This is a genomic window from Paraburkholderia sp. J63 (assembly GCF_905220245.1).
Taxonomy (GTDB): Bacteria; Pseudomonadota; Gammaproteobacteria; order Burkholderiales; family Burkholderiaceae; genus Paraburkholderia.
In genome coordinates this window covers 344,591-397,841 of the sequence record NZ_CAJMZF010000003.1, presented here as the reverse complement: position 1 = coordinate 397,841, position 53,251 = coordinate 344,591, and the positions used below count along the sequence as shown (strand labels likewise).

General features: G+C 64.2%; 44 protein-coding genes and 1 pseudogene (1 of these 45 only partly in view). 13 read left to right on the top strand and 32 right to left on the bottom strand.

Annotation, left to right across the window (positions count from 1 at the left end; translation table 11 throughout):
* Window positions 1-169 precede the first annotated feature (169 nt).
* The gene (locus U5775_RS05945; RefSeq protein WP_322057184.1) at window positions 170-1,087 is read left to right on the top strand and encodes a LysR family transcriptional regulator; all 918 of its coding nucleotides are present in this window, start codon (window positions 170-172) and stop codon (window positions 1,085-1,087) included.
* A gap of 65 nt (window positions 1,088-1,152) precedes the next feature.
* Here the strand turns inward: U5775_RS05945 and U5775_RS05940 are convergent, their stop codons facing one another.
* The 6 genes from U5775_RS05940 to U5775_RS05915 form a co-directional block, all read right to left on the bottom strand.
* Entirely contained in the window at window positions 1,153-2,478 is a 1,326-nt protein-coding gene (locus U5775_RS05940) for a type II toxin-antitoxin system HipA family toxin (protein ID WP_322057183.1), read from the bottom strand.
* Window positions 2,479-2,481: 3 nt separating this feature from the next.
* Entirely contained in the window at window positions 2,482-2,745 is a 264-nt protein-coding gene (locus U5775_RS05935) for a helix-turn-helix transcriptional regulator (protein WP_322057182.1), read from the bottom strand.
* Between the two features lie 149 nt (window positions 2,746-2,894).
* Window positions 2,895-4,283, bottom strand: coding sequence for an LLM class flavin-dependent oxidoreductase (locus tag U5775_RS05930; RefSeq protein ID WP_322057181.1), 1,389 nt, complete (start codon window positions 4,281-4,283; stop codon window positions 2,895-2,897).
* Window positions 4,283-5,548: an SfnB family sulfur acquisition oxidoreductase gene (locus U5775_RS05925; protein ID WP_322057180.1), complete on the bottom strand. Its 1,266-nt coding sequence runs from the start codon at window positions 5,546-5,548 to the stop codon at window positions 4,283-4,285. Before U5775_RS05925 ends, U5775_RS05930 begins: the two co-directional genes overlap by 1 nt.
* Before the next feature lie 44 nt (window positions 5,549-5,592).
* Window positions 5,593-6,873, bottom strand: coding sequence for an SfnB family sulfur acquisition oxidoreductase (locus tag U5775_RS05920; RefSeq protein ID WP_415913515.1), 1,281 nt, complete (start codon window positions 6,871-6,873; stop codon window positions 5,593-5,595).
* A 111-nt stretch (window positions 6,874-6,984) separates the two neighbouring features.
* On the bottom strand, window positions 6,985-8,538 hold the full coding sequence (locus U5775_RS05915; protein ID WP_322057179.1) for an MFS transporter: 1,554 nt from the start codon (window positions 8,536-8,538) through the stop codon (window positions 6,985-6,987).
* 248 nt (window positions 8,539-8,786) lie between these two features.
* Between U5775_RS05915 and U5775_RS05910 the strand changes: the two genes are divergently transcribed.
* On the top strand, window positions 8,787-9,617 hold the full coding sequence (locus U5775_RS05910; RefSeq protein ID WP_322057178.1) for a MetQ/NlpA family lipoprotein: 831 nt from the start codon (window positions 8,787-8,789) through the stop codon (window positions 9,615-9,617).
* Window positions 9,618-9,759: 142 nt separating this feature from the next.
* Entirely contained in the window at window positions 9,760-10,140 is a 381-nt protein-coding gene (locus U5775_RS05905) for a DUF427 domain-containing protein (protein WP_322057177.1), read from the top strand.
* Between the two features lie 58 nt (window positions 10,141-10,198).
* On the opposite strand, the gene U5775_RS05900 is transcribed toward U5775_RS05905, so the two are convergent.
* Window positions 10,199-11,563, bottom strand: a complete 1,365-nt coding sequence (locus U5775_RS05900; protein WP_322057176.1) for an MFS transporter — start codon at window positions 11,561-11,563, stop codon at window positions 10,199-10,201.
* A 404-nt stretch (window positions 11,564-11,967) separates the two neighbouring features.
* On the opposite strand from U5775_RS05900, the gene U5775_RS05895 reads away from it, so the two are divergent.
* Window positions 11,968-12,975: an NAD(P)-dependent alcohol dehydrogenase gene (locus U5775_RS05895; protein ID WP_322057175.1), complete on the top strand. Its 1,008-nt coding sequence runs from the start codon at window positions 11,968-11,970 to the stop codon at window positions 12,973-12,975.
* A gap of 38 nt (window positions 12,976-13,013) precedes the next feature.
* Here U5775_RS05895 and ftrA read toward each other — a convergent pair whose 3' ends face one another.
* Complete coding sequence (gene ftrA / locus U5775_RS05890; RefSeq protein WP_322057174.1) at window positions 13,014-14,033, bottom strand: transcriptional regulator FtrA; 1,020 nt, start codon at window positions 14,031-14,033, stop codon at window positions 13,014-13,016.
* 97 nt (window positions 14,034-14,130) lie between these two features.
* Here ftrA and U5775_RS39415 point away from each other — a divergent pair, with 97 nt between their 5' ends.
* The 3 genes from U5775_RS39415 (at window position 14,131) to U5775_RS05875 (ending at window position 16,340) form a co-directional block, all read left to right on the top strand.
* Window positions 14,131-14,322 carry a hypothetical protein gene (locus U5775_RS39415; RefSeq protein WP_415913516.1) on the top strand — a complete coding sequence of 64 codons (192 nt, stop codon included), beginning with the start codon at window positions 14,131-14,133 and terminating at the stop codon, window positions 14,320-14,322.
* A gap of 133 nt (window positions 14,323-14,455) precedes the next feature.
* Window positions 14,456-14,761: an NIPSNAP family protein gene (locus tag U5775_RS05880; protein WP_322057201.1), complete on the top strand. Its 306-nt coding sequence runs from the start codon at window positions 14,456-14,458 to the stop codon at window positions 14,759-14,761.
* A gap of 100 nt (window positions 14,762-14,861) precedes the next feature.
* The gene (locus U5775_RS05875; RefSeq protein ID WP_322057200.1) at window positions 14,862-16,340 is read left to right on the top strand and encodes a diguanylate cyclase domain-containing protein; all 1,479 of its coding nucleotides are present in this window, start codon (window positions 14,862-14,864) and stop codon (window positions 16,338-16,340) included.
* Window positions 16,341-16,612: 272 nt separating this feature from the next.
* On the opposite strand, the gene U5775_RS05870 is transcribed toward U5775_RS05875, so the two are convergent.
* From U5775_RS05870 to U5775_RS05810, 13 genes are all read right to left on the bottom strand, one after another.
* The gene (locus tag U5775_RS05870) at window positions 16,613-16,891 is read right to left on the bottom strand and encodes an HU family DNA-binding protein (RefSeq protein WP_027818693.1); all 279 of its coding nucleotides are present in this window, start codon (window positions 16,889-16,891) and stop codon (window positions 16,613-16,615) included.
* Window positions 16,892-17,065: 174 nt separating this feature from the next.
* Entirely contained in the window at window positions 17,066-18,412 is a 1,347-nt protein-coding gene (locus U5775_RS05865) for a glutamine synthetase family protein (protein ID WP_322057173.1), read from the bottom strand.
* A 120-nt stretch (window positions 18,413-18,532) separates the two neighbouring features.
* The gene (locus U5775_RS05860; protein WP_322057172.1) at window positions 18,533-19,090 is read right to left on the bottom strand and encodes an XRE family transcriptional regulator; all 558 of its coding nucleotides are present in this window, start codon (window positions 19,088-19,090) and stop codon (window positions 18,533-18,535) included.
* A gap of 16 nt (window positions 19,091-19,106) precedes the next feature.
* Window positions 19,107-20,396 carry an FAD-binding oxidoreductase gene (locus U5775_RS05855; RefSeq protein WP_322057171.1) on the bottom strand — a complete coding sequence of 430 codons (1,290 nt, stop codon included), beginning with the start codon at window positions 20,394-20,396 and terminating at the stop codon, window positions 19,107-19,109.
* A gap of 149 nt (window positions 20,397-20,545) precedes the next feature.
* Window positions 20,546-21,184, bottom strand: coding sequence for a T6SS immunity protein Tli4 family protein (locus U5775_RS05850; protein WP_322057199.1), 639 nt, complete (start codon window positions 21,182-21,184; stop codon window positions 20,546-20,548).
* Window positions 21,129-21,533: a hypothetical protein gene (locus tag U5775_RS05845; protein ID WP_322057170.1), complete on the bottom strand. Its 405-nt coding sequence runs from the start codon at window positions 21,531-21,533 to the stop codon at window positions 21,129-21,131. Before U5775_RS05845 ends, U5775_RS05850 begins: the two co-directional genes overlap by 56 nt.
* Complete coding sequence (locus U5775_RS05840) at window positions 21,530-22,495, bottom strand: T6SS immunity protein Tli4 family protein (protein ID WP_322057169.1); 966 nt, start codon at window positions 22,493-22,495, stop codon at window positions 21,530-21,532. Before U5775_RS05840 ends, U5775_RS05845 begins: the two co-directional genes overlap by 4 nt.
* An 81-nt stretch (window positions 22,496-22,576) precedes the next feature.
* Window positions 22,577-23,593 carry a T6SS immunity protein Tli4 family protein gene (locus tag U5775_RS05835; protein ID WP_322057168.1) on the bottom strand — a complete coding sequence of 339 codons (1,017 nt, stop codon included), beginning with the start codon at window positions 23,591-23,593 and terminating at the stop codon, window positions 22,577-22,579.
* Window positions 23,593-26,115: a phospholipase D-like domain-containing protein gene (locus tag U5775_RS05830; RefSeq protein ID WP_322057167.1), complete on the bottom strand. Its 2,523-nt coding sequence runs from the start codon at window positions 26,113-26,115 to the stop codon at window positions 23,593-23,595. The genes U5775_RS05835 and U5775_RS05830 overlap by 1 nt, the downstream gene beginning before the upstream one ends.
* Entirely contained in the window at window positions 26,061-29,027 is a 2,967-nt protein-coding gene (locus tag U5775_RS05825; protein WP_322057166.1) for a type VI secretion system Vgr family protein, read from the bottom strand. The genes U5775_RS05830 and U5775_RS05825 overlap by 55 nt, the downstream gene beginning before the upstream one ends.
* Before the next feature lie 287 nt (window positions 29,028-29,314).
* On the bottom strand, window positions 29,315-30,430 hold the full coding sequence (locus U5775_RS05820) for a porin (RefSeq protein ID WP_322057165.1): 1,116 nt from the start codon (window positions 30,428-30,430) through the stop codon (window positions 29,315-29,317).
* A gap of 106 nt (window positions 30,431-30,536) precedes the next feature.
* On the bottom strand, window positions 30,537-31,073 hold the full coding sequence (locus U5775_RS05815) for a flavin reductase family protein (RefSeq protein WP_322057164.1): 537 nt from the start codon (window positions 31,071-31,073) through the stop codon (window positions 30,537-30,539).
* The gene (locus U5775_RS05810) at window positions 31,063-32,178 is read right to left on the bottom strand and encodes an LLM class flavin-dependent oxidoreductase (RefSeq protein WP_322057163.1); all 1,116 of its coding nucleotides are present in this window, start codon (window positions 32,176-32,178) and stop codon (window positions 31,063-31,065) included. Before U5775_RS05810 ends, U5775_RS05815 begins: the two co-directional genes overlap by 11 nt.
* A gap of 112 nt (window positions 32,179-32,290) precedes the next feature.
* On the opposite strand from U5775_RS05810, the gene U5775_RS05805 reads away from it, so the two are divergent.
* A complete protein-coding gene (locus U5775_RS05805; RefSeq protein WP_322057162.1) occupies window positions 32,291-32,842 on the top strand; it encodes a winged helix DNA-binding protein in 552 nt (183 codons plus the stop codon).
* Window positions 32,843-33,284: 442 nt separating this feature from the next.
* Here the strand turns inward: U5775_RS05805 and U5775_RS05800 are convergent, their stop codons facing one another.
* The 8 genes from U5775_RS05800 to U5775_RS05765 all read right to left on the bottom strand — a co-directional run bounded on the left by U5775_RS05800 (window position 33,285) and on the right by U5775_RS05765 (window position 44,161).
* Window positions 33,285-33,980: a pyridoxamine 5'-phosphate oxidase family protein gene (locus U5775_RS05800; protein ID WP_322057161.1), complete on the bottom strand. Its 696-nt coding sequence runs from the start codon at window positions 33,978-33,980 to the stop codon at window positions 33,285-33,287.
* 178 nt (window positions 33,981-34,158) lie between these two features.
* Window positions 34,159-35,208, bottom strand: coding sequence for a DNA-binding protein (locus U5775_RS05795; RefSeq protein WP_322057160.1), 1,050 nt, complete (start codon window positions 35,206-35,208; stop codon window positions 34,159-34,161).
* Window positions 35,209-35,771: 563 nt separating this feature from the next.
* Window positions 35,772-36,266, bottom strand: coding sequence for a DUF523 domain-containing protein (locus U5775_RS05790; RefSeq protein WP_322057159.1), 495 nt, complete (start codon window positions 36,264-36,266; stop codon window positions 35,772-35,774).
* A 27-nt stretch (window positions 36,267-36,293) separates the two neighbouring features.
* Window positions 36,294-37,943, bottom strand: a complete 1,650-nt coding sequence (locus U5775_RS05785; protein ID WP_322057158.1) for a fatty acid--CoA ligase — start codon at window positions 37,941-37,943, stop codon at window positions 36,294-36,296.
* Between the two features lie 98 nt (window positions 37,944-38,041).
* The gene (gene bktB, locus U5775_RS05780; RefSeq protein ID WP_322057157.1) at window positions 38,042-39,229 is read right to left on the bottom strand and encodes a beta-ketothiolase BktB; all 1,188 of its coding nucleotides are present in this window, start codon (window positions 39,227-39,229) and stop codon (window positions 38,042-38,044) included.
* Between the two features lie 45 nt (window positions 39,230-39,274).
* Complete coding sequence (locus U5775_RS05775; protein ID WP_322057156.1) at window positions 39,275-40,948, bottom strand: electron transfer flavoprotein-ubiquinone oxidoreductase; 1,674 nt, start codon at window positions 40,946-40,948, stop codon at window positions 39,275-39,277.
* A 36-nt stretch (window positions 40,949-40,984) separates the two neighbouring features.
* Complete coding sequence (locus tag U5775_RS05770; RefSeq protein WP_322057155.1) at window positions 40,985-42,775, bottom strand: acyl-CoA dehydrogenase; 1,791 nt, start codon at window positions 42,773-42,775, stop codon at window positions 40,985-40,987.
* Window positions 42,776-43,156: 381 nt separating this feature from the next.
* Window positions 43,157-44,161, bottom strand: a complete 1,005-nt coding sequence (locus U5775_RS05765) for an AraC family transcriptional regulator (protein ID WP_322057154.1) — start codon at window positions 44,159-44,161, stop codon at window positions 43,157-43,159.
* A 311-nt stretch (window positions 44,162-44,472) separates the two neighbouring features.
* On the opposite strand from U5775_RS05765, the pseudogene U5775_RS05760 reads away from it, so the two are divergent.
* From U5775_RS05760 to U5775_RS05750, 3 genes and pseudogenes are all read left to right on the top strand, one after another.
* Window positions 44,473-44,991 (top strand): annotated as a pseudogene (locus U5775_RS05760) (DUF6622 family protein); the annotation flags it as partial.
* A gap of 180 nt (window positions 44,992-45,171) precedes the next feature.
* Window positions 45,172-46,275, top strand: a complete 1,104-nt coding sequence (locus U5775_RS05755) for a sensor histidine kinase (RefSeq protein ID WP_322057152.1) — start codon at window positions 45,172-45,174, stop codon at window positions 46,273-46,275.
* A 102-nt stretch (window positions 46,276-46,377) separates the two neighbouring features.
* Window positions 46,378-47,283: a LytTR family DNA-binding domain-containing protein gene (locus U5775_RS05750; protein WP_322057151.1), complete on the top strand. Its 906-nt coding sequence runs from the start codon at window positions 46,378-46,380 to the stop codon at window positions 47,281-47,283.
* A gap of 81 nt (window positions 47,284-47,364) precedes the next feature.
* On the opposite strand, the gene denD is transcribed toward U5775_RS05750, so the two are convergent.
* Complete coding sequence (denD, locus tag U5775_RS05745) at window positions 47,365-48,366, bottom strand: D-erythronate dehydrogenase (RefSeq protein ID WP_322057150.1); 1,002 nt, start codon at window positions 48,364-48,366, stop codon at window positions 47,365-47,367.
* Window positions 48,367-48,785: 419 nt separating this feature from the next.
* Between denD and U5775_RS05740 the strand changes: the two genes are divergently transcribed.
* A complete protein-coding gene (locus tag U5775_RS05740) occupies window positions 48,786-49,919 on the top strand; it encodes a serine hydrolase (RefSeq protein WP_322057149.1) in 1,134 nt (377 codons plus the stop codon).
* Between the two features lie 34 nt (window positions 49,920-49,953).
* Here U5775_RS05740 and U5775_RS05735 read toward each other — a convergent pair whose 3' ends face one another.
* Window positions 49,954-50,994, bottom strand: a complete 1,041-nt coding sequence (locus U5775_RS05735; protein ID WP_322057148.1) for a lactonase family protein — start codon at window positions 50,992-50,994, stop codon at window positions 49,954-49,956.
* 402 nt (window positions 50,995-51,396) lie between these two features.
* Between U5775_RS05735 and U5775_RS05730 the strand changes: the two genes are divergently transcribed.
* Window positions 51,397-53,175 (top strand): cytochrome c biogenesis protein DipZ, encoded by a 1,779-nt coding sequence (locus tag U5775_RS05730; protein ID WP_322057147.1) that lies wholly within the window; start codon window positions 51,397-51,399, stop codon window positions 53,173-53,175.
* Here U5775_RS05730 and U5775_RS05725 read toward each other — a convergent pair.
* Window positions 53,154-53,251 carry the 3' end of an RNA polymerase sigma factor gene (locus U5775_RS05725; RefSeq protein ID WP_322057198.1) on the bottom strand. The gene runs 1,315 nt beyond the window's last position, so 98 of the gene's 1,413 nt are visible here — the last part of the coding sequence; its start codon lies off the right edge, out of view; its stop codon occupies window positions 53,154-53,156. The genes U5775_RS05730 and U5775_RS05725 overlap by 22 nt on opposite strands.

Here is a 53,251-nt window from a genome sequence, read left to right as displayed (position 1 = left end):
TGCCTCCTCTGATATTTGCCCCGGGTTCGCCTCGCCGTCACAAACCGGATTTTTCATGCTCAGCAGGTATAATGAATTGCGGCGATTGCTGTGAAAGAAGCATAGTTGGGCCGTACCAGGCGCGTCCAACACTGATTTAGTATCAGGACCATATCCGGCAGGTATGAACATGGAGTTGAGACATCTGCGCTACTTCGTGGCGGTAGCCGAAGAGCGTAATTTCACGCGTGCCGCCCAGCGGCTGCATATTGCGCAGCCGCCGCTCTCGCGCCAGATTCAGCAGCTCGAGGAGATGCTGGGCGTGCAGCTCTTCGAGCGCGACTCGCGCCCGCTCAAGCTCACCGACACCGGTCGCTTCTTCTATCAGCACGCGGTACAGCTGCTCGCCCAGTCGGCTGAACTCGAGTCCATGACGCGGCGCGTGGGCAAGATCGAGCGCAGTCTTTCGGTGGGTTTCGTCGGCTCGACGCTTTATGGCATGCTGCCAAAAATCATCCGGCGCTATCGTCAGGAGAATGGCGCGGTCGAATTGAGCCTGCTCGAAATGACGACGATGGAGCAGATCAAGGCCCTCAAGGAAGGCCGCATCGACGTGGGGTTCGGGCGCATTCGTCTGGAAGACCCGAGCATTCGCCGCGTGGTGCTGCGCGAGGAACGCCTGATCGTGGCGCTGCCGCTCGGGCACCCGCTCATCGACGCCAGGGATGTGCTGTCGCTGCGCGAACTCGTGAACGAGACCATCATCATTTACCCGAAGCACCCGCGTCCCAGCTACGCCGACCAGGTGCTGGCGGCCTTTCACGATCGCGCGCTCGAACCGCAGCATCTTTACGAGGCGCGCGAACTGCAGATCGCGCTCGGGCTCGTGGCGGCGGGCGAAGGCATTTCGATCGTGCCTAGCAGCGTCTACGGTCTCAAGCGCGACGACGTCGCGTACAAGGATCTCGACGACGCAAAGCTCGTCTCGCCCATCATCATGAGCACGCGCATGCTCGACGAATCCGAGGACGTGCGCCGCATGCTCGAACTCATCTACGTGCTCTACGAAGAAGGAAAGATGGAGCACCTCGCGCCGCCCGAGCGTTGAGCCAGTTCAGAACGATCAGGGATGCTAATGATGGGTTTGCGTTTGCCATGCGCGCAGCCAGGACGTTATGAAGCGAGCCGCTGCGCGGAAAAGCGCAACCCGTCGAACAGCTTCGTGGCCACGCGCTCAGGAAACCCATCCGGCAACGTGGCGGCCACCTCGTCGATAACCGCTGGCGTGCGCGCGGCCAGGCGCTCGATGAGCGTCGCGGCGTCGGCGCCGTAGTGGCACAACTGCGCGGTGGCGTCGAAATGGGCGCGCTTCACGTCACGCATGCGATAGTGCCGCCCCTTGCCCCATACCGCCATCGCCAGCGTGGCCTTGTGCCACGACCATTGATTGCCGCCATCGCCCGCCACGGGCCAGATCGACATGACGTCATAGAGCGGCGCGAGCTGAAAGCGTCCGCCCGGCAAGAGGCGCAGGCTGAAATTCTTCGCGTGGCCGTCGGGCGCGGCCAGCATCCAATAGACGATCTGCGCGGAAAGAAAGGTTTCGATGTCTTCGCGCGCGGTTTGCGACTGGCGCAAGAGGTCCGCGATCTCGCGCACGCCCGGGCCGCCCTGGGATTCGTATTTGAAGTGCGGCGGCACGCCGAGCGCCTGGCAAAAGTCCTCCTGCGGCAGGCGCAGCAGCGCACCGCTGCGCGAGACGGCGCGGTCGAAGCGCTCGACGGCCAGCACTTTCTGCGCGCCGAACGTAACGATGCGCGCCGACGAAACAGGCAGCCCATAGGCCTTGAGCAACGCAAGGCAGAGCCACTCGTTCTCGACCGAGGTATGAAAGTCCACCTTGCGATGGCCGATCAGGCCGAGCGGGAGCTTGAGGATATGCGTGGTAGGCGTGGCGCCGTGCGGCACATGCCAGCGCCCCTCGTGATAGAGCAGAGCGGTCTTTTCCTGCGCGCCAGCAAGCGAAATGCGCAACTCTTCGTCGGCATCGCCGGTGCCGCCCGGCAGCGCGCCCGAGGTTTCGAGCAGGAGCCGCTCGATGGCGGCATCGTCGAGCGGCGTGCCCTCGATGCGTTCGATATGCTCGGGCGTTTCGTCCTCGTCCAGCAATTGCACGGCGCCCACGCAATCGCGGCCGATCGCCTTGAGCAGATCGAATGCGCCTAGGGAATCAGTGCTGAAGCGCGCCGCGATACGCCGGCGAATCTGCGTGCTGTCGGGCAGCAGATTGTCGAAGTAGTTATAGACGCGCGCGCCGCGCAGCGGCCGATCGCCCACGCCGAACGGCAGCGAGAGCGAAAGCGGCCGCCCCGTTGCCGAAGCCTTCCAGGCGGGGTCGTAGCGCAGTTCGGTCTCGCCCATTGGAGGCAGCGTCCACGCGCCGACACGTTCGCCGTTGGCCCAGATCGAGAGCGTGCGCGAGTGCGATTTGCGCCCCATCGCCTACCACTCCGGCTGGTCTTCGCGCGCCTCGTAGAGCTCGCCCTTGTGGCGCGACTGCACGCACAGTTCGAGCTCGTAGAGCGCGAATAGCGCGAGCATCTGGCTGAGCGAGATGCTCGCCGTGCCGGTGGTTTCGAGCGCAGACAGGCGCGGCTGCCCGATGCCGAGCGATGTGGCCGCCTGAGCCTGGGTCATGCCGCAGGCCTTTCTGGCCGACTGCAGGATCTCGGCGAGCCCCGTCGGCGTATGGACGATGATCTTCATGGGATATTCCTGTGAAGCATAAAACGATTATATGCTTATAAACGATATTCTGCAAATATCGCTTACACGCATAAACCGGGAATATCACTGTAGCAGATATCTCAGCGCCCTTCTCCCATCCGCACGCCAGGGGCTTCAAACACCCGCGCTTACGCGGGAGTGGCAACCTCATGCCGGAATGTCGCGCCCGCGTGACGGTCCGGGAGCGTATCGCCGGCGCCAAACAGCTTGTGCCGCAGCGTGCCCGGCTCGTACGCGGTCTTGTAAAGACCGCGATTCTGCAACTCGGGCACGATCAGATCGACAAAATCCTCGTAGCTTTCCGGCACCACGGTGCGGCTCAGGTTGAAGCCGTCCACATCGGCCTCTTCGACCCACGCCTGCAGTTCGTCGGCGACCTGCGCCGCGCTGCCGACGATCGCCGGATACCGCCCGCCCAGCTCGAACATCTCCAGCAGCGTGCGGCGCGTCCAGCCATGCTGCTTCGCCGTGCGCGAGGCCGATTCGATCGCATTGCCCCCCGCGTAATCGACGGGTGCGTCGAGATCGTATTGCGCGTAATCGACACCCGTACTCGCCGCGAAGTGCGCGAGTCCCGCCTCGCGGCTCGCATAGCGACGGTAGTCGGCGTACTTCTCGCGCGCCTCACGCTCGGTTGCGCCCGCAACCACTGCTGCGCCAACAAACACCTTCACGTCGTCGGGGCGTCTTCCGGCGCGCACCAGTTGCTCGCGCAGCGCGCGCACGGTCTCGCGTCCCACCGTGCGATTGGGCGGCGAGATGAACACGCACTCGGCATGGCGAGCGGCGAAGCGCTGCCCGCGCCCCGAGCTGCCCGCCTGGAACAGCACCGGCGTGCGTTGCGGCGAAGGCTCGGCAAGATGATAACCATCGACGTTGTAATAGCGCCCCGCGTGCTGCACGCGATGCACCTTCGCGGGATCCGCGTACACGCGCGCCGCCTTGTCGCGCAGCACGGCGTCCGCCTCCCAACTGCCTTCCCAGAGCTTGTAGAGGACTTCCAGGTATTCGTCGGCGCGCTCGTAGCGCTCGTCGTGCGGCAACTGCTCCCGCACTCCCATGGCGCGCGCAGCACTGTCCAGATAGCCGGTCACGATGTTCCAGCCGATGCGCCCCTGCGTGAGGTGATCGAGCGTGGAAAAGCGCCGCGCCAGCAGATACGGCGCCTCATAAGTGAGATTCACCGTCACGCCGAAGCCCAGATGCTGCGTGACGGCCGCCATGGCGGACACCAGCAGCGTGGGATCGCTCACCGGCAACTGGATCGACTCGCGCAGCGTTACATCGACATTGCGTTGATAAACATCGTAGACGCCCACGATATCCGCGAGAAAGAGCCCATCGAAGAGACCCCGTTCGAGCGTGCGCGCGAGATCGGTCCAATAAGCGAGCTGCCGGTAATCGGCCGAGCGATCGCGCGGATGCGTCCATAGCCCATGATTGATATGGCCCACGCAGTTCATGTTGAACGCGTTGAGCAGGATCGTCTTGTTCGCAGACAGATTCGAGTTCGCCATCACAAGGCTCCGTGCCGTGGCGGCAGCGCGTCGTTCAGATAGAAGTTGCCGATGGCGTGATACTTCCAGCGCACCGGGTCGTGCAGCGTGTGCGTGCGCGTGTTGCGCCAGAAGCGATCGAGCCCGAGACCGTCGAGCGTGGCGGCCGTGCCCGCCAGTTCGAAAAGGCGCGAGCCCGCTTCGAGCGATGCCGTGGTGGTGAGCGCACGCGCTTCGGCCACGGCAATCGATGCCTCGGCGACCGTGCGCTCGTCCGGCGCGGCCTGTGCGGCGTCCACGTAGCGGCCCGCGCGGCGCACCAGCGCCTCGGCGGCCGCCAGACGCGCAGCAAGATCGCCGAATTGCGCGAGCGTGAGCGGATCGTCGGCTGCGCGCTCGACCTTCGCGTCGATCCATGGCCGCGAGCGCTCACGCACGAACTGCAGCGCCGCCTCAAACGCGCCGCGCGCCTGGCCCAGATCGATGGCTGCATGGAGAATCTGCGCGAGCGGCCCGATGGTCGTCGGCCGCTCGAACGACGTCTGGAACGGCACGACCCATTCGGGCTCGACGCGCACGCCGTCGAACTGCACCGAACCGCTGCCCGTCACGCGCTGGCCAAAGCCGTCCCAATCGTCCGTGATCGTCACGCCCTGCGCGCCGCGCGGCACGAACGCGAGATACGTCACGTCGCTACCCGCCTCCTCGCTTACCACGAGCGTCGGAATCCAGTGCGCGTAAAGTGCGCCCGTGCAATAGAACTTGCGCCCGTCGATGCGCCCGCCATGCGCGTCGCGCGAGAGCCGCGTGCGGCGGCGAAAATCCTTTTGACCGATCTCGGCGAGCGCGTTGCCGAAGCGCTCGCCCGCGAGCACGCGCTCATAGAAATAACGCTGCTGTTGAGCGCTCCCGCCCACGCGTAGCACTTCGAGCGCATAGAAGTGATTCTGCGGAATCTGCCCGAGCGAGCCGTCGGCCGCGGCGATCGTCGCCGTCACCTCGGCGAGCGTGCCGCTCTTCACGCTTGGGCCGCCGTATTCGCGTGGCACCGTGATCGCCCACAGGCCGCTCTCGACGAAGGCATCGAGTTCGGCCCAAGGCAGACGACGCTCGCGGTCGCGCAGTGCCGCGTCCTGTGCAAATGCACTCGCAAGGCGTTGAGCGGTGGCGATCGCGTGTGCGTCGTCCTCGATACGCGTGGGTGCGTTAGAAGGTACGGGCGCGCGGCGCGGCTCGTCCGTCTGGCCAAGCGGTTCCAGAAGCGTGGAAGAAATCTCGACGTTCATACTTCAATTTCCTTCAGTTTTCCTCAGTTTCATCGGATACCTTATCAATTCCATGAATGGCGGGCGGGCAGCGCGCCATTCAGGTGATAGTTGCCAAGCAGATGCAGCTTCCAGCGCACGGGGTCGTGCAGAGTATGCGTGCGCGCGTTGCGCCAGTGCCGGTCGAGGTTGTGCGCAGCGCGTGTGGCCGCTGAGCCCGCGAGTTCGAAGAGCTTCTCGCTCGCCTCCAGCGCAATGCGCGTGGTCAGCACCTTTGCGGCCGCCACCGCTACCGAGGCGCGTGCGCTCGCTTCGGGACTGAGGCCGTCGCCGAACGCATCGGCGGCTAGTTCGTCGAGTGTGCGGCCCGCTTCCAGCAACACTTCGCGCGCGGCATGCAGATCGATCTGCAACCGGCCAACATCGGCGATGATGTACGGGTCGTCCGCGGCGCGTGCCACGCCCGAGTCCACCCATGGCCGGGCACGCTCGCGCACGAACTCCAGTGCGTCGGCGACCGCCGCTTCGGCGATGCCCTGATCGATTGCCGCCTGGATCAATTGCGAAGTCGGCCCGTACAAGCCCGGACGCTCCGCGAGTTGCCAGATCGGCAGGACGTCTTCGGGGTCGATGGCGACATTGTTGAAGCGCGCGGTGCCGCTCGCCGTCGTGCGTTGTCCGAACGAACTCCAGTCGTCGATCACGGCAACGCCGTGTGCATCGCGCGGCACCCACACTTGAACGGCGCGCCCTTCCTCGTCGGTGGCGCGCGTGGGCACGCGGTGTGCGAACAGCGCGCCCGTCGAGTAGAAGCGCTCGCCGTTCAGGCGCAGCCCTTCGGCCGTTGTGGAAAGACGCGTCGCGCCTTGCAGGATCGTGGCCGACGCGGTAGAGCGGCGCTCAGGCCCGGCATTGCCAAAGCGCCGTCCCGCCAGCACCTCGCCGTAAAAGCGCGCCTGTTGCGCAGGCGTACCGATCTCGCGCAGGATACCCAGCAGACCGAAATGATTTTGTGGAATCTGTCCGAACGCGGAATCGGCCGCGCAGAGCAGCACGAATACTTCAGCGAGCGTCGCGTACGAAACATCGGCGCCGCCAAACGCCCGCGGCACGGTGATCGCACCGAGTCCGCTTTCGGACCAGCTATCGAGCTCGTCCCACGGCAGCGCGCGTTCGCGATCGCGCTGCGATGCGCCGGGGGCGACGGTTTGTGCGAGCGCGCGGGCTGCCGCGAGCGCTTCGGCGTCGTTCGCGATGCGCCGCACGCGGCGCGGATCGGGAAGCCGCGGCAGGCGCGCCGCGGCGTTGGAGAATTCACTAGTCGGCATGGCGATTCGAACTGACATGATTAGCGTCCCGCTCGCACCGTGCAGTGCCGGCGGGTCCCGCCAATCATTTGAACAGCGCGACGCGCAATCCCCTACCAGTTAATCCGCGATTGCATATGACGTTTCCGGCTATGCGCGCGAGCACGCCGGGCACTCGTCGGGCTGCGCGCGCCCGGCGCTTGCGGGCCGGTAGTCTTCGCCGTCGATGTCGTAGCCCGAAGGCTCCCAGCGAATCGCGAGCAGCACGAGCAGCGAAGCGAACGGCGCGATCGCGATGACCCAGAACACCTTCGTGCCCAGCGCCGCCGCGAGCACCGGAAAAAGAAACAGCGAAACGGTGGACGCCGTGCGCACCAGCGTCTGATTGAAGCCCACACCAATGCCGCGCAGCGAAGTGGGATAGCTGAGCGAGGCATACGTCATCGAATGCGAGCCGGGCCCAAACCCTTGGGCGAACAGATACGCGCCCAGCAGCAAGATGGCGAGCGCAACGAACGTCCCGCTAGACGGATGGCCGATCAGCGCAAGACCCACCAGCGCACTCACCTGCACCGCGTGCCCCAGCACAGTCATCTTCCACGCGCCCACCGTGGGCGCGGTGCGCACGCCTATCAAACCGCCTACGAACGCAAATAGCAGATTGAGCAACAGCGAGGCGATGATGGTCGTGAGCGGTCCCTGCTGCAAGAAGCTCGCGATGATCACGGGCAGGCCGAAGATGATGGCGTTGTAGCCGAACGACGAGGCCGCGCCTATCGTCGCCGCGAGCAGGGTGCGACGACGATAGGTGGCGTTGAACAGCACGCCATAGTTGCTCCACGAAGCGGCACGCGGTGCGCTCGCGCGAGCCGGGCCGTTCGTGGCGTCGCCCACGTTGCGCTCGACCACGGCGTCCACGCCCCAGGCGCGCTTCAGGATGCGCGCGGCGCCTTCGAGATCGCCTTGATTTGCGGCCCACACCGGCGACTCGCTGATATAGCGGTGCCGCACGAGAATGATGGCGATCGCCGGCACCGCGCCGAACGCGAGCGTCAGCCGCCACAGCCAGCCCGAATGATGCGCGGGCAGCAACGCATAGAGCGCGAGTATCAGCAGATAGCAGGTGCTCGTGGCCGCATACCACGCAGGGCACCAGGCCGCGACGCTCGCCGCCTTGTTGCCGCGCCCGGCCACGCGCGAGAACTCCGCGAGAAACGCCATCGCCACCGGCAAGTCGAGTCCCACGCCGAAGCCCATCACGAAACGCGCGCCGCCGAGCACCCACGCATTGGGGGCAAGACCCGCGGCAATCGCGGCGACGACGAAGAACAGCATGTCGGCCATGAAGACGCGATAGCGCCCGATGCGGTCGGTGAGATACCCCCCGAACAGCGCACCGAGAATCGCGCCGAACGTGATCGCGGCGGAAACGAAGCCCACCTGCGCAGGCGAGAGCGCGAACTCCCGTGCGATGTCTTTCACGCCATAGGCGAGCGAAGTGAGATCGTAGGCGTCGAGAAACACGCCGCCCAATGCGATGGCGATCACCGCGCGCGTCCGGCTGCTTTGCGCGGGGCCTGCATTGACGATGCGCGCGACGTCTTCGGCCGAGCGGATGACGAGGTGTGGATGAGCGACATCGGAAGCGGCAGCGGTGCGCGCGTCGAGGCCGCTGTCGCGGGAAGGAACGGCGATGGTGGACATGAACGAACCCGTATGAATGGCGTTCGCAGCATCGTAGACATAGCCCGGCACACGGCAAAACGACGTTTTCGCATATGCTTTGCGTCCGTTGCGAAAACCAGCGCACAAGCCGCCCAACGGCGTTATGCGCTCCCTGTGCAGTGCTTATCGGCGCGCATGCAATAAACATTGCGCTCGAAATTGTTTGGCTGCGACGTCGGCGCCCTCTAGCATCGGCACATCTTTCATCACGTCACGGACACACAAGCATGAACAAGAACAAGAGAACACTGTTGGCAACGGGGCTTGCCTCGCTCGCGCTCATCGCCGGCGCGACGTTCATGCAATCAGCGCAGGCAGCGCAAACCGTGCGCGTGGGCATCATGTCGGGCGAAGACGAGGACGTCTGGCGTGTGGTAGCCGCCAACGCCGCCCAGCATGGCATCGACGTCAAGGTCAGCACGTTCTCCGACTACACCCAACCCAACGAAGCGCTCAGCGAACACGACCTGGACGCCAACTCGTTCCAGCACAAGCCCTATCTGGAAGCGCAGATTGCGGCTCGACACTATGCGATCGTGCCCGTAGGCTTTACCTACGTGCAGCCGATCGGCCTGTATTCGCGCAAGCATTCCTCGGTCTCGGCGCTGCCGACGGGCGCGACCATCGGCGTGCCGAACGATCCTAGCAACGAAGGCCGCGCACTGTTGCTGCTGCAATCGCAGGGCCTCATCACGCTGCGCAGCGGCGTTGGCCTGCTGCCCACTGCGCGCGATATCGCAAGCAATCCGAAACAAGTGAAGATCAAGGAACTCGACGCGGGCATCGTCGGGCGCGCGATCGGCGATCTGGACGCCGCCGTCGTCAATACCGACTGGGCGATCAAGGCCGGCATCCGCATTCCGCAAGAGCGCATCGCGCAGGAAAAGGTGGACGGCAGCCCCTACCGTAACTTCATCGCCGTCAACGAGAAGGACGCGAACGCGCCCTGGGTGCGCACGCTCGTCGCCAGCTATCAGCAGCCGAACGTCGCCGCAAAGATCCTCGCCGTCTATCACGGCGCCACCCTGCCCGCCTGGAGCGGCGCGCCGCAGCAATAACGCAGCACGTCCCAGCAGCATCCACAGCACCCGCAGGCGGCACCAGCGGCGAAACCCGTTTTCGCCCTACACTGCAAGGCATCGGCCGCGAGCCGCATCAGCCGGCTCCGGCCCCCGATTTGCGCCTGCAAGGAGTGCCGCCATGCATACGAAAACCGTGAAGATTCCCGGCCCGGACCATCCCATCACGATCGAGCCCTGTCCGTTGCGCGTGGTCGTGAAAGTCGCGGGAAAAACTGTCGCCGACACGCGCCGCGCGCTGATGCTACGCGAGGCCAGCTATCCGGCGGTGTTCTACGTGCCGCGCGAAGACGCCGACATGTCGCTGCTCGCGCGCACGGACCACGCCACGTATTGCCCCTACAAGGGCAATTGCAGCTACTACTCCATCGTGCCGGGCGGCGAGCGCTCGATCAACGCGGTGTGGACCTACGAGTCGCCGCATGACGCCGTCGCGCAGATCAAGGACCATCTGGCCTTCTATCACGATAGAGTGGACTCCATCGAAGAACTGGACGCCTGAACAAACCGGGCGTGGTGTCCACCCCGCGAATTTCCGGAACGCCCTCAACGCACGGCGTTCAGCGCGCCTTTTGCGCCGCGGGCACGCCGATCAGCAACGCCATGCCGCTCACCGCCAGCAGCGCGGCCAGCACGTACAGCGCGTTGTCCATGCTGCCCGTATGCGTCTTGATGAGCCCGATCGCCCACGGGCTCACGATCCCGCTCGTAATGCCGATGCTGCTGATGAGCGCGATGCCCGCAGCGGCCGCCTTGCCCGTGAGATAGGCGGGCGGCACGGCCCAGAAGATCGGCAGCGCGGCGAAGATCAGCACGGCGGCCACCGAGAGAATCGCCATCATCGCGGCAAAGCTCGCCAGGTGCAGCGTGAGCAAGGAAAGCGCGATGCCGCCGCCGATGGTGCACGCCGCGAAATGCCAGCGGCGTTCGCCACGCCGGTCGGAGCGGCGCGCGATCAGCATGAGGCCCACGGCGCCTACCGCGTTCGGGATCACGGTATAGAGGCTGATCGCCACCACGTCGTGCACGCCGAAGTCGCGGATCATCAGCGGCATCCAGAAGTTGAGCGTGAGCGATGCGCAGGTCAGCGAAAAATAGATGAACGCGAACAGATAGACACGCGGATTGCGCAGCGCGGCGCCGAATGAGCGCGACGAATGTGACGCATGCGCCGGCGCCTGGGTGCCCGTCGTGGTTCCACCGTCAAGCTGCGCGAACAGATGGGCCTTTTCGGCGTCGCTGAGCCAACGCGCCTGCTCCGGGCCATCGACGAGCCGGAACGCCGCCATCACACCGAGCAGCACGGCAGGCAGGCCCTCGATCGCAAACATCCAGCGCCAGCCCTCGAGTCCCATGACGCCGCCCATGTCACGCATGATCCAGCCCGAGACGAGCCCGCCCAGCACGCCCGCCACTGCGACGCCCGCGAAGAAGATCGAGAACACCGCGGCGCGCCGGCGCGACGGAAACCAGTAGGTCAGATAGAGCACGATGCCCGGGAAGAAGCCCGCCTCGAACACGCCGAGCAGGAAGCGCAGCGCATAGAAGTGCGTAGGCGTATGCACGAACATCATGCAGGTCGATGCAATCCCCCACAGCAGCATGATGCGCATGAACGTGCGGCGCGCGCCGAAGCGCGCGAGCAGCATATTGCTGGGCACTTCGCAGAGCACATATCCCACGTAGAAGATGGCGGCGCCGAGGCCGTACATCGCGTCGCTGAACCCGAGGTCGTGCTTCATCTGCAACTGCGCGAAGCCGATGTTGATGCGATCGAGAAACGACACGACGTAGCAGACGAACAGAAACGGAATGACGCGCCACGCGACTTTGCGGTACAGCAGGTCGTCGCTGGCTGCGGACGCCGTGGCCGGCGGCGCGAGCGTGGGGTCGGACGCGCGGTCGGTGATGATCGATTGGGGCATGTTGCCTGTCTCCAAACTTTGGGGGAGATCTGCGCCATGCCGATCTCCGTTTAGTAGCGTCTGACGCGCCTTGGGAAGGATTCGATGAAAGCGCCGGCGGCGACAGCCCCGGACTCGTGGATGCCCGATTGCCGCGATGCAGCATGCCTGCACCGCGACGACGAGCCACTTGCGACCACCGTGGGCGCATCATAGGAGCGCCTCGATTTATTTGTCAATAGCAAATCGTTTCGTCCAAAGTAAACACAATTTAGATCTGGAACGCTCGGCCGGTCACCACGTTCTCAGGATGGCCGCCCTCGTCGCCCCGGATGGCGTGCGCGCGTCTATGCTTCCTCTGGTGTCTATCGAGGCAAGCCAGCCAACAACCACGGCGCCGCGCGGCGGCGTCTCCAGGAGAACTCATGAAAGCCATCAAACTGATCGCGCCCGCCGGGCTCGACAACCTCAAGCTCGTGGACATCGCCGAACCGGGCGAGCCGCAGGCGGGAGAGATTCGCGTGCGGCTGCACGCCAGTTCGCTGAACTATCACGACCTCGGCGTCGTCCTCGGGCATATGGGCGCCCCCGACGGGCGCATTCCCATGTCCGATGGCGCGGGCGTCGTCGAAGCCGTGGGGCCGGGCGTGAGCGAATTCGCCGTGGGAGACCACGTGGTGTCGACGTTCTTCCCGCCCTGGCTCGACGGCGAGCCCACGATCCCCGACTTCTCGGCGACGCCCGGTGACGGCGTGGACGGCTACGCGCGCGAAGCCGTGGTCGCGCCCGCCACGGCGTTTACGCACAGCCCGCGCGGCTACAGCCACGCCGAAGCGGCCACGCTCACGACGGCGGGGCTGACCGCCTGGCGCGCGCTGGTGGTGGACGGCGCGCTCAAGGCCGGCGAAACGGTGCTGGTGCTGGGCACGGGCGGCGTGTCGATCTTCGCGCTGCAATTCGCCAAGGCGATGGGCGCGACCGTGATCGCCACGTCGTCATCCGATGACAAGCTCGAGCGCGCGCGGCAGCTCGGCGCGGACCACACGATCAACTATCGCCGCGAGCCGCAATGGGCGCAGAAAGTGCTCGAATTCACGAACGGACGCGGCGTCGATCACGTAGTCGAAGTGGGCGGCCCGGGAACGCTCGAACAGTCGATTCTGGCCACGCGCGTGGGCGGGCATATCGCGTTGATCGGCGTGCTGACCGGCCTCTCAGGTCAAGTGCCGACCGCCACGATGATGCGCCGCCAGCAGCGGCTGCAGGGTTTGATCGTCGGGAGCCGCCAGCACCAGATCGACCTCGTGCGCGCCATCGACGCGACCGGCGTCAAGCCCGTGATCGACCGCTCGTACCCGCTGGAGGGAATCGCCGATGCATTCCGTCTGCAGCAGACAGGTGGGCACTTCGGGAAAATTGTTCTGGAGTACTGATGCATCATGCAGGGCGCGGGGAGAGCGGGTCATCCGTGTCAGGTTCGGGAAACCCGCTGCCTCGCACCTGATCCACGCGAGCGCGCGCCCTGCGCGCTACGCGCAAATTGCTCGCGATACGCAGCAGGACTCGTCAGCGCGATGCGCCGGAAATGCCGCCGCAGCGATTCCTCCGAGCCGAAGCCGGCCAGTTCCGCCACGCGATCCATGGGCAGGTTCGGCCGCGATTCGAGCAGATCGCGCGCGAGGCTCACGCGCTCGCGCACGACCCACGCGTAGGGTCCTATTCCCGTTGCGTCGAGAAACTGCCGCTGCAGCGTACGCGCGCTCATCGCCGCGCGCGCCGCAAGCGAAGCCACGCTATGGTCGAGGCGCGGATTGGCGCGCACCCAGTCCATCAGCTTCGCGAGCGGGCTGGCTTCGTCGCTCGGCATCGGACGCGGCACGAATTGCGCCTGGCCGCCCTCGCGATGCGGCGGGACGACGAGCCGCTGTGCAACGCGATTGGCTATTGCTCCGCCATGATCGCGGCGCACGAGATGCAGCAGCATGTCGATGCCGGCCGCCGAGCCCGCCGAGGTCAACACCTGGCCTTCGTCGATATAGAGCGCGTCGGGCTCGACTTGCAGTTGCGGATAACGCTGCTGAAGCCGTTCGGCGTAGCGCCAATGCGTGGTCACGCGTTTGCCGTCGAGCACGCCCGCTGCCGCGAGCACGAACACCCCCGAGCAGATCGAGCATAGCCGGGCCCCACGCGCTCGCGCCGCACGCAGCTTTTTGAGCAGCGCCTCGGGCGGGCGCTCCTCGGGGTCGCGCCAACCTGGGATCACGATCGTCTGCGCACGACCGAGCATCGCGAGCGTATAAGGTGCGGATACGGTGATGCCGCCCGCCGCACGCAACGGTCCGGGCTCGGCGGCACACACGGCAAGGCGATACCACGCGACATCGAGTTCGGGCCGCTCGAGCGCGAAGAATTCCGTCACGCAACCAAATTCGAACGTGCAAAGACGATCGTAGGCTAGCGTGACGACGAGATGAGGTGAGGAATCGGCCATGGCGCGATGTTACTGGAAATTGTCGATCGCGCCACTGTCGTCACCATGGGGCAGAGCGGGAAAATCAGGCCATCGACACATCAACAAGGAGCTCAACATGTCGCCTGTTTCCGCAATCCCCGCCGCATCGAGCGCCGAGGCGCTGGCCCATTTCAGCGCTTCGCTCGAGTTCGAAACCGATTGCGCCGACGTGCTGGCCAAGTCCGTACGCGCAGCATTCGACTGGAAATCCGCTATGAACCAGTTTGCTATCCTGTTCGGTGAACGATTCACTCAGGCGCGCGGGTAACGATTTGTTCAACCGCCTCGCCCACAAAAATGCGGACAGGTTCCATGGCGTGCACCGCGAGAGGCGCAACGCCTTCACGCCACCGCTCCATTACACTCGCACCCCATTCACTCTTCGACTCATCACTCAAACCATGATTACCTGCACCCTGCGCTACGTCATCGATCCCTACCGCGTGGCCGAGTTCGAAGCCTATGCAAAGATGTGGATCCCGCTCGTCGAGAAATTCGGCGGCCAGCATCACGACTACTTCCTGCCTTCCGAAGGCGCCAATAACATCGCGCTCGCGCTGTTCTCGTTTCCGGGTCTCGCCGCATATGAAGCGTACCGGACGCAATCGCAAAGCGACCCCGCCTGCCAGGCTGCCTTTCAATACGCAAACGATACACGTTGCATAGTCAGCTACGAACGCAGTTTCATGCGCCCTGTATTCGGGTAGGATGCGGGTTATGCGCTGCGCCGTCCGCGCCGCGCCACTCCACTTCCGCGCTCCCGACATGCAACAAGGCACTCCGGCAACCGCCGCCAGCTTCGCCAGAATGGGCGTCGACCTGCTCGACTTCTTCGACGTCACGCCCACCTCGCTCTGGCTCGAAGACTATAGCCAGCTACGCGCCTTGTTCGGCCGGTGGCGCGAGGCCGGCGTCACGAACCTGCGCGCCTGGCTAGAGGAAGATCCGCGCCGCGTATCCGAGTGCTCCGCATGCATCCGCGTGCTGAAGGTGAACCAGCACACGCTCTCGCTCTACGGCGCACACAGCCATGAGGAGCTAACCGCGCGTCTCGCCGACGTGCTGCGCGACGACATGTTCCAGGCGCACGTGGGCGAGCTCGAGCAGATGTGGGAAGGCCGCACGACGTTCCAGAGCAAGAGCGTGAACTACACGCTCGGCGGCCGGCGCATGGACATCCTGCTGCGCGGCGTGATCCTGCCCGGGCACGAAGACGACTGGAGCCGCGTGCTCGTCTCGATCGAAGACGTCTCCGCGCTCGAGGAAGCGCGCCATCGCGCCGCCATGAGCGAGCAGTACGCACACGGCATCTTCGAGCACGCGCCGGTCTCGCTGTGGGTCGAAAACTTCTCGGCCATCCGCCAGTTGCTCGATGAAGTGCGCATGCAAGGCATCATCGATTTCAGGACGTTTACGGACGTGCACCCCGAATTCATCGAGCGCTGCATGAGCGAAATTCAGGTCATCGACGTCAATCACTACACGCTTGGCATGTTCCGCGCGCCCGACAAGGCCACGCTGCTCTCGCGCCTGCCCGAAGTGTTCCGCGACGAAATGCGTCCGCACTTTCGCGAGCAGCTTCTCGACTTATGGGAAGGCCGCCTCTTCCAGCAGCGCGAAGTCGTCAATTACGCGCTCGACGGCAGCGAGCTTAACGTGCATCTGCAATTCTCGGTGTTTCCGGGCCACGAAGAAGCCTGGGACCTCGTGCTGCTCGCGCTCACCGACATCACGGCGCGCAAGAAGGCCGAAGCCTACCTCGAATTCCTCGGTAAGCACGACGTGCTCACGAAGCTGAAGAACCGCTCGTTCTACGTGGACGAACTGAACCGCCTGCAGCGCAAGGGGCCGTTCCCGGTGAGCGCGATCGTCGTCGACATGGACAACCTGAAGGCCGTGAACGACCAGTTAGGTCATGCCGCCGGCGACGCCTTGCTACGTCGCGCAGGCGAAGTGCTGGCCAAAGCCATTCAGAAGCCTTACCACGCGGCGCGCATCGGCGGCGACGAATTCGTGGTGCTAATGCCGGGCGCCGAACTACGCGACGCGGAAATCGTGGCGGACAGCATCGCGAAACTCGTCGAATTGAACAACCAGTTCTACGGCGGACCGCGTCTGAGTTTCTCGCTGGGCTGGGAAAGCTGCGAAGAGGGCGAAAGCGTGGAGGGGATGTTGCGTGCCGCCGACGCGGCCATGTATGAGGCCAAGCGGCGCCGTAACGAGCAGCATCGCACTGGCGTGGATGGCGGGAGCCTGCACAGCACGGCGGCCAAAGACGGCGTGTGAACTCAAGGTGCGCGCGAGGCCATCGCTCACGGGCGCGCGCAGTTGCGCATTGAAGCAATCAAACGGACACCTTGGCAAATCGGCGCCGCAAAAAGAACTGCCGGGAGCGAGGCGCCATGCGCCCTGCTCCCGGCTTATGATGCACCCTGCCACTGCGAGCGCACGGCAATCAACCGCACAAGCGCACGCGAAACCGGCAAGGTAGCGGGAACGGCGATGCGCCGCTCCCGCTACCTTGCCTGCACCCGTGCGCTACGCAGCGGCAGCACGCATCACGACGCGTTGACGGCGTCCTTGAAAGCCTTGCCGGCCGTGAACTTCACCGTCTTCGCCGCAGCGATCTGGATTTCCGCGCCCGTAGCCGGGTTGCGGCCCACGCGGGCAGCACGCTGGCCGGTCGAGAACGAACCGAAGCCGACGAGCTGCACGGAATCGCCCGACGTGACCGCCTTGGTGACCACTTCGAGGATCGCGTCGATTGCGGCTCCCGTGGCTGCCTTGGTCTCGCCCGTGCTTGCGGCGACTGCGTCAATGAGTTCCTGTTTGTTCATCTGCTACCTGTGTTGAGTTGAGAAAACCTGCATACCCTACCTCACGCGAGCCAAACAGGCAAATCGCGTTGCATATGGAAACGCAAAGCACACGGGGCTTACAGGCCGAAACCGTCCCGGGAATGATTCGTGCGAGCGATTTTCCCGTCCATTTAGTGACCATTTTGCGTCATTTTACAAAAACCAGCGATATTCTCGTGCGCCGATCACATTCATAAAATCGAGGTGATCCTGCCGTTTATTTTCGCAATAAACCATCGTGAAATCGTCGCCGAGCCCCTCGCGCACCCCGGCATGCCCGCGCATGGCGGCCACCGCCGAGAGCATGTCGGCCGGAAAATCGATGCCGCTCGCGCGGTCGTCGTTGAGCGGCGCGATCGGCTCGCGGCCCGCTTCGAGGCCATGCTCGATGCCGGCGAGGATGGCCGCAAGCACGAGATACGGATTGGCGTCCGCACCCGCGAGCCGGTGCTCGATGCGCAGATTCGCCTCGTCGGACTCGGGAATGCGGATGCAGGCGTCGCGGTCCTCGAATCCCCAGCTCGCCCGGCTCGCCGCATTGACCATCGCGCCGTAGCGCCGGAATGCGTTGTGATTGGGCGCGAAAATCGGCATGCAATGCGGGAGCAACGCGAGACAGCCCGCCACCGCGTGACGCAATGCGCGACGCTCGCGCGCCGCGAGCACGTTGCGGCCCGCCTCGTCGTAGAGACTCACGTGCACGTGCATGCCGCTGCCAGGCGCGTCGAGCAGCGGCTTCGACATGAAGCTCGCACGATAGCCGTGCCGCAAGGCCACGCCGCGCGTGCTCCGGCAAAAGAGCGCGGACCAGTCCGCCGCGCGCAGCGCGTCGTCGCAATGGCCGAAGTTGATTTCGAACTGCCCCGGCCCGAGCTCGGCGGTGATGACCGTCGCGTCCACCCCCTGCTCGCGCGCGGTCCCGACCATCTCGTGCAGCACCGGCGCGAAGCGCGAAAGACGCTCGATATGCATGTTCGGCTGATCGTCTTCGTCATCGCATAGCGGATCGCGCGCATGCCGCGGCAGACCATCGCTGAGCTTCGCATCGAACAGATAGAACTCCAGTTCGAACGCAATCACGGGCTTGAGGCCGCGACGCGCGAAGCGATCGAGCACGCGCGCGAGCACCTGGCGCGGTTCGAACGCGACGGGCGTCGCGGTGCCGTCCGAGGTGATGAGCATCTGCGCGAGCGGCTGCCGCTCCCAGCGCACCGGCTTGAGCGTGCCGGGCACGAGACGGCGCGGCACGTCGGGGTCGCCGTCGTGAAAGCAATATTCGCCGATCGGATACACCCCGCCTTGCGCACCGAGCAGGATGCAGTTCTGCGGCAGCTTGAGCAGCGCGCCGGCCGCCACTTTCTCCAGCATGACGATGGGATAGCGCTTGCCGTAGAAATGCCCAGGAATGTCGAGGCAAATCAGGTCGACGTATTGCACTTCGGGATGAGCCGCACGAAAGGCGCGTACTTCGCTCAGGAGGTCGGTTGCGATGGCCGTCACGTCGGGGTTCCTTTTACGGAAGATAATGGACCTGCTAGTTAATCTGGACTCCAGATCATCACGAAAGCGCGCACCCGGCAAGGCGCACGCCTTTGTATCAGGCGAGCATCGAGCCCGGCGTCAGGTGAAGACCCAAAGCACTCGCGCCGCTTCGTCCGAGCGATTCGCGTAACTGAAGCGGCAGCGTGCCGGCAGTTGAAAACTGTCGCCCGCTTTGAGCGTGACCTCTTCGTCCTCGCCATCGAGCCAGATCGTGAGCTCGCCCTCGAGCACGAAGCCACCCTGCTCGTCGCTGTCGTCCACGGGGCGTTCACCACTCGTCGCGCCCGGCTCCAGCAGACTCTCGAGCATCGAAAAACCCGACGACATGCTCGGCGAGACCAGCACGTCGGTGATGCCGCCGCCGTAGTAGAGCGTGCGCCGCTCGCCGGGACGCGTGACCCATGGCAGCGCACGCGGCTTGCTCACGCTGTAGAAGTACGTGGTGGGCGTCTGCAGCGCCTCGCCGATAGCGGTGAGATCGGCGACCGTGGGCCGCGACAGGCCGCGCTCGACCTGCGAGAGAAAGCCCACCGAGCGGCCGATCCGCTGCGCGAGCTCGGTCAGCGTCACCTTCTTGTGCTTGCGCAGATCGCGAATGAGGATCGCGAGGCCTTCTATCTCTTCGTCTTTGTCCATGCCGGCTCCCTCTTGCCTAGACCACGTCGCGCATGCGATACCAGAGCTTGCCGAGCGCTTCGAGCGGCGCGGCCAGCGCGTCGCCGCCCGGGAAACGGGGATTATGGATGGCCTCGTAGAGCGAGAGCAAGCGTGTGTCGCCGAGGATCGCATCGGACACCGCGCGCGCCGCGGCCAGCGTCGGCAGCACGCCGTGCCCCGAGAAACCCTGGAGCCAGTAGCGCCCGCGCGCGTGCCCCACATCCGGCGTGCGCCGGATGCTGATGTCGATATGGCCGCCCCACGCATAGTCGAGCTCGACGCCGTGCAGTTGCGGGAAAACGCGTTCGAGGCTCGGCCGGATCGCCGCGCGAATGTCTTTGGGAATGCCGCCGAGATACGTGCACGCGCCGCCGAACAGCAGCCGATGATCGGGGCTCAGCCGGAAATAGTCGGGGACGAACTGGTTGTCGATCACGCAGCTGTTGCGCGGCAAAAGCGTATGCGCGAGTTGAGGATCGAGCGGCACAGTCGCCACCTGATAGGTGCCGACAGGCAGGACGCGGCGCGCAAGCTCGCGGTCGAGCCGGTCGATATACGCGTTGCAGGCGAGCACGAGCGTACTCGCGCGGATCAGGCCATCAGGCGTAGTCGCGACGAAGCCCGCCGGCGTTTCGCGCCATTGCAGCACGCGGGTCTGCTCGAAGATGCGGCCGCCCGCGCGCTCGATGGCCGCGGCAATGCCGAGCGCCAGCTTGAGCGGATTGAGATGGCCAGCCTCGGGATCGTAGAGCGCCGCGAGATAGCGGCGGCTGCCGACCCATTCGGGCATGTCCCGCTCGTGGATGACGCGCAGCGCGTCGTAGCCCCATTTGCGCGCGGCTTCCTCGCGAGCCTCCTCCAGCAACGCAATGCGGTTGCGCTTCACGGCGGTCCACAGGCTGCCCGAGCGGTAGTCGGCATCGAAACCGTGGCGCGCAGGCAGTTCGCGTACCTCGCGCGCCGCCCAGCGCATGCTCTCCCATAACTCGCGCGCGCCTTCGAGCCCCAACGACTGCTCGAGCGGCCCCATATCGCACGACCAGCCGAGCAGCGCCTGCCCTCCATTGCGCCCGGACGCGGCCCACGCCACGCGGCTCGCCTCCACGACCACCACGCGACGGCCCGCGAGCGCGAGACGCAATGCCGTGTGCAGCCCGCTGAAACCAGCGCCGACGATCAGGACATCAGCGTCGCACTCGCCCCCCAAAGCTGGGCGCGCAGGCACCTCGCCGGGCAGGGTGCGGGCATAAAAGCTCTCCACGTGCTGGGTGGATTCGACGAACATGGTGGTATCCGTGAAATTTTATCTGGCCAATTTCATGAAAAATTAGCACGGCAATTTCATGGATGCAAATGCTTTGTTTCCCTGGTTGGAGGTCGGATGGCGCGTTTGCGGGATCGTTTTCAGCGGGTCGCTCGCGGCTGGCGCTGTGTTCATCGACGCTTGATTGAAGCAGCCACTTCCTCGCCGATTTTCTCGATTTCGTCTGCCGTGACTGGTGTTTTGCCTTGTGCGGCGGCGGCGTTGCGCTCGACGTAGAGCAGCAAATCGGGCGTATCCGTGGTCGCATCAAGATTGCCTTGCACCGTCACGAGATAACCGTAGTCCGTCGAGTCATCTTTACGTGTAATGGTGCCAAACGAGCCCACGCCTTCCCGTCCGTCGAGCTTGACCGAGCGCCACGGGAACACACCGTGCAATTTGACCGCCTTGCCCACGCCAAAATCGCTGGTCCAGACGAATTCGTTCATTTGACGTGACGTCAGGCGTGGCTGGTTCTTCAGCACTTTCAAGTCGCGGAAGAAGATCAGCACGTCAGGATGCGCTTTCAACCGGAACGTCACGCCAATGGAGCGCACATCGTCGGGTTGATTGGTCGACACGAACAGACCGGGCAAACACACACCCGGCTCCGGGGGGATCTCGCCATCGGCGCGCGTCCTGACGTTCTCCAGAGCATAGACAGTATTCTGCTCCGAAGCAGGCGTTGCAACGAATGCAATTGCCGTTCCATTTTTATAGGTATAGAAACCCCGAGTCCTTTGCGCCCTTCCACGCAAAGCTCTGTGCATCATTCACTGCCAGTGCGGTGTACCGCTGATCCGCGTAGGGTTTTGTTGCGCTCGCTGCAAGTTCGTCTTTGGCGCGCTTTACCAACGCATCAAAATCACTCGGCGAAACGGCTTTGCTGATGTCGAATGCGCCGTTATGCACGAAGGAGGAAAGCGGTGCGCTCAAACCGTCCGCGAATCGAATCGGCGCAACCTGCCCATCGATGAATGCCTTTGCCGTGGTCATTGCTATCTCGGCTTCCGATGGCAAGGTCAAGCGATAGCGGCCTACGCATTCCTCTTGTTGTGCCGCCATTGCTTGCGCAACCGGCAGCATGGCAAACAGCAATGCAACGATCCGGTCTTTCATCGCCGCTTGACCGAAGCAGCCACTTCTTCGCCGATCTTCTCGATCTCATCCGCAGTGACTGGTGTCTTGCCTTGTGCGGCGGCATCGTTGCGCTCGACATAGAGCAGCAGATCGGGCGTATCCGTACTTGCGTCGGGGTCCCCTTGCACCGTCACGAGATAACCATAATCCGTCGAATCGTCCATGCGCGTGATCGTGCCTAACGAACCCACGCCCTCCCGACCGTCGAGCTTGACCGAGCGCCACGGGAATACGCCGTGCAATTTGACCGCCTTGCCTACACCAAATGCGCCGGTCCAAATGAATTCGTTCTCTTGACGCGATGTCAAGCGCGGCTGATTCTTCAGCACCTTCAGGTCGCGGAAGAAGATCAGCACGTCAGGATGCGCTTTTAACCGGAAGGTCACGCCAACGGAGCGCACATCGTCGGGTTGATCGCTTGGCACAAAAAGGCCGGGCAAACATACTCCCGGCGCTGCGGGAACCTCGCCTTCGGCGCGCGTCCTGACGTTCTCCAGAATATCGACGGTACGCTGATCCGAGACCGACCTGGTCATGAATGAAACTGCTGTTCCATTTTTGTAGGTATAGAAACCCGACGCCTTTGTGCTTTTCCACGCAAGGCTTTGAGCATCATTCACTGCGAGGATCGTGAATCGTTGATCCTCGTAGGGCTTCGCGGCACTCGCCGCGGCCTGGTCTTTGGCGCGCTTCAGCTTCGCATCAAAGTCGCTCTGCGAAAGGTCTTTACTGATTTTGAACGAGCCGTCATACACAAAGGAGGAATGCTGCGCGATCAAATCGTCCGCGAATCGAATCGGTGGAGTCTGTCCATCAGTGAATGCCTTTTTCGTGGTCAGTGCCACCTCGGCCTCCGAAGGCAAAGTCAAGCGATAGCGGCCTACGCATTCCTCCTGTTGCGCCGCCAGCGTCTGCGCAACCGGCAGCATGATCAGAAGCAAGGTGGCGCATCGATGTCCCACTCCCAACCTCGTTGCAGTAATGTTCTTCAACACAGTCCGCCGAGACCAATGGTGTGGGATTCATCGCCGCTTGACCGAAGCGGCCACTTCTTCGCCGATCCGCTCGATCTCGTCCGCAGTGACTGGTGTTTGGCCATTGGCGGCAGCGCCGTTGCGCTCGACATAGAGCAGCAAATCGGGCGTATCCGTGGTCGCGTCGGGATCGCCTTGTACCGTCACGAGATAACCATAATCCGTTGAATCATCTTTACGCGTAATGGTGCCGAACGATCCCACTCCTTCCCGTCCGTCGAGCTTGACCGAGCGCCACGGGAATGTGCCGTGCAATTTCACTGCCTTGCCCACCCCAAACTCGCTAGTCCAGACGAATTCGTTCTTTTGACGTGATGTTAGCTTGGGCTGATTCTTCAACGCTTTTGAATCGAGGAAAAAAATCAGTACATCAGGGTGCATCTTCAGGCGATATGTGGTGCCGACAATGCGGGTCTTGTCGTCCTGACTACTCTTGACGAACAAGCCAGGCAGGCAAACGCCAGGGTCCTCCGGCACGACGCCGATGCCACGAGCTTGAAGATGCATGAGAACATCGAGTGCATCTGCGCTCGCCTCGCGCTTGTCGTCGGACTTCGTGACAAACGAAACGGCCTTGCCGCCTTTGAATGTGTAAAATGCGGCGCCACCCCGCCCTGCCCACGCATACGACCCGGCATCCTGCACCGGCAGCGCGGCAAGCCTCTGTTCCTCATATGGCTTGTTCTGACTCGCGGAGACGCGATCTTTCATCGTGTCGACAAGCGAGTTATAGCCGTCGCGTGTCATGGCATCCGTAATGTAAAACGTGCCGTTGTAAATAAACGAAGACAATGGTGCTAATACGCCGTCGGAAAAGCGTATATTCGCTGCCTGCGGTTCATGAAACGCCGTTACCGTCGTAAGGGCGATGTCCGATTCGCCGGGCAATGTCAATCGATAGCGCCCCACACACTCCTGCTGCGGTGCTGCAATAACCTGCGATGAAATTAGCGCAATAGCAAGCGTCGATACGACGAGCGCACATGCTTCACTTCTTCTGTTCATTAAGCTTGCTCCCCACCAGGCTTATTCTTGGTCTGTGCAGCCTGTGACAATTCGGTTTGACCGCTCGACGAAAAGTCGACCGGATTAGTTGGGGTCGCGTTGTTCTCCGCCACAAGCGAAACCGCGTAACCCAAGTTATTATTTTCGTTTCTTGTCCAATTGATCGGCAACGCCACAACGAATCCCTTCACTCCGGTCAATTGGCCTGCGGCCTTCGTGTGTTGTGGCTTCGACCAGAACTCGACATCGAACGGCATCTTCCCGTGCGTCGATTTGGCCGCTGCATCCCACGTTGGCCAGATCGACGCATAAGTGGGCTGCGCTCCACCTACATCATCAACCGCGCTGTTGCGCGGAATAAAATCGAACGCCGCTTCGTAAAGCAAGCGGTTCGCCTCTGCCACCTCCTGAATCTTCTTCCAGTTGGCCGGATTGGCGGGCTGATCGATCGCGCTTTGCAACGCATCCGCGGGCCGCACCTCGCCCGCGATGCCAAACAGCTTGCGCCAGACGCCTTGACGCAATTGCCGCGCAAAGTTGCGCGTGATTCGGACGTCTCCGCTGCCGCTGATATCGTGCCGCTCCGTGGCCGAATCGGAAACGAGCACGGCAATTTCCGAGTCGCGCGATCCCAACATGCTGCGGTCGTTGATGTTCGCACTACCCAACAGAGCGAACAGGTCGTCGACGATCATCATCTTCGTGTGCACGTAGATCTGCTCGGTCACATAGCGCTCACCCAACTGCGCCCAATTACGCAGATTGAGCAATGTGACGTAATCGCTACAGCGCGCGATATCGACGTCCTCGTAACGGCGATCGCTCGCATCTGTCGTCACGTTCTTCCAGTCCGCCACCTTCTTGTCGCGCAGTTCCTTCGCCTTGATATAGCGCCGTACGCGATTCAACAAACTGAACGAACCAAACACCAGCGACTGCATGGTCCAATGGACTTGCGTCATGATGCTGCCGTCGTTGAGCTGGCCTTCGGGATGCACCGGCAACGTGATGATGACGTGAAAGTCCTCCTTTGCGCCCGACATGATCGCGCGCCCGATGCGCTTGCCCAGCAATTCGCAGATGAAGTTCTTCGGTGCTTCCCGTGGTTTGTCTGCGACCAATTGCGTTGCACGCTCTTGCAGACCACTGGCCCTGACCTGTTCAGCGGGGCCCGACAAAACCGAAGGCGACCTCACATCGGCCGCGATCGCATCCGGATTCGTATGCTCCGTTCCAAACGCCGAAACAAAGAACTGATTCTCGATGTAAATAAACGACGTCGCGCCTTCAATCAGATTCTTCATAGCGAGCGCAATCTCGCACTGCTTCGCACTGGGCTGCGCAACGCCCTGCTGCGCATCGGGCTTCAACGCCGCATACTCCGCCTTGCGCATATTGAATGGTGCGCTACGCAGCACCTGCACGGTACAGCCGCCCTTTTTCGACTCGGGCTCCGCAGGCAGATCGAGCGGCGTCGATTCGCCACCTTCACTATTCCAGCGCATGACGAAATTGCGCGCGACGTCGGCGGCAGAAGGCCCATCGATGCGCAGATGCACGTCCTGCCACGGCATTCTCGGCTGCGTGGCCGCGTCGAGCGTGCTGTCGTTGGCGGCGAGGCCCGTCGGTCGCGACATCGCCGACCAGTATGGCGTTTCGTTTCCATAGGCTGTCTGCACTGCGCCGTGCTCGATCTTGTTCATCACCTCGCTATGGTTCGAAGCCCAGTGGCCGCCGAAAGTCGGGTGATTATCGTAGGCACCCGTCAGCAGATCGGGATCGACGAGCTGGTCCTGGGGCACGTGCCCCAGATGCGGGATGCAGCCGTTATAGCGATTCAGGCCCTGGCGGCCTTGCGCATTCGCATGCAGATCGTAGGTCTCGTCGTCGAAGCGTCCGTAGCACAGATCCATGCCGCCAATGAATGCGGTCTGCTCGTCGATGACCACGAGTTTCTGGTGATGGCTGAAGAAGCTGGGATCGTCGTCGGCGAGCGAGGCGGCCAGCGTGACGGTCACGCACTTGCGCCCGACCAGACCGTTGATCGCTTCGAGCACCGGCACTGTTTGCCGGTCGTAGGTCTGCACGGGCGGCGAATGCTTCCACGGCATCACGGAGATCTTCAGTTGACTGTTCGCACGCGCTGCCTTCAACAATACGTCGAAAAGGCGCACGCCCGCGCCCATTTGCGCGTCCCAGTTGACCTGCCAGCCCGCGATATAGATCGAGTGCTTCGCGCCCTCCAGCGCCGCAGCCAGATCAGCAAAATAGGCTTTGCCGGTCGTAAACGGCTTGACGGTATTGCCCGTGCGCGGCCACGCGAAGGACTGATCGGACAGCACCCAGCGATTGTCGGTCGCGTTGGCCTGAAGAGCCTTGCCGGCTTCATTGACAATCTGGCGTAGGGTCTTGATCGAGTGCACGTCGTAAAGCGCCCCCGTGTCTCCGCCCTGCGATACGGCCTCCATCAGCCCTCTCCTTTCAACTTGTTCAGCAGCGTGGCGTCGCCGTCCGTTTGCCATTCCTGGCGCGCCAGCTGCGCGAAGCCCTGATCGACATCGCCTTGCTGCGCGACGAACATGCGCTGGCTATAACCCATTGCGTCGAGCGCTTCGTAGAAGCGGTCGCTGTCCGTCCAGTCCGTCGCCTGGCGGCTCAGGGCCAACGAATGAACCTGTCCGGCATAGACGACCCAGATCTGGCCGGGCGCCGCGTTCCAGGCTTCGTGGAGCGTTTTCTGCTCGGCCTCCGACAAGGCGAGCTTGCCGCTCGTATCGCTCTTGCCGCTCAGCACGAAATCGGACGACATGAGCGCATCATCGGCATTGCGCGCCGAAACGATACGCCACGGCGTATTGATGTACGGATGTCCGTTCGGCCCGGGCATATCGGACAGCACCATATTGAAGGCCACAGGCCCCTGCGTTTCCGCCTGCGCGAAAGCTGGCAGAGGATAGTTCTTCCGCACAGGGCCATTGAAGCTATGCTGCGCGCCTTTCACATCGATCTTGCCTGGCGCGTGAATTTCGATGTTGCCATTCTTGATGCGGATATACGCGCCGCCAGACGTCAGCAAGATTTCCTTTTTCGCGGCGACGTCGATATTCTCGGTCGCCGAAATCAGGCGCGTAGTTTTCTGCGACGTTATCTCGACGTTGTCTGCCTGGGCTTGCACTTCGACTTTCCCTTTGCCCGCGAATAGCTTGATTCCCGAGCGCTGCACAAAGAGGCTGATCTTCTCCACCGCGCCGGCGATCAGCGATTTTCCACTGGCCACGTGCACGCTTTGCCCGCCGATCACGGTGACTTGCTGCGCGGCCGCGATATGCGCCGATTGCTGTGTCGAGAGTGCGATGCCCGAGGGGCTCGCCATCAGCATCACGGGATCGGCGAATACATTTGCGCTGCCGGTGCCTCCGCCTGCGGTATTACCGCCGCTCGCGGTGGCACCCTGTGCGGTCGATTGCGTTGCGCTGGCGAACGTCTTGAGCGCATCGCTGCCATCTTTCAACGATTCGGCCTGGTGTGTTTCGCTCGCCTGCGAGAGCGCGTCCAGTGCGTTCTGTGCACCGGTGAGCTGCGTATGCGCTTCGCTCACGTCGAGTTGCTGGCTCGCTGCGCTCTTTGCATGCGTGCTCACGTACAGGCCCTGGCTCGCATTGATCGCACCAAACGCATCCGATTTCAGATCGAAGCCGCTGCCCAGATACGCGCCGCGCGAATTCGCGTTCTGCGCGATCAGATAGCCCAGATGCAATTGCGAATTCGCGCTCGTGCTGTAAAGCTGCATGCGGTTCTGGCCCGTGGCGTCGTCCATCACCATCTGGTTATAGCCACTGCCACCGTATTCCTTCGATTGGTAGCCCGAAAGAATGCCGTTCGAATGCCAGTTCGGGTTCGTCGAGCCGTTATAGACGCGCGCCGTGACCACCGGTCGGTCACAGTCGCCGCCGAGCCAGTTCACGATCACCTCTTCGCCCACGCGCGGCACGTGTACGCCGCCGTAGCCACCGCCCGTATCGGACATTGCCACACGCAGCCAGCACGATGCCTTTTCGTCGCCGGCATTCAGGCGGTCCCAGTGGAATCGCACCTTGATGCGGTTCAGCGAGTCGGTATAAACCTCTTCGTTCGCCGGGCCGACTACGATCGCCGTCTGCATGCGCAACTTCGGCTTGTGGTGCTCGAACGGGCTGCGATACGGCACATGCCTGCGCTGCGCTTCGATCTGCACCAGCAGGAAGCCAACGCTTCCATCCATGCTCTTTATCGTCAGCGCGTCGCGTTCGCCCTGATGCGCTGCCTTGATCGCGGCAAGCTCGCCTTGGAGGCTGTGCGGAAACGACTGCGTCTGCGCAGAGGAAACCGGCAGATTGTTTTCGATGAACCACCGCGCCTCGATGATCGCGAACTGGCGGTCCTGCTGGCTATCCCTGTCGTGCTGCGGATGGCCCTCGATTTCGAACCAGTGTCCGGCATCGAAACCGCGCACGGCGCCTGCGCCCTCGAATCGCTTGGCACGCGACTCCCATTCCTCCATGCGGATTTCGGAGAGCGCGTCGCCGCGCGACTGGTCGCCGAAGGTGTAGGCGCCCGTGTACTCGTAGACTTCCAACTGCTGCGGCAGGTCGCCGTGACTGGAAAACGACGGCGTTGTCGTCCCCTTCGGGTTCGCCGCCGTGGAAGGCGATTGGTAGTCGAAGGTGCGTGTGGTCAGCGTCACGCTCTGCAGCGTGCGCGTGCCGCTCCATTGCACCAGCGCATCGGTTTCGCTATTCACGCCCGACCGGTAAAAATTTACCGCCCCGGATTTTAAAGGGGGTAACGAATCGATATTATCGGTAATTACGACCGTATGCGACTTGCCGTCATTGGCGTGTTCGAAATAACTGAAGAGGCCTTCGGATTCCATAATCCGCTGGCAGAAATTCCAGTCGTCCTCGTATTGCACGCAAAACGAACGCGATGGCAAGTCATTTTGAATCTCGAAACGAAAGGCGCCCTGTGCCTGGGGATGCGCATTGAATATGTCGGTGAGTATGGCGTCGGCGCTTTTATCCTGCCAGATGCGGGCGTCCTTGCGGAACTTCAGGAAGTGCAGCCAGGCGGCAAATTCGATCTGATAGCTCGTCAAACCGCCGTCCGCGCCCAGTCTGCGGACGGTGTGGACATAGCCGTGGCGCGGCAGATACGACTGGTCAGACTGCTGTAGCCAGAGCGTGACGGGCTGGGCGATGAGTGTCTTGAGTTCGACGTTTTCATTCGTGGACACCACGTCGAGCGTAAAGCCGTAATCGCGTCCGATACGTGCACGGCCCATTGCGCGTTGCGGCAGAAGCGCATTATCGCCGAGCGGAGTATCGAGTTTGAGCAGGCGGCCTTCCTGCAACAACCCGGCGGCTCCTATCAGACCGGTTATATTCCCCACCCCCATATCCGCCCCAGTTATTCGTTAATTCTCGAATCCGCAATCTTACTGGCACGGAGATATAAGGTCACGCTTTGTATGATTAAATCAATCCCTTATCTGTCCCCTGAATCCGTACGACTGCACCGAATAACCAATACGCATCGGTGCTGGCTGTCTTCCGCGGCCGCCGAATATGTCCGGATCAGCCAATGAAACGAGAGCGCCATTGATCAATGCGCTCGCGAAGCAGGGGCGACGTGGGTGGCCGCCCCTACCGGAAAGATAACGACTTGAGTTGTTGGGGTGCCGCGTCAGAACCGCGTCTGGATACCGACCCGTCCCACGAATTGCTTGTTGCTGCTGGACGGGCCAAACGTGCCATCGATGGACGCCGACGCGCCCGAGTTGGCAATCTGGTACACCGTTTCGGCATAGACCGTCGTGCGCTTGGACAGGCTGTACTGGGCCACGGCATCGATCTGGTGCGCGTGATTGTTGTCGACGCCCGCGTTGCCCCACATATACATATAGTTGGCCCCCAGCCCGAATGCAGGCGTCACGCGATACGTGCTGCCCGCCTCGACCATGTTCACGGCTGCACCATTTTGCGTGTTGCGCGTATTGGTATAGAGCAGCGTCAGCAGTGCATTGCCGATCGTGTAGTGCGCACCGGCACCCCAGTTCCGGATGCTCTCGCCTTCGAGCACCGCGTATTTGACGTTCGTATAGGCCGCCCCCACGGCGAGCGGTCCCCTTGCATAGCTCACGCCATAGCTCGATGCACTGTTCTGGCTGAAGTTGCCGGCCGTTCCGCCGAACGCATACATACCGCCGAACTTGAGGCCGCTATAGTCTGCCGAGGTGTACTTCACCGAATTCGACAACGCTTCGGCGCCGTTCATATGGTCGAAGTCGTAGGCGTCGCCGGGTGGCGAATCGGGCAGATTCAGCCCCGCGAACGGACCGTCACGGAAGTTGTACAGGCCGCCCACATAGAGCGCCGAATCCGCGCCGACGTCCGCGAGCAAAGTGTCGACCATGAAGTCCTGCTGGCGCCCCATCGTCAAGCTGCCGAAACGATCGCTAGCGAGGCCCACCCAGGCTTCGCGTGCGAAGAGGCCGCCACTCGTCGTCGAACTGTTGCTGGGCGAGGCAATGATCGAGCCGTTGCCGAGCGAGAACTGGTTGACGAGACGGAATTTCGCTTTGAGACCGCCGCCCAGATCCTCCGTCCCCTCCATGCCGAAGATGTTCGGCACGGCGATGCCGTCCGCCATCTGCCAGTTCGATTTGCCGCCCTGATTGCTGATGTACGACACACCGGCGTCCAGCATGCCGAAGATCGTGACGCTGCTTTGCGCGTGGGCAATGGACGCTGCAAGACCCATCATTGCCGCGAGCGCGCACTTCCCGTAGTTCCTTCCCATTAACACTCTCCAGTTTTCGCGAATGATTCGGCATGCTTAGTAATATGCCTGTACCTTTCATCGGATGGCACGGCTGGATACAACTCGGTCGGCTCGGTGCCGGAAATCAGCGTGCTGCCGCAAACGTCCCCGCGGGCGCCGTATATTGCCCTTGCCAGTAGACAAGCGGACGCGGCGCGGACTCGTCGTGATTCACCGCGCGCACGCGCCCGATGATGAGCAGATGCCCGTGGCGCACGATCAGCTCCTCCACCTCGCAATCCATGGCGACGACGCTGTCCGCAAGCAGCGGCGCGCCGTCCGGCAGCGCGTACACCCACTCGTCGTCGCCATAGCGCGCCTCGCCCTGTTCGCCGCGAAAGCCCGTGAAGCGCTCGGCGATCGCCCGCTGCTCGGCGCGCAGCAGATTCACGCCAAAGCGCCGCGTGCGTTCGAGCAACTCCGCCGACGAGCTCGTTGCCTTCAGCGAAGCCACCACCATGGGCGGCTGCGCCGAAAACGACGAGACGGAAGTAGCGGTGAAACCGCTGCGCTGTGCGCCCTCCGCAACGGTCACGACGCATACCGCGCCCGCGAAACCACGCATCGCCTGCACGAAGCAGTGGCTCAATGTCCCGGCGTCATCCATGGCTTCAGGCGGCATGGCGGGTCTCGCGCGGGTGGCGCAGCCCGTGTGCTTCGAGGATCGGCAGCACCGTGTCGCGGAAGTACGGGAACTCCTTCACGTAGTCCACGAACGACAAGGTCGTGCCCTTGAAGCCGGCTTCGGCCAGTGAGATCAGGCCCGCGGCCACCTGTTGCGGCGTGCCCACGAGCGGGAAGCCGCCGTGCCCCGCAGCCATCCGGTCGCGGATCAGCGCGAGCAGGTCGTGCGGGAACGATTGTGCATTCGCGAACTGCAGTGCAACCAGGTTGTCGACCGCGCCCCAGTCCGCATTGTCCTGTGCAAAATAGTGCAGATACTGGCGCGCTTCCTCCTCGGTCGGGCGACACACCACGTGCGAGAACGTCAGCACGTTCACGTTCTTGCTCGCCGCGGCGGCTTTCTGCTTGAGCTCGGCGACTTCGGTGCGCGAGCGCTCGAGATCGATCGCCGGCGTAAAGAGGAAGTTGGCGTTGCCGATCGCGAACTCCCGCCCTTCGCCCGACCCCGCCGCGTTCAGAATCGGCGGACGCTCGCCGTTCCACGGACGCGGCAAACCATAGACGTTCTTCAACTGGAAGTTCTCGCCGTCCCAGTTGAAGGGGCCGTCGTGCGTCCAGATTTTCTGCACGATATCGAACCACTCCTGGGCATACGCATAGCGCTTGTCGTGGCCCGTCGCGAGCGGCAGCCCGAGCGCTTCGTATTCAGGGCGATTCCAGCCCGCAACGATGTTCAGGCCAGCGCGGCCCGCGCCGATCTGGTCGAGCGTCGCAATCTGCTTCGCGACCACGACCGGATGGTTCGCCGCCGTGTGGATCGTCGCGAACACGGTGAGATGGCGCGTCTTCGCGAGCAGCGCCGCCGCCCAGGTCATGGTCTCCAGCACCGAGCCGTGGAAGTCCGTCTCGCCGCCGTAACCAATCCAGCGCGCGATGGGCAGCATGAAGTCGATGCCGGCCTCGTCGAGCATGAGCGCGAGCTTTTCGTTGTTCTCCCACGAATTGTCCCAGCGCTCGCCGATCTTCGTCACCGACATCCCGCCCGAGCAGTTCGTCGCAAACGTCCCCAGAATGAAGTCCTTCGTGTTCAGAATTCGTCTCATGTCAGTCCTGGCGCAGTAAAATTTGTTTCCATGACGGGCTGCCTCCGATCTCCTGGCACCCCTGCTCTCCCAACCCAGTCGACGGCATGGGCCGCAACCGCGCGATTCCGCAATGACCGAACCTTCACGCAGAACCACGAAAAAGACCGCTGCTGCCGAACATCGCTGGCACCTGGCGATGGACGACTTCGGCGTCGAAATCACCGACCTCGAATATGCCGTCATGCGTCTGAACCAGTCGTTCTCGCGCTGGCAGTCCGAGTGCATGGCCGCCGTGACCGGCACCACGCTGAGCGGCCAGGAGAACGCGCTGGTGCACGTCATCCACATGCACGAACGGCCCAAGACCATTCGCGATCTGCTGCATATGACCAACCGGCAGGACGTCGCTAATATGCAGTACGAACTACGCAAGCTGATCAAGGCCGGGCTCGTCGAAAAATCCGGGACGGCGCGCACCGGCGTCTACTACACGACCACCGTGGAAGGCGCGAGCGTGTGCGAGGAATACGCACGGCTGCGCGAGACGGTGCTCCTCAAGATGGCCGAGGCGGCCGCCGGCGTCCAGTCCGCCGCCGCGCAGGCCACCGCGTGCCTCGAGCAGATGGAGCGCGTCTACGAATCCGCCACGCGCGAAGTCGCCACTTTCCATCGACGCCGCTGATGGCGCACCGCCGCTGCCGGGGACATGAAGCGCACTGCACCCTCCGTCGTTCCGTCCACTTCAAATAGACATTCACATTGAATTTCTATTTGATCGGAATCGTAGTGCAGCCATTTTTTGACTGCAACCGATTTCAGCTCAGGGAAAACACCGGCCCTCGATCTGCACTTTCGTGCATTTGTTGAGGGTGCGAGGGCGTTGACGCGTGCCTGTGGCACCGCCCATTTGCACACGAGTGCACTTACGGTTCAGGGGGCAGAACGGGAACGCGCGCCGAGGTTGCGCGCGGAAGGGCCGCGGACAGCGGGACGAACCATGCGCGAAGGAACGGTTTCTCTCCGCGCATGGTGCTCAAGACAGGCGGTGGACGGCGCCCAGGCCAAGCCAGGCACCAGGGGCATTTGCCGCCACCGCATGGGAGGTAACTTTAGTTGGTCGGGCTCTAGCGCCCTGCGCTATCCGCGCGTTGAGTCCACTTCGTCACATAGCCGGGTACGCCGCCTTCGGGCACCGTACCGTCGAGTTCGGGCGCGAGCGGCTTGAGCGCCAGCGGCAGCACACCGGCCCAGACGGGGCGGTCGAGATCCTCTTCGTCGTCCTTCGGGCCGCCCGTGCGAATCTTCGCTGCCGCTTCGTCGAGCGACAGCCGCAGCACCGTCGTCGCGGCCAATTCGTTGCGGTTGCCGGCGCGCACTTGATGTGCGCGCCCTGGCGCGATGTGATTGAGGAAGGCATCGAGCGCCGCGGCCTTGCGATCGGCGTCCACCACTTCGAACGCGCCGTAGACCACTGCCGAGCGGTAGTTCATCGAGTGGTGGAACGCGGAGCGCGCGAGCACGAGGCCATCGAGATGCGTGACCGTCACGCAGACCTGCGCGCCCTCGGCCGCGAGCCGCAGCATGCGGCTGCCGTTGGAGCCGTGGATGTAGAGATGATCGCCCTCGCGCCAGCACGCCGTGGGAATGCAGTGCACGCCGTGGTCGTCGGCGAACGCGACGTGGCACAGGTAGGTCGCGTCGAGAATGGCGTACAGCGTGTCGCGGTCGTAATGGGCGCGCTCGGCGATGCGGCGCACCCGCGTGCGCGGCGACGGCGCCTTGCCATTGGCGGGAACGGGAACGGAATCGGTTTCGGACATCCTCGGCATCTCCTCGATTGGTAGGGATGCCGATTAAGTTAGCGAAGTGGTGGCCCCATGGGTAGACCCAGCATGCCGCATTCGGCTGGAGCCACGGCGTCAAGCGGTGTCACCGCTCATCCAGCCGTGCAAAGCTCGCGCAACCCCGCGGTGTTCGACACGGTGCGCGCCGCACGCATCATTTTCTCTTGCCCGTCGTACCGGTCTTGCCCGTCTTGCGCGCGGGACGCAGCGGTTTCGCCGGGGCATCGGCGGAGCGGCCTGGGCGCTGCTGCGCGCGCCGGACCGGCGCCGCGCCGCTCGTGTCGCTGTCCGCGACCGCCTTCCGGCGCAACGCATCGAGCTCTTGCGCCTGCGCCGTATGCGCCGCGCGCAGCGTCTCCAGACGCCCTTCCTGCATCCCCGCCTGATGCCGCAAATCGCCAAGTTGGCCCTGCAGCGATTGAATCTCCGCGCGCGCACTCTCTTCGACGCGCGCGGCGCGTTTCGTGGCCGTCTCTACGTCGCGCTGCAGGCGTGCATTGGCCGTGCGCTCGCGTTCGATTTCGAGCAACGCGCGCTTCTCCGCGGCCTGCAAACGGGTTTCCGCGAGTTCCGTGCCGGCCCGTAGCTTGTCGAGTTCGGTGGCAAAGTCGGCGCGCGCCTGGGCAAGCGCGCCGTCGCGCTCTCGGCCATCCTGCTGCAAACGCGCGACCTCGCTCTCCAGCGCGCTGCGCGTGGCGGCCGCAGCCGCTTGCGCCTGCTCCAACTCATGAATGCGCACCTGCGCCGTGAGCAGCGCGGTGGTGCGTTGCTCCAGCGCCGCCTCCGTGCGCGCGAGATCGCCCTGCATGGCCGCGACGGCGGCTTCGGCATCCTGCCGCGCCTGCTCGACCTCGACGCGCAGCGCCTCGAGCGAAGCCTGCGCCGCGGCCGTGGCGCGCTTCCAGAGCGCGGCCACGAGTTCGCCGGCCGCGCCCTGCAACTCTTCCGGCAAGTCCGCATGCTCGATACGCACGCGACTTTTCTCCCGTAGCTCCATCCAGAATTCGGAGAGCACCGCCGTGGGCGTGCCCATGCTGCCCCGGCGCACGAGCTGATAGAGCCGATTGGCGGTAGGCGTGACGCCGAAGCGAAAGAACAGCAACGCGCACACTTCCCGATAAAGCTCGCGGGTCTTGGGGAATTCGCTCTTGAGCCGATCGATTTCGGCGGCGAGGCGGACTTCGTCGAGAGGGACGTCGGACATGGCGTGAGAGCGCGGAATCAGATCGATAAATAATACAACGTAAACCGTTTAATTTCTACTTTCTTTCGTATAATTTTAGACATTACTTTTATAATGTCTCGATTCTAGATTTACCCTGACCGGCCGAACACGGGTTGGTGAGTTCTGAAACCGACTGTTTCAAAGGCTGCGCCGCCATGCCCCATTGGAGAGGCGGTGCGGTCCGATTGCCTCAAACGTTTGGTTACACACCAAAACATCGCTGCCACCCTTTGTCGATAGGGTGGACTCAAGACCAACGAGTGAGGTGTCGTATGAAGAGAATGCTTGTGCTGGCCCTGGCGGCCCTGTGCCTCGGAAGCGCATTGAGCGGCTGCATCGTCGTTCCTGAGGACGGTGGATATCACCACCACTACGATGACCGTTACTAACGGAGACGAACGGAGGCGGAAGCCGCAGATCAGCAGAGGATGCGAGAACCCGGCGACGGATTCCAGGCGTTTATTGAAGCAGCCTTCATGATGGAAGGCCGCCCGTTCGCCGACGGACTCGAAACCGAGCCTGGCGATGATGATGGTTGACGCTCAATCTTCGCGAGCCACCCGTGCGCAAAGCGCATCGATTTCCGAATCCGCGAAGACTTCGATGCCGTGCTGGCGCAGCAGCGCGGCCGTCACCCCTGCCCCGACGCGTCGCTGGCCCGAAAAACTGCCGTCGTAGATGAAGCGGCTGCCGCACGACGGACTGCCATCGATCAGCAGTGCGAAGCGGCAATCATGTGCGCGGGCGAGATCGAGCGCCGCGCGGGCGCTCGCGATGAAAAATGGCGTGACGTCCGAGCCCACGACATCGACCACGCGCGCCGTGCCCGCAAGTACCGCCTCGCCCGCTTGCGCCTGCGCGATCTCGGCCGGCAGTCGCGGCACGCCGAAGCCTCCGCTCAACTCGGGGCAAATGGAGACGATGCGGCCCTCGCGCCGCCACGCTTCGAGCGCGGGGTGAACCAGCGTTTTGGCTGCGCCGTCATAGCGAACCGGATTGCCGAGCAGGCAGGCACTCACCAATATTTTTTGAACCATCTTCGCCGCGAACGCCCCCCCATCAACTCACTCGAAGTTCTCGCGCAGCCACTTCTTGTTCATCTTGCCCACGCTGGTCTTCTCCAGCGCGTCGACGAACTTGACGACCTCCGGCACCGCGTACTTCGAGATCTGTCCAGTTTCGCTGAAGCGCAAGACATGCTGCCGGATATCCTCGGCGCTCACGGGCGCGCCGTACTCGGGGCGCAAGACGACCACGGCCGCCGGCCGCTCGCCCCACTTCTCGCTCTTGATGCCGATGACGGCCACCTCGGCCACGGCGGGATGCTGCGAGATCAGGCTCTCGATCTCCAGCGACGAAACCCATTCGCCGCCCGACTTGATCACGTCCTTGATGCGGTCCGTGATCTGCAGATAGCCCTCCCTGTCGATACGCGCGACATCCTGCGTATGGAGATAGCCGCCCGCCCACAATTGCGTGGAGGCTTCGGGATTGTGCAGATAGCCCTGCGTGAGCCACGGCGCGCGCACGACCACCTCGCCGCTCGCGACGCCGTCGTGCGGCAAGTCACGCATCTCGTCGTCGACAATGCGCAGGTCGACGAGCGGCACCGGCAAGCCCGTGCGGCACCGCAAGCTGACTTCCTCATCGATGTCGCGCGGTTGCGCGGTGGGCTTCAATTGGGCGAGCGTGAGCAAGGGACACGTCTCGGACATGCCGTAGCCCGTGAATATGTCGATGCCGCGCTCCAGCGCGGTACGCGCGAGACCGTGCGGCAGCGCCCCGCCCCCGATCACCACCTTCCACTTGCTGAAATCGGCGCTCTTCGCCTGAGGGCAGCTCAGCAGCATGTGCAGGATCGTGCCCACGCAATGCGAGAAGGTCACGCCTTCATCGCGAATCAACTCCACGAGCCGGTCCGGTACATAGCGGCCCGGATACACCTGCTTCACGCCCATCACGGTTGCGATGTACGGCATGCCCCATGCGTGCACATGGAACATCGGCGTGAGCGGCATATAAACGTCGCCGCGATGAAAGCGCTGACCGGATTCGGGGCTCCCCAGCGCCGCCATTCCCGTGATGGTGTGCAGCACCAGTTGCCGATGCGAAAAATACACCCCCTTCGGCAGCCCGGTGGTGCCCGTCGTGTAGAACGTCGTGGCGCGCGTGTTCTCGTCGAAGTCGGGAAAATCGAAGTACGTGTCGCTTGCGGCGAGCAGGTGTTCGTATTCATCGGCGAACGCGATGCCGGTGGAGGCCGCCGCATTGCCTTCGTCGTCGATGAGCACGATGGTGCGCACGTGCTCGAGCTTGTCGCGAATCGCCGCCAGCACGGGCAGAAAATCTGCGTTGACGAGCACGACTTCCGCGCCCGCATGATTGATCGTATAGGCGATCTCGGCCTGCGAGAGACGAATGTTCACCGTCTGCAGCACGGCGCCCATCATCGGCACTGCGAAATAACATTCGAGGTAGCGATGGCTGTCCCAGTCCATCACCGCGACCGTGGTGCCATGCTGCACGCCGAGCCGTTGCAGGCCGTTCGCGAGCCGCGCGATGCGTTCCTGCAACTGGGCGTAGGTCATGCGAACCTCGCCACGGTAGACGATCTCCTGATTGGGCGCATGCGCCATCGGCGTGTGCAGCAGACGCTTGATCAAGAGGGGATAGGCATAGGCTGATGCCATCGTTTCGCAGACCTGATCGTCCATGGCTGTCTCTAACATTCGGTGTATTCAATAACAAGGCGCGCCGTGTTCGATGACAAGGCGCGCCAGCACTATCAATGCGCTTGGGCCTTAACTGGGCCTTAACCCAGGTTCTCGAAGATCGCCGCAATGCCCTGGCCGCCGCCGATGCACATCGTCACCAGCGCATAGCGGCCGCCCGTGCGTTGCAGTTCGTGCAGCGCCTTCACGGTGATGAGCGCGCCGGTCGCGCCGATCGGGTGGCCGAGCGAAATGCCCGAGCCGTTCGGGTTCACCTTGGCCGGATCGAGACCGAGCTCCTGCGTGACCGCGCAGGCCTGGGCCGCGAAGGCCTCATTCGATTCGATCACGTCGAGGTCCTCGACGCGCAGGCCCGCGCGCTCCAGGGCGAGGCGCGTGGCCGGCACCGGGCCGATGCCCATGTGCAGCGGATCGACGCCCGCGTGCCCGTAGGCCACGAGCCGCGCCATCGGCTTGAGGCCGCGCTGCTCCGCCGCCTCGCGCGACATCAGCAGCACGGCCGCGGCCGCGTCGTTGATGCCCGAGGCGTTGCCGGCCGTCACCGTGCCGTTCTCCTTCGCGAACACGGGCTTGAGCTTCGAGAAGTCTTCGATCGTTGCGTCGGTGCGCAGATGCTCGTCGGTATCGAAAACGACTTCGCGGCCCTTCACCTTCTGCGTGACGGGCACGATCTGGCTCTTGAAGCGGCCCTCGGCGATGGCGCGCGCCGCGCGATGATGCGACTCGAGCGCAAGCGCGTCCTGACGCTCGCGCGAGATGTCGAACTTGCGCGCGACGTTTTCGGCGGTCACGCCCATGTGCACCGTATTGAACGGGTCGTTGAGCGCGCCGAGCATCATGTCGACGAGACGCGCGTCTCCCATGCGTGCGCCAAAGCGCATGTCGGGCGCGATATACGGCGCGCGGCTCATGTTCTCCGCACCCGCGCCGATAGCGACATCGGCGTCGCCGAGCAGAATGGTCTGCGCCGCGGAGACGATGGCCTGCAGGCCCGAGCCGCAGAGGCGGTTGACGTTGAACGCGGGCGTCGAATCGGGAATGCCGGCGTTGATGGCCGCGACACGCGAGAGATAGAGATCCTTCGGCTCGGTGGTGATCACATTGCCGAACACGACGTGGCCCACGTCCGCGGGCTTGACCTCGCTGCGCGCGAGCAGCTCGCGCAGCACGATCGCACCGAGCTCGGTGGGCGCGAAGTCTTTCAGGCTGCCGCCGAATTTGCCGATTGCGGTTCGCACACCGCCTACCACCACGACTTCCTTGCTCATTTGCCTGTCTCCTTCAATGGCTCGCGCGCGATTGCGCCGCGGGTATTACATGTTCGGATAGTTGGGTCCGCCGCCGCCTTCGGGCGTGACCCAGACGATATTCTGCGTCGGATCTTTGATGTCGCAGGTCTTGCAGTGTACGCAATTTTGCGCGTTGATCTGCAGGCGATCTTCATCGGAATCGTCTTTCACGAATTCGTAGACGCCTGCGGGACAGAAGCGCGATTCGGGACCCGCATAGGTTTTGAAGTTGATGCCAACCGGCACGCTTGCATCCTTCAACGTCAGATGCGCGGGCTGGTTCTCTTCGTGATTCGTATTGGAAATGAACACCGAGGAGAGGCGATCGAACGTGAGCTTGCCGTCGGGTTTCGGATACTCGATCGGCTTGCACTGCGAGGCTGGACGCAGCATTTCATGGTCGCGATGCTGGTGATGGAGCGTCCACGGCACGTTGCCGCCTAGCAGCTTCTGCTCGATGCCGACCATCAGCGTGCCCAGGTACAGGCCCTTGCTCATCCACTGCTTGAAGTTGCGCGCCTTGTAGAGTTCTTCGTGCAGCCACGACTGCTTGAATGCTTCGAGGTACGCCGTGAGTTCATCATTCTGGCGGCCTGCCTGCACTGCGTCGAACGCCGCTTCGGCCGCGAGCATGCCCGTCTTGATCGCTGCATGGCTGCCCTTGATGCGCGCGGCGTTCAGGAAGCCTGCGTCGTCGCCGACCAAAGCGCCGCCCGGAAACACGAGCTTCGGCAGCGACATCAGCCCGCCTGCAGTCATCGCCCGCGCGCCATACGAAACGCGCTTGCCGCCTTCGAGATACTTGCGGATCGCCGGATGCGTCTTGTAGCGCTGGAATTCTTCGAACGGCGAGAGATACGGGTTCGTATAGGCGAGGCCGACGACAAAACCCACCATCACCTGATTGTTTTCAGTGTGATAGAGGAACGAGCCACCGTAAGTGTCTTTTTCAAGCGGCCAGCCAGCAGTGTGGATCACGAGACCTGGCTTGTGCTTTGCCGGATCGATCTCCCACAGCTCCTTGATGCCGATGCCGTAGACCTGCGGATCGGCATCCTTGCCGAGCTTGAAATGCTCGTTCAGTTGACGGCCCAGATGCCCGCGGCAGCCTTCGCAGAACATCGTGTACTTCGCGTGCAACTCCATGCCGAGCTGGAAATTCTCTGTGGGCTCGCCGTCCTTGCCAACGCCCATGTTGCCCGTGGCCACGCCCTTCACCGACCCATCGTCGTTGTAGAGCACTTCGGCTGCCGGAAAGCCGGGGAAAATTTCCACGCCCAACGCTTCGGCCTGCTGACCCAGCCAGCGCGTGACGTTCGCGAGGCTGATGACGTAGTTGCCGTGGTTCTTGAAATTGTCGGGCAGCGCCCAGTTGGGCACCGATTTCGCACCGGTTTCCGAAAGGAAAAGAAATTGATCTTCGGTCACGGGCACGTTCAGCGGCGCGCCCTGTTCTTTCCAGTCGGGGATCAGTTCGTCGATGGCACGCGGATCCATGACCGCGCCCGAGAGAATATGCGCCCCAATCTCCGAGCCTTTCTCCAGCACGCATACGCCGATCTCGACGCCCTTTTCCTGCGCGAGCTGCTTCAGCCGGATCGCCGCGGACAGGCCCGCGGGGCCGCCGCCTACGATCACCACGTCGTATTCCATCGACTCGCGCGGACCGTATTGCGCAATCAAATCGTTCGAATTCATGCTGCGTCTTCCGTTTCGACCGGCATCGGGCCGGTATCAGAACTGCTCTTCGGCGAGCGCGAGCACGCCTTCCCCACCCCGTGCGCCCAGTACCGCCGTCGCGAGGCCGCTGGCCTGCGGCAGCACATGTTCGGCGTAGAACTGCGCCATCGCGATCTTCGCGCCGTAGAACGACGGATCGTCGGCGAGATTGCGCTGCGCCACGAGCAACGCGCGCGCGAGCTGCCAGCCGCACAGCACGATGCCCGCGAGCTTCAGATAGGGCACGCTCCCCATGAACACCGCGTTCGGATCGCGCTTGACGTTCTCGATCATGAAATCCACGGCGCGCGCCAGCGCCTGTGCGCCCGGCTCCAGTTGCGCGCGCATCGAAGCAGCCGCCGCGCCGTCGACTTGCGCGAGCGACTCCGCCGTCTTCGCCACTTCGTCGAGCAGCGCCTTTGCGACCGCGCCGCCGTCACGCACCGTCTTGCGGCCAATCAGGTCGTTCGCCTGGATTGCCGTCGTGCCTTCGTAGATCGCGAGAATGCGTGCGTCGCGATAGTGCTGCGCCGCGCCCGTTTCCTCGATGAAGCCCATGCCGCCATGCACCTGCACGCCGAGGCTCGTGACCTCGTTGGCCATCTCGGTGCTCCAGCCCTTCACGATCGGCACGAGGAATTCGTAGATCGCCTGATGGCGCGCGCGCACGCTTTCGTCCGGATGACGATGCGCGATATCGCAGTGGCTCGCCGCCATATAGGCGAGCGCGCGTGCGCCCTCGGTCATCGAGCGCATGGTGGCGAGCATGCGGCGCACGTCGGGGTGATGCACGATGGTCACCGACTGCTTCGCCGAGCCGTCCACCGGGCGGCTCTGCACGCGCTCTTTCGCGAACGCCGCCGCCTGCTGGTACGCGCGCTCGGCAATCGCCACGCCCTGCGTGCCCACGCCGAAGCGCGCCGCGTTCATCATCACGAACATGTATTCGAGGCCGCGATTTTCTTCGCCGACGAGATAGCCGATCGCGCCGCCGTTGTCGCCGTATTGCAGCACGGCCGTCGGGCTCGCCTTGATGCCGAGCTTGTGCTCGATCGACACGCAATGCACGTCGTTACGCGCGCCGAGGCTGCCGTCCTCGTTGACGAGGAACTTCGGCACGATGAACAGCGAAATGCCCTTCACGCCTTCGGGCGCGTTCGGCACGCGCGCCAGCACGAGATGGACGATGTTCTTCGCCATGTCGTGCTCGCCCCAGGTGATGAAGATCTTGGTGCCGAAGACGCGGTACGAACCGTCGGCCTGCGGCTCGGCGCGCGAGCGCACGAGCGCGAGATCGGAGCCCGCTTGCGGCTCGGTCAGGTTCATCGTGCCGGTCCATTCGCCTGAGATGAGCTTCGGCACGTAGCGCGCCTTTTGCTCTTCCGTGCCCGCGGTCATCAGCGCCTCGATCGCGCCATCGGTCAAGAGCGGGCACAGCGCGAACGAAAGATTCGCCGCGTTGACCATTTCGTTGCAGGGCGTGCCGATCAGCTTCGGCAATGCCTGACCGCCGAACTCGGCCGGGTGTTGCAAACCTTGCCAGCCGCCTTCGGCGAACTGCTCGAACGCGGCCTTGAAGCCCGGCGTCGCCGTGACTTCGCCATCGCGCCAGCTGCTCGGCGCGCGGTCGCCTTCGACATTCAGCGGCGCGAGCACTTCCCCGCACAGCTTCGCGGCTTCGTCCAGCACCGCCTGCGCGGTTTCGAAGCCGGCATCCTCGTAGCCGGGCAAGGTGGCGATTTCGTCGATGCCAGCCAGCTCTTTGAGCACGAACAGCATGTCTTTGACGGGGGCAGTAAAGCTCATGGCGAACCTTTCTTTGACGCGTGGATCTGGAGAGCCGCGGCGCGCAGCCGGCCTGTCGAGCCGGCGCGCCAGTGGCGATATGCGATGGATCGTAGCGGCAAAGCCCGGTTGCGGAACTGTCCAAACCGGCCCATCTAGTGACAAATCTGGCCACGCCGTGACCCGCGCCGGTGTACAAAGCGCGGGTTACCAGGGTTGAACCTGGTACGGTCGCCTTATGCCCCCCCAACGGCAGGGGTGGCGCTTCGGGCGTGGAATCTGTACGGAAATCGCGTCCACCTCGGCATGCTTGCGGCGTGCATCCGCCATGAAAACGGGGTGCAAAACCGGCCGCCGAGCCAGAGCCCGGCGCACCAGCAAACGACGGAAACGACGCGGCGCTCAGGGACGCCCGCGATAGGTGCCGGGCGTGCTGCCGGTCCAGTGGCGAAACGCGCGATGAAAGGCGCTGGGGTCGTCGAAGCCGATATCGGCGCCGATGGCGGCGATGGTGTCCTGCGTGTCGGTGAGGCGCTGGATCGCCACGTCGCGGCGCAAGTCGTCCTTGAGCACCTGGAACGAGGTGTCCTCGGACGCGAGCCGCCGGCACAGCGTGCGCACCGAACAGTGCAGATGCGTGGACGCCCCCTCGATGGTCGGCAGATCGGGCAGCGTGCTGGCGAGATACTGGCGCACCTGATGGCTCACCAGTTGCTCGCTGAACGACTCGAAGATCCATTCGCCGGGCGAGCGCGCGAGAAACTGGCGCAGATTGCGCTTGCTTTGCCGGATCGGCATGTCGAGGTAGGCGGCGCTGAAGCGGAACAAGGCAGTCTCGCAGCCGAACCGCACCGGGCACGAGAAAAAGTAGCGGTGATCGAGCGCGTGCGGTTGCCGCTCGCAGGCCAGCTCGACTTGCAGCAGCGGAATCTTCTGGCCGATCAACCACGAGGACACGCCGTGCACGAGCTTGAGCATCAGTTCCTGACCGAGCGGACCGATCGGCCCGAACGCGGCATGCGGGCGCAGCTCGACCTGGGCCACGAGTTCGCTGCGGCGCGATTCGAGCCGGAAGTCGTCGAGCACGATATGAAAGAACTGCCCGAAGCGATGGAGCGCCGTCTCGAGATTGCGCGCGTCCAGCAGGCTCAGGCACAGGAATTTGAGCGTGCCGCTGCGAAACGGGCGGCTGAAAATGCCAGGCATTTCGTCGTCGAGCTCGATCGCCAGCAGGCGGTAGAGCGTGGAGAACTGCTCCTCGGTCACGCGCGCGCCGTGCTCGTCGAGCAGTTCCTCGGGGATGCCCGCCTGCTCCAGGTAGCGGCCGACGACTTCCGGCCGCGCGCGCGCAGCGGCAAGAAAGCCGCGTACGAGAGAAATAGGAACCGTCGAGCCGGTGAGTTGCATGCCAGGATTACCGGCCGGATAGCCGAAAACAGAATCGTTATACAGATGCACTGCGGGGCGCGTTGCAGCGCAAAGCGCCATGATACGCCAGCGCGCACCGGGGCCCGGCTGGGCAACGCCGACCCGGCGATCCGCGAGATCCGCTGCAGCGAGCCGCGACGGCGGCCCCGATTTCCCGCCGCAGCTCACGCCTGCCGACCGGCGTTTCGCGACGCAGACAGGCGCCTCGTCGCAAAGCACTCGAAGGCGGCGCCGCATGGCCCGAACATGAACGACATCGATTCGCTCGCTGAGCCAATACGGAGGTCGCCACCATGTACGCCAGCCTTTTGCAGCACACGCCCCATTGGGTTTGGGGCCTGCTCGCCGCCCTGATTCTTGCCGGCATCCGCCAGTCGGCTCCGCGCCGGCGCTCGATCAGCAGCGCCACGGCCTTGCCGCTGCTGATGACCGCGCTGTCGTTCTACGGCGTGGCGTCGGACTTCGACCATCAGCCGCTCGCGCTCGCCGCGTGGGCACTCGGCGCCGCCGCGCTGTTCGCCCTGGCGGCGCTGCGTGGCGCGTGGCAAGGCGTGCGCTGGTCGCCGGACCACAACGGCCTCATCGTGCCCGGCAGCTGGCTGCCTCTCGCACTCTACCTCGGCCTCTTCTGCGTGAAATTCGCGGTCGGCGCTACGCTCGCGCTGCATCCGGCCCGCATCGACGACCCCGCTTTCGCCTGCATGACGGGTCTCGTCTACGGTGCGTTCAGCGGCGTCTTTCTCGCCCGCAGCCATGCGATGTGGCGCGTCGCGCGCGAAGTGCTGACGCGCGGGGCCGCCCCGCTTTGAAACGCCCGATATGCCCATATGCACGACACGCGCACAACGCGCCGCGCTGAACACCGCACCGAGGATTTGCGCGCGAGCGCAAGCGCTACAATCCGCTCCATGCGGCACGCAAGCGCCCGATCGCTCCCGCGGCGCTTCCCCCGAAGCCTCGCCCAAACCGCACCGATTCCGGATACCGACATGCACCCGTACACCAAAGCGCTCGCATGGCTGTGGCGAGAATTGCGGATCGCCATTCCGATCGGCGCGATCAGTACGCTGCTGTTCAGCACGCTTGCAGGGGATTCGCTGGTATCGAACCTCACTTACTCGTTCAGCATCACGCTCTGCATTCAAACGCTGATCGAGAGCGGACGCTACGGCCTCGCGGCCCTCGTGAAGCGGCGCGACAGCGAGCAGTCACAGGCGGCCGCCCAGCGCGTCTGGCCGGGCTGGCCGCTCATGGCGCCCTGGCTGGTGTTCTCCGTGATCGTCGGCTACTTTGCCGGGCACGCGCTCGGCGACCGGCTCACGGGCGTGCATCGCGACGCGTTCGCGTTCTTTCGCAACACCGACGTGCTGCTGCCCGCGTTCGGCCCCGCCTTCGCGCTCTCCATCGGCTGCACCTGGTTTTTCTACGCACGCGGGCGCCTTGCGGCCATGGAAGCGCGCACGCAGACCGCGCTACGCGCCGCGGCCGAGAATCAGCTCCGGCTGCTCGTCTCGCAGCTCGAGCCGCACATGCTCTTCAACACGCTCGCCAATCTGCGCGTGCTGATCGGCAGCGATCCGCCGCGCGCGCAAGCCATGCTCGACCATCTGAACGCTTTCCTGCGCGCGACGCTCGATGCCTCGCGCTCGGACTCGCATGCGCTTGCCGCCGAATTCGCGCGTATTCGCGACTACCTCGAATTGATGCAGGTACGCATGGGCCCGAGACTGCAGGCCACGCTCGACCTGCCCGACGCGTTCGCCGCGCTGCCGGTGCCGCCACTGCTGCTGCAGCCGCTGGTCGAGAATGCGCTCAAGCATGGGCTCGAACCGAGCGTGGCGGGCGGCCAGATCGAAGTCGCCGCGCGGCGCGAAGGCAACGCGCTGATCCTGAGCGTGCGCGATACGGGCGCGGGGCTCGCGAGCGAGCCTGTGAACGGTACGCGGCCCGGCATGCGCTTCGGCGTGAGCCAGGTGCGCGAGCGGCTGGCCGCGCTGTACGGCGACGCCGCGCAATTCGAACTCACGTCGCCCGCCGATGGACGCGGCGGCACGCTCGCGACCGTGCGCCTGCCTATTACTGCAACAAGCTGATCAATGCGCCGATGAACTTGCCGAAGTGTGCAGATACACACCGATGCACAAGCCAGCCATGCGCCAGCCAATGCCCCAACCACCGACTCCGCCCATCGCCCCATGCATGCCACCGCCCTGATCGCCGAAGACGAACCGCTGCTGGCCGCCAGCCTGCAAGCCGAGCTGCTGCGGCTCTGGCCTCAACTGAAGATCGTCGCGACGGCAGGCGACGGCGCGTCTGCGGTGCGAGAATGCCTCGCGCTGCGCCCCGACCTGGTGTTTCTCGACATCCGCATGCCGGGCATGAGCGGACTGGATGCCGCCCAGGCGATCGCGGAAGACTGGCCCGACGCCAACGGCGCGCCTCCGCTGCTGGTGTTCGTCACCGCATACGACGAGTACGCAGTGCGCGCATTCGAGCGCGCCGCACTCGACTACGTGCTCAAGCCCGTGCAGGCCGAACGTCTCGCGCAGACCTGCGCGCGGCTACAGGCAGCGCTGGGCGCGCGTGCGCAGTCCCGCACCGGCAGCACAGATGGCGAGGCAACGCGGCGCGTCACTCACCCGCAAGATGCGCTAAACGCGCAAGATTCAGACGAAGCGCATGAACCCCATGAACCTCGCCACCCACTAGAGCCGCTCGTCGCCCAGTTGCGCACGCTGCTGGGAATCGCCGGCCCCTATGCGTCACCCGCCGCCGAGCCGCTGCGGATGATTCAGGCGAGCGCCGGCAACACCATCGCAATGGTTCCCGTCGACGACGTGCTGTATTTCGAGGCGGCCGACAAATACGTGCGCGTAGTCACCACGCAGCGCGAACACCTGATCCGCATGTCGCTGCGCGATCTGCTGCTGCGCCTCGACCCGCAGCGCTTCTGGCAAATCCATCGCGGCACCGTCGTGCGCGCGGACGCCATCGCCAGCGCGTCGCGCGACGAGGCCGGCAAGCTCACACTGACGCTGCGCGGCCATCCGGCGAAGCTCAGCGTGAGCCGCCTCTACGCGGAGCGGTTCAAGGCGATGTGAGCGCGCCACACAGATCAATGCAGACCAATACAGATCGATGCGCGCGCACCCATCTTCGCACCTCGCCAGAACCCTCCCCGCTTAGTGCCGCTTGTGCGGCACGTGCAGTTCGTCTTCCAGATACGCCTGCACGATCGCGTGATACGAAGCATCGCCCGGGAAGTGGAGCGCTTTCGCGCGCTTCGTGTTCCAGCTCGTCGGCCAGCTCTCGACGATCCGCTCCACGCGCTCGTCCGGCTCCCATTCGACGCGCGCGACGGCCGCCGGGCCGCCTACCTGGCTCAGCGTCTCCACCATCTCGTCGACGCTCGCGCTAATGCCCGGCAGATTGACGATGCGCCGATCGCCCAGCGCCGACGCCTCGATCTCGCTGCCCGCCACGAGGCACTCAATCGCCTTGCGCGGCGAAATCAGCAGCACGCGCGTCGCGCCGCTCACGGGGCACACCGTGGTCTCGCCGTTCAGCGGCTCGCGCACGATCGCGCTCGCGAACGACGAAGCCGCCGCGTTGGGCTTGCCGGGCCGCACGCTCACGGTGGGCAGGCGCAGCGCGCGGCCATCGACGAAACCGCGCCGCGAATAGTCGCATAGCAGCAGCTCGGCGATAGCCTTTTGCGTGCCATACGACGACTGCGGATTCAGCGCGGTATCGTCCTGCACTTCTTCGGGCAGCTCGCCGCCATAGACGGCGACCGAGCTCGTGAGCACCACGCGCGGCTTGTGTCCGCGCTCGCGGCACACGTCGAGCAGCGCGCGCGTGGCGTCGACATTGATGCGCATGCCCAGATCGAAATCGGTCTCCGCCTGGCCGCTGACGATCGCGGCCAGATGGAAGACCACGGCCGTCTGCGCGTCGATCACGCGCTCCAGCACGTCGCGCTGTGCGATGTCGCCGACTTCGATGCGCACGCGCGCATCGTCGGGTCCGGTTGCCCGTGTCACGTCGAGCAGCACGAGCTCGGTGATCGGCTCGGGCGCCGCGTTCGCGCCTTGCGGCGCGATTCGCAATGCGCCGCGCGCGAGCAGCTCGCGCGCCAGACGCTGGCCCAGAAACCCCGCACCGCCGGTGATCAGCACTTTCATGTTCGAACGCTCCGTTCATGCATCATGGGACTCACAAGGGAAACGCCCCGCGACGCGCAACGCCGCGGCGAGACGGTCGAGCAGCGCGCGGAAAACGCGTGCTCGTTACGCATCATCACCGGATGGGCGGCGAAGCGAGGCATCGAAAAGCTCCAGTCGAAAACGTGGACTGCGAGTGGTCCCATGATAAACCCGGATCGCACTCGCATCGCACCATTCACGCGCATCGCTGCAAAGAAGAAGCTGCACCGTGCGGCCCTATGCCTGTACCATGGAGGCCTTGCATGCACGAAAGCGCGTGCTCGCACCGCCAGGTTCAGCGCGAATTCCGCTCGGGGCTCGCCAGCCCGGGGCTCGCCAGCCCGAAGCTCGCCTGACCATTCAGCCCATCCGTACCCAAGCCTCGACTGCGTCCGCCGGTGATTGTTCTTTCTCGACTCCCACTCGTTCTCTGCGCCCTGCTCCTCGCCAGCCTGACCGCGACCGCGGCATTCGCCGCCACGCCGCAGCGGCATCACGCCGAAAAACGCGTACATGTAGCCGTCAAAAAGAAAAAGATCACGCACAAGCCGCGCAGCGCGCAGCGTACCGCACCGGCCGTCGCGGCCGGCAAGCTCTCCGATCCCAAACGCCGCGCGAAGCGGGTGAAGGCCAAAGCCACGCCGCATACGACGCATAAGCCGCACACGACGCGCACGCTCCACGCCGCAAACACCGCACACACACGTGCGACACATACGAACGCGATCGGTGCCGCAACCACTGGCCCGCATCTGCTCGCGCGCTGCGGCTTCACGCCGGCCTCGCGCAGGCAGCTCTTTTCGCGCTCGATCTATATCGTCGATGAAAAGACGCACACGCCGCTCTACGCGCGCAACGCCGATACGGTCGCGCCCATCGCCTCGGTCTCGAAGCTCATGACCGCCGTGGTCTGGCTCGACCAGCGCCACACGCCGCTCGCGCGGCGCATCGCCGTAACCGACGCCGATCTCGATACGCTCAAGTTCACGCACTCGCGGCTTTCGGTGGGGTCGAGCCTCTCGCGCGCCGACATGCTCCATATCGCGCTGATGTCCTCGGAGAATCGCGCGGCGGCGGCGCTCTCGCGCGACTATCCGGGCGGACGCACCGCGTTCGTCGCGGCGATGAACGCCAAGGCACGGCGCCTCGGCATGCCGCATACGCACTTCGTCAACGCCACGGGCCTCTCGCCGCAGAATGTTTCCACGGCGCGCGAGCTTGCGCGGCTCGTGCGCGCGGCCAACGGTTATCCGCTGATTCGCCACGACTCGACCGACCACCAGCAACTCGTGTTCACGGGCCGCGGCGAGCTCCAGTATGTGAACAGCAACCGCCTCGTGCGCTACGGCCGCGTGCAGGCGAGCCTGCAGAAAACGGGCTTTATCAACGAGTCGGGGCACAACATGGTCATGCGCGTGATGGTGCACGGACGGCGTCCCGTGATCGTCACCCTGCTGGACAGCACGAGCGCCGAGGGCTCACGTCTCGATGGCGAGCGCATCGCGCACTGGCTCAACTGCTCGCTGCGCTGACGCATGCGCGCTCGCGGTTCATCCGCTGCGCGATTCAGCAACGCACCACTTCCACCCAGTTCGCGCCCTTGCCGACGGCATATTGGCCGGTTTCGCACAGCGCGCCAGTTCGTGCGTCGATGCGATAGACGCTCATGGCCGGCGACAACTCTCCCACCGCGAACAGATAGCGCCCGGACGGGTCGATATTGAAGCCGCGCGGCTGCCTGGGCGCGTCCCAGGTGCCGATGCGCGCAAGCTGTCCCGTGGCCGCATCGACGCGAAACGCCGCGAGCGTGCTGGACCGGCGCTCGGACGCATAGAGGAAGCGTCCGTCCGGCGTGAGATGCAGATCGGCGCCCCAAGGCTGGTCGCCATGAAAACCGGGTGGCAGGATCGACACGGACTGCATGGGCTCGACCGCGCCGTGCGTGCGATCGAACGTCAACGCGTGCAGTTTGCCGTCGAGCTCGTCGAGCAGATACACGAAGCGCTCGTCCGCCGGGAACACGAAATGGCGCGGACCCGATCCGGCCGGCAGCGTCCACGCCGGCGTGGCGCGTTCGGCGAGTTGTCCGGTCGACGCATCGAAATCGAGCCGCAGCAATTGATCCGCACCGAGCAGCGCCGCAAACGCGAAGCGATTGTCGGCCGACGTGCGGACCGCATGCGCGTTCGGCCCCGTGCCGACGATCTGCTGCACGGTGCCGGCCACGCCATCGTTGCCGATGCGATTCACCGCGAGCAGGTTGTCGCCATACGACGCCCCTAGCAGATAGCGGCCCGCCGCATCGGTGGCGATATACGCCATGCTTGCGGCCAGCGGCGCGCGCCCGAGTTCGGCGAGGCGCCCATCGAGCGGGTCGATCGCAAAGCTCACCACGCACCAGGGCTGCGAGCGCAACGCGGCATAGAGCCGGCGCCGGTCGGGCGAGAGCGCCATCGGCATGATCTTGCCGCCCACCGGCACGGTCTGGACGGCGGCGAGCACGCCTTCCTCGTCGTCGATACGGAACACCGAGATGTCCTCGCTATCCGAATTCGACACGTACACGTATGTCGCGCCCGCCATTCGCTGCTCACCGTTGCTGCCCATGTTGTCCTTTTCTTCCTTCGACGCCCGCTGGACGTCGCGACCGCAAAGTTGCCCAACAACCTGTCGAACCATTCCACGACTGCTTCGTGGTAACGATTTGGCGTTTACCCGCTGAATTTTCCGCAGATTATGGATAGCTCGATCAATCGAGTGCCGAGCGACATTGTAGAGTCGCCCCCGGAATGCAAGCAACATGTCTTACAACATAAGCCGACGTCCTGCCGAGGCAGAATGGATCAGGAAGATCCGATGGAATAGCGCGGCTCGCGTAAGCGTTAGCCCGATCGAGCACGGCTGCGCGCGCCACGATAACGGCGCGCCGATGCCGCCGGGCGTTGCATAGAATCGGAGCATGTGCCCGAGCATCAACGCCGATCGACCGCTTTGCATCGGAGGACGGTCATGGTTTTGTTTCTGATTGCCTGGCTCGGCGGCGTCCTGACGATCGCCAGCCCCTGCATCCTGCCGGTCCTACCTTTCGTGTTCGCGCGCGCGGGCCGGCCGTTTCTGCGCAACGGCCTGCCGATGCTCGTGGGCATGGCCGCCGCGTTCAGCGCGGTCGGCGCGCTCGCCGCCGTCGGCGGCGGCTGGGCCGTCGCGGCCAACCAGTACGCGCGCTACGCCGCCCTCGCGCTGCTCGCGCTATTCGGGCTCGCCCTGCTGCTGCCCACGCTCGCCGAACGCCTCACGCAACCGCTCGTCGCATTGGGCGAACGGCTCTCGGCCTCCGCCGATGCGGCACGGCAGGGTCACGCGAGCGTCGCGCCCTCACTGCTGCTCGGCGTGGCGACCGGCCTGCTGTGGGCACCCTGCGCCGGCCCCATTCTCGGCCTGATCCTCACCGGCGCCGCGCTCCAGGGTGCGAGCGCCCACACCTCGCTGCTGCTGCTCGCCTATGCGCTGGGCGCCGCGTGCTCGCTCGCGCTGGCGCTCGCCGTGGGCGGCAAGGTGTTCGCCGCGATGAAGCGCAGCCTCGGCGTGGGCGAATGGATCCGGCGCGCGCTGGGCGTGGCGGTCCTCGCCGGCGTGGCCGCGATCGCCCTGCACGTGGATACGGGCTTGCTCACGCGCGTCTCGCTCGCGGGCACCAATCAGCTCGAACAGGGTGTGCTTGACCGCCTCGCGCCCGCGCGCGCCCCTGCGCTCGCGCAGGCTGGCGCGGCGCAGCCCGCGACGTCGCTCGCCATGAAAACCTCCACGGCACAGGCGCAAGCGTTGCCGGACGAAGGCACGCTGCCCTCGCTCGACGGCGCGGTTCAATGGCTCAACTCGCCGCCGCTCACGGCCGCCTCGCTCAAGGGCAAGGTCGTGCTCGTCGACTTCTGGACCTACTCGTGTATCAACTGCCTGCGCTCGCTGCCCTACGTGAAGGCATGGGCCGACAAGTATCGCGCCGCGGGCCTCGTCGTGATCGGCGTGCATGCGCCCGAATTCGCCTTCGAGAAAGACATCGGCAACGTGCGCCGCGCGGTGGCCGATCTCAAGATCGACTACCCCGTCGCCATCGACAACAACTATGCAATCTGGCGCGCGTTCGGCAATGAATACTGGCCCGCGCATTACTTCATCGACGCTCAGGGCACTATCCGTCACCATCACTTCGGCGAAGGCAATTATCAGGAATCCGAACAAGTGATTCGCGAACTGCTCACGCAGGCCGGTGCGCGCAATCTGCCGGGCGGCTTCGTCACCGACACGGCCAGGGGCGCGGAGGCCGCGCCCGACATGAACGCCATGGAGTCGCCCGAGACCTATCTGGGCTACGAGAAAGCGCATGGCTTCGCCTCGCCCGGCGAGCCCGTAGCCGACGCCCCGCACCGCTATGCCGCGGGGCCGCTCGACCTGAACCAGTGGGCGCTCTCGGGCACGTGGACGCTCGGCGCCGAGCACACGGACCTCGACCATGCGGGCGGCAGCATCGTCTATCGCTTTCATGCGCGCGACCTGCATCTCGTGCTCGGCCCCGCCGCCGACGGCCATCCCGTGCGCTTTCGCGTGACGATCGACGGCGCGGCGCCGGGCGCGGACCACGGCGCCGACGTCGATGCGAACGGCAACGGCGTCGTGACGGAGCAGCGCCTCTATCAACTGGTGCGCCAGCATGGCGAGGTGGCGGATCGGACCTTTGAAATCCGTTTTCTCGATCCTGGCGTGCAGGCCTATTCGTTCACGTTCGGCTGAACGTCTTGGGCCGTGGCGGCCCGCGCGAGCAGCACTTCCCGGTCGCGCGCGTTCTGCGTGAGCGCGGCGGCGCGCT

Coding starts and splice junctions, on each gene's coding strand:
- ftrA (WP_322057174.1), bottom strand. CDS start 14,033: ATGGCCGATTCCTCACCTCATCTCGTCGTCACGCTAGCCTACGATCGT.
- U5775_RS05920 (WP_415913515.1), bottom strand. CDS start 6,873: ATGTCAGTTCGAATCGCCATGCCGACTAGTGAATTCTCCAACGCCGCG.
- U5775_RS05795 (WP_322057160.1), bottom strand. CDS start 35,208: ATGTCCGACGTCCCTCTCGACGAAGTCCGCCTCGCCGCCGAAATCGAT.
- U5775_RS05835 (WP_322057168.1), bottom strand. CDS start 23,593: ATGAACAGAAGAAGTGAAGCATGTGCGCTCGTCGTATCGACGCTTGCT.
- U5775_RS05770 (WP_322057155.1), bottom strand. CDS start 42,775: ATGAGCTTTACTGCCCCCGTCAAAGACATGCTGTTCGTGCTCAAAGAG.
- U5775_RS05860 (WP_322057172.1), bottom strand. CDS start 19,090: ATGGACAAAGACGAAGAGATAGAAGGCCTCGCGATCCTCATTCGCGAT.
- denD (WP_322057150.1), bottom strand. CDS start 48,366: ATGAAAGTGCTGATCACCGGCGGTGCGGGGTTTCTGGGCCAGCGTCTG.
- U5775_RS05785 (WP_322057158.1), bottom strand. CDS start 37,943: ATGGACGATCAGGTCTGCGAAACGATGGCATCAGCCTATGCCTATCCC.
- U5775_RS05940 (WP_322057183.1), bottom strand. CDS start 2,478: ATGGGGCGCAAATCGCACTCGCGCACGCTCTCGATCTGGGCCAACGGC.
- U5775_RS05825 (WP_322057166.1), bottom strand. CDS start 29,027: ATGGGGGTGGGGAATATAACCGGTCTGATAGGAGCCGCCGGGTTGTTG.
- U5775_RS05855 (WP_322057171.1), bottom strand. CDS start 20,396: ATGTTCGTCGAATCCACCCAGCACGTGGAGAGCTTTTATGCCCGCACC.
- U5775_RS05815 (WP_322057164.1), bottom strand. CDS start 31,073: ATGCCGCCTGAAGCCATGGATGACGCCGGGACATTGAGCCACTGCTTC.
- U5775_RS05870 (WP_027818693.1), bottom strand. CDS start 16,891: ATGAACAAACAGGAACTCATTGACGCAGTCGCCGCAAGCACGGGCGAG.
- U5775_RS39415 (WP_415913516.1), top strand. CDS start 14,131: ATGTCGCCTGTTTCCGCAATCCCCGCCGCATCGAGCGCCGAGGCGCTG.
- U5775_RS05820 (WP_322057165.1), bottom strand. CDS start 30,430: ATGGGAAGGAACTACGGGAAGTGCGCGCTCGCGGCAATGATGGGTCTT.
- U5775_RS05930 (WP_322057181.1), bottom strand. CDS start 4,283: ATGGCGAACTCGAATCTGTCTGCGAACAAGACGATCCTGCTCAACGCG.
- U5775_RS05805 (WP_322057162.1), top strand. CDS start 32,291: ATGACCGAACCTTCACGCAGAACCACGAAAAAGACCGCTGCTGCCGAA.
- U5775_RS05800 (WP_322057161.1), bottom strand. CDS start 33,980: ATGTCCGAAACCGATTCCGTTCCCGTTCCCGCCAATGGCAAGGCGCCG.
- U5775_RS05910 (WP_322057178.1), top strand. CDS start 8,787: ATGAACAAGAACAAGAGAACACTGTTGGCAACGGGGCTTGCCTCGCTC.
- U5775_RS05945 (WP_322057184.1), top strand. CDS start 170: ATGGAGTTGAGACATCTGCGCTACTTCGTGGCGGTAGCCGAAGAGCGT.
- U5775_RS05775 (WP_322057156.1), bottom strand. CDS start 40,948: ATGAATTCGAACGATTTGATTGCGCAATACGGTCCGCGCGAGTCGATG.
- U5775_RS05735 (WP_322057148.1), bottom strand. CDS start 50,994: ATGGGCAGCAACGGTGAGCAGCGAATGGCGGGCGCGACATACGTGTAC.
- U5775_RS05730 (WP_322057147.1), top strand. CDS start 51,397: ATGGTTTTGTTTCTGATTGCCTGGCTCGGCGGCGTCCTGACGATCGCC.
- U5775_RS05915 (WP_322057179.1), bottom strand. CDS start 8,538: ATGTCCACCATCGCCGTTCCTTCCCGCGACAGCGGCCTCGACGCGCGC.
- U5775_RS05925 (WP_322057180.1), bottom strand. CDS start 5,548: ATGAACGTCGAGATTTCTTCCACGCTTCTGGAACCGCTTGGCCAGACG.
- U5775_RS05845 (WP_322057170.1), bottom strand. CDS start 21,533: ATGAAAGACCGGATCGTTGCATTGCTGTTTGCCATGCTGCCGGTTGCG.
- U5775_RS05830 (WP_322057167.1), bottom strand. CDS start 26,115: ATGGCAAACGGACGGCGACGCCACGCTGCTGAACAAGTTGAAAGGAGA.
- U5775_RS05750 (WP_322057151.1), top strand. CDS start 46,378: ATGCATGCCACCGCCCTGATCGCCGAAGACGAACCGCTGCTGGCCGCC.
- U5775_RS05895 (WP_322057175.1), top strand. CDS start 11,968: ATGAAAGCCATCAAACTGATCGCGCCCGCCGGGCTCGACAACCTCAAG.
- U5775_RS05900 (WP_322057176.1), bottom strand. CDS start 11,563: ATGCCCCAATCGATCATCACCGACCGCGCGTCCGACCCCACGCTCGCG.
- U5775_RS05935 (WP_322057182.1), bottom strand. CDS start 2,745: ATGAAGATCATCGTCCATACGCCGACGGGGCTCGCCGAGATCCTGCAG.
- U5775_RS05790 (WP_322057159.1), bottom strand. CDS start 36,266: ATGGTTCAAAAAATATTGGTGAGTGCCTGCCTGCTCGGCAATCCGGTT.
- U5775_RS05810 (WP_322057163.1), bottom strand. CDS start 32,178: ATGAGACGAATTCTGAACACGAAGGACTTCATTCTGGGGACGTTTGCG.
- bktB (WP_322057157.1), bottom strand. CDS start 39,229: ATGAGCAAGGAAGTCGTGGTGGTAGGCGGTGTGCGAACCGCAATCGGC.
- U5775_RS05765 (WP_322057154.1), bottom strand. CDS start 44,161: ATGCAACTCACCGGCTCGACGGTTCCTATTTCTCTCGTACGCGGCTTT.
- U5775_RS05850 (WP_322057199.1), bottom strand. CDS start 21,184: ATGCACAGAGCTTTGCGTGGAAGGGCGCAAAGGACTCGGGGTTTCTAT.
- U5775_RS05875 (WP_322057200.1), top strand. CDS start 14,862: ATGGGCGTCGACCTGCTCGACTTCTTCGACGTCACGCCCACCTCGCTC.
- U5775_RS05755 (WP_322057152.1), top strand. CDS start 45,172: ATGCACCCGTACACCAAAGCGCTCGCATGGCTGTGGCGAGAATTGCGG.
- U5775_RS05905 (WP_322057177.1), top strand. CDS start 9,760: ATGCATACGAAAACCGTGAAGATTCCCGGCCCGGACCATCCCATCACG.
- U5775_RS05880 (WP_322057201.1), top strand. CDS start 14,456: ATGATTACCTGCACCCTGCGCTACGTCATCGATCCCTACCGCGTGGCC.